At 60.6% G+C, this 57,671-nt stretch carries 46 protein-coding genes (1 of these 46 cut by a window edge); 35 read left to right on the forward strand and 11 right to left on the reverse strand.

What is annotated here, in order from left to right; genetic code table 11:
* Positions 1–430: 430 nt before the first annotated feature.
* The 8 genes from ACI2JX_RS00590 (at position 431) to ACI2JX_RS00625 (ending at position 11,722) form a co-directional block, all read left to right on the forward strand.
* Positions 431–742: a DUF485 domain-containing protein gene (locus ACI2JX_RS00590; RefSeq protein ID WP_186554723.1), complete on the forward strand. Its 312-nt coding sequence runs from the start codon at positions 431–433 to the stop codon at positions 740–742.
* Complete coding sequence (locus tag ACI2JX_RS00595) at positions 739–2,403, forward strand: cation acetate symporter (protein ID WP_186554724.1); 1,665 nt, start codon at positions 739–741, stop codon at positions 2,401–2,403. The genes ACI2JX_RS00590 and ACI2JX_RS00595 overlap by 4 nt, the downstream gene beginning before the upstream one ends.
* 220 nt (positions 2,404–2,623) lie before the next feature.
* Positions 2,624–3,103 carry a CS1 type fimbrial major subunit gene (locus ACI2JX_RS00600; protein ID WP_368973310.1) on the forward strand — a complete coding sequence of 160 codons (480 nt, stop codon included), beginning with the start codon at positions 2,624–2,626 and terminating at the stop codon, positions 3,101–3,103.
* A 93-nt stretch (positions 3,104–3,196) separates the two neighbouring features.
* Positions 3,197–5,692, forward strand: a complete 2,496-nt coding sequence (locus tag ACI2JX_RS00605) for a CS1-pili formation C-terminal domain-containing protein (protein ID WP_404689129.1) — start codon at positions 3,197–3,199, stop codon at positions 5,690–5,692.
* Between the two features lie 228 nt (positions 5,693–5,920).
* Positions 5,921–6,655 (forward strand): molecular chaperone, encoded by a 735-nt coding sequence (locus ACI2JX_RS00610; RefSeq protein ID WP_404689130.1) that lies wholly within the window; start codon positions 5,921–5,923, stop codon positions 6,653–6,655.
* The gene (locus tag ACI2JX_RS00615; RefSeq protein ID WP_404689131.1) at positions 6,652–7,866 is read left to right on the forward strand and encodes a hypothetical protein; all 1,215 of its coding nucleotides are present in this window, start codon (positions 6,652–6,654) and stop codon (positions 7,864–7,866) included. The genes ACI2JX_RS00610 and ACI2JX_RS00615 overlap by 4 nt, the downstream gene beginning before the upstream one ends.
* Positions 7,867–7,895: 29 nt before the next feature.
* Entirely contained in the window at positions 7,896–8,522 is a 627-nt protein-coding gene (locus ACI2JX_RS00620) for a response regulator (RefSeq protein ID WP_368973314.1), read from the forward strand.
* A gap of 11 nt (positions 8,523–8,533) precedes the next feature.
* Complete coding sequence (locus ACI2JX_RS00625; protein ID WP_404689132.1) at positions 8,534–11,722, forward strand: transporter substrate-binding domain-containing protein; 3,189 nt, start codon at positions 8,534–8,536, stop codon at positions 11,720–11,722.
* A gap of 35 nt (positions 11,723–11,757) precedes the next feature.
* Here ACI2JX_RS00625 and ACI2JX_RS00630 read toward each other — a convergent pair whose 3' ends face one another.
* Complete coding sequence (locus ACI2JX_RS00630; RefSeq protein ID WP_003252624.1) at positions 11,758–11,910, reverse strand: DUF3309 family protein; 153 nt, start codon at positions 11,908–11,910, stop codon at positions 11,758–11,760.
* Positions 11,911–12,175: 265 nt separating this feature from the next.
* Here ACI2JX_RS00630 and ACI2JX_RS00635 point away from each other — a divergent pair, with 265 nt between their 5' ends.
* The 3 genes from ACI2JX_RS00635 (at position 12,176) to csrA (ending at position 13,741) form a co-directional block, all read left to right on the forward strand.
* Positions 12,176–12,988 carry an SDR family oxidoreductase gene (locus tag ACI2JX_RS00635; RefSeq protein WP_368973317.1) on the forward strand — a complete coding sequence of 271 codons (813 nt, stop codon included), beginning with the start codon at positions 12,176–12,178 and terminating at the stop codon, positions 12,986–12,988.
* A gap of 107 nt (positions 12,989–13,095) precedes the next feature.
* Positions 13,096–13,428: a YnfA family protein gene (locus ACI2JX_RS00640; RefSeq protein WP_264235152.1), complete on the forward strand. Its 333-nt coding sequence runs from the start codon at positions 13,096–13,098 to the stop codon at positions 13,426–13,428.
* 127 nt (positions 13,429–13,555) lie between these two features.
* Positions 13,556–13,741 carry a carbon storage regulator CsrA gene (gene csrA / locus ACI2JX_RS00645; protein ID WP_264235153.1) on the forward strand — a complete coding sequence of 62 codons (186 nt, stop codon included), beginning with the start codon at positions 13,556–13,558 and terminating at the stop codon, positions 13,739–13,741.
* A 29-nt stretch (positions 13,742–13,770) separates the two neighbouring features.
* Here the strand turns inward: csrA and ACI2JX_RS00650 are convergent, their stop codons facing one another.
* The 5 genes from ACI2JX_RS00650 to mnmC form a co-directional block, all read right to left on the reverse strand.
* Positions 13,771–13,998: a YheU family protein gene (locus tag ACI2JX_RS00650; protein WP_186554735.1), complete on the reverse strand. Its 228-nt coding sequence runs from the start codon at positions 13,996–13,998 to the stop codon at positions 13,771–13,773.
* 67 nt (positions 13,999–14,065) lie between these two features.
* On the reverse strand, positions 14,066–15,250 hold the full coding sequence (locus tag ACI2JX_RS00655; RefSeq protein ID WP_404689133.1) for an osmoprotectant NAGGN system M42 family peptidase: 1,185 nt from the start codon (positions 15,248–15,250) through the stop codon (positions 14,066–14,068).
* A gap of 144 nt (positions 15,251–15,394) precedes the next feature.
* Positions 15,395–17,140, reverse strand: a complete 1,746-nt coding sequence (gene ngg, locus ACI2JX_RS00660) for an N-acetylglutaminylglutamine synthetase (protein ID WP_404689134.1) — start codon at positions 17,138–17,140, stop codon at positions 15,395–15,397.
* Positions 17,141–17,143: 3 nt separating this feature from the next.
* Positions 17,144–18,931, reverse strand: coding sequence for an N-acetylglutaminylglutamine amidotransferase (locus ACI2JX_RS00665; RefSeq protein ID WP_264235156.1), 1,788 nt, complete (start codon positions 18,929–18,931; stop codon positions 17,144–17,146).
* Positions 18,932–19,079: 148 nt separating this feature from the next.
* Positions 19,080–21,053, reverse strand: a complete 1,974-nt coding sequence (mnmC, locus tag ACI2JX_RS00670) for a bifunctional tRNA (5-methylaminomethyl-2-thiouridine)(34)-methyltransferase MnmD/FAD-dependent 5-carboxymethylaminomethyl-2-thiouridine(34) oxidoreductase MnmC (protein ID WP_404689135.1) — start codon at positions 21,051–21,053, stop codon at positions 19,080–19,082.
* A gap of 148 nt (positions 21,054–21,201) precedes the next feature.
* Between mnmC and pap the strand changes: the two genes are divergently transcribed.
* Positions 21,202–22,695 (forward strand): polyphosphate:AMP phosphotransferase, encoded by a 1,494-nt coding sequence (pap, locus tag ACI2JX_RS00675; protein ID WP_404689136.1) that lies wholly within the window; start codon positions 21,202–21,204, stop codon positions 22,693–22,695.
* 225 nt (positions 22,696–22,920) lie between these two features.
* The gene (locus tag ACI2JX_RS00680) at positions 22,921–23,883 is read left to right on the forward strand and encodes a DMT family transporter (protein WP_264235159.1); all 963 of its coding nucleotides are present in this window, start codon (positions 22,921–22,923) and stop codon (positions 23,881–23,883) included.
* Between the two features lie 108 nt (positions 23,884–23,991).
* Here ACI2JX_RS00680 and ACI2JX_RS00685 read toward each other — a convergent pair whose 3' ends face one another.
* Positions 23,992–25,386: a class II fumarate hydratase gene (locus tag ACI2JX_RS00685; RefSeq protein WP_264235161.1), complete on the reverse strand. Its 1,395-nt coding sequence runs from the start codon at positions 25,384–25,386 to the stop codon at positions 23,992–23,994.
* 154 nt (positions 25,387–25,540) lie between these two features.
* Between ACI2JX_RS00685 and ACI2JX_RS00690 the strand changes: the two genes are divergently transcribed.
* The 7 genes from ACI2JX_RS00690 (at position 25,541) to ACI2JX_RS00720 (ending at position 33,402) form a co-directional block, all read left to right on the forward strand.
* The gene (locus tag ACI2JX_RS00690) at positions 25,541–26,062 is read left to right on the forward strand and encodes a DUF2059 domain-containing protein (protein WP_264235162.1); all 522 of its coding nucleotides are present in this window, start codon (positions 25,541–25,543) and stop codon (positions 26,060–26,062) included.
* Positions 26,063–26,072: 10 nt separating this feature from the next.
* The gene (locus tag ACI2JX_RS00695; RefSeq protein WP_186554744.1) at positions 26,073–26,369 is read left to right on the forward strand and encodes a BolA family transcriptional regulator; all 297 of its coding nucleotides are present in this window, start codon (positions 26,073–26,075) and stop codon (positions 26,367–26,369) included.
* Between the two features lie 176 nt (positions 26,370–26,545).
* Positions 26,546–27,478 carry a rhodanese-related sulfurtransferase gene (locus ACI2JX_RS00700; protein WP_186554745.1) on the forward strand — a complete coding sequence of 311 codons (933 nt, stop codon included), beginning with the start codon at positions 26,546–26,548 and terminating at the stop codon, positions 27,476–27,478.
* A 3-nt stretch (positions 27,479–27,481) separates the two neighbouring features.
* Positions 27,482–28,114: a DsbA family protein gene (locus ACI2JX_RS00705; RefSeq protein WP_264235164.1), complete on the forward strand. Its 633-nt coding sequence runs from the start codon at positions 27,482–27,484 to the stop codon at positions 28,112–28,114.
* A complete protein-coding gene (locus ACI2JX_RS00710; protein ID WP_368973445.1) occupies positions 28,107–29,939 on the forward strand; it encodes an ABC transporter ATP-binding protein in 1,833 nt (610 codons plus the stop codon). Before ACI2JX_RS00705 ends, ACI2JX_RS00710 begins: the two co-directional genes overlap by 8 nt.
* A 181-nt stretch (positions 29,940–30,120) precedes the next feature.
* The gene (locus ACI2JX_RS00715; protein WP_404689137.1) at positions 30,121–32,577 is read left to right on the forward strand and encodes an EAL domain-containing protein; all 2,457 of its coding nucleotides are present in this window, start codon (positions 30,121–30,123) and stop codon (positions 32,575–32,577) included.
* A 39-nt stretch (positions 32,578–32,616) separates the two neighbouring features.
* Positions 32,617–33,402, forward strand: a complete 786-nt coding sequence (locus ACI2JX_RS00720) for a TenA family transcriptional regulator (RefSeq protein WP_404689138.1) — start codon at positions 32,617–32,619, stop codon at positions 33,400–33,402.
* Positions 33,403–33,588: 186 nt separating this feature from the next.
* Here the strand turns inward: ACI2JX_RS00720 and ACI2JX_RS00725 are convergent, their stop codons facing one another.
* The 4 genes from ACI2JX_RS00725 to ACI2JX_RS00740 all read right to left on the reverse strand — a co-directional run bounded on the left by ACI2JX_RS00725 (position 33,589) and on the right by ACI2JX_RS00740 (position 37,208).
* Positions 33,589–34,329, reverse strand: coding sequence for a YciK family oxidoreductase (locus ACI2JX_RS00725; protein ID WP_264235168.1), 741 nt, complete (start codon positions 34,327–34,329; stop codon positions 33,589–33,591).
* A 119-nt stretch (positions 34,330–34,448) separates the two neighbouring features.
* The gene (gene mupP, locus ACI2JX_RS00730; RefSeq protein WP_264235169.1) at positions 34,449–35,120 is read right to left on the reverse strand and encodes an N-acetylmuramic acid 6-phosphate phosphatase MupP; all 672 of its coding nucleotides are present in this window, start codon (positions 35,118–35,120) and stop codon (positions 34,449–34,451) included.
* Positions 35,121–35,122: 2 nt separating this feature from the next.
* Positions 35,123–35,821, reverse strand: a complete 699-nt coding sequence (gene ubiG, locus ACI2JX_RS00735) for a bifunctional 2-polyprenyl-6-hydroxyphenol methylase/3-demethylubiquinol 3-O-methyltransferase UbiG (RefSeq protein WP_264235171.1) — start codon at positions 35,819–35,821, stop codon at positions 35,123–35,125.
* Between the two features lie 64 nt (positions 35,822–35,885).
* Positions 35,886–37,208: a TRZ/ATZ family hydrolase gene (locus ACI2JX_RS00740; protein WP_404689139.1), complete on the reverse strand. Its 1,323-nt coding sequence runs from the start codon at positions 37,206–37,208 to the stop codon at positions 35,886–35,888.
* Between the two features lie 109 nt (positions 37,209–37,317).
* Between ACI2JX_RS00740 and mtnA the strand changes: the two genes are divergently transcribed.
* The 15 genes from mtnA to ACI2JX_RS00815 all read left to right on the forward strand — a co-directional run.
* Positions 37,318–38,394 carry an S-methyl-5-thioribose-1-phosphate isomerase gene (gene mtnA, locus ACI2JX_RS00745; protein ID WP_264235173.1) on the forward strand — a complete coding sequence of 359 codons (1,077 nt, stop codon included), beginning with the start codon at positions 37,318–37,320 and terminating at the stop codon, positions 38,392–38,394.
* 382 nt (positions 38,395–38,776) lie between these two features.
* Positions 38,777–41,542, forward strand: a complete 2,766-nt coding sequence (gene gyrA / locus ACI2JX_RS00750; RefSeq protein ID WP_368972572.1) for a DNA gyrase subunit A — start codon at positions 38,777–38,779, stop codon at positions 41,540–41,542.
* A 70-nt stretch (positions 41,543–41,612) separates the two neighbouring features.
* Entirely contained in the window at positions 41,613–42,698 is a 1,086-nt protein-coding gene (gene serC / locus ACI2JX_RS00755) for a 3-phosphoserine/phosphohydroxythreonine transaminase (RefSeq protein ID WP_312155340.1), read from the forward strand.
* Entirely contained in the window at positions 42,698–43,792 is a 1,095-nt protein-coding gene (gene pheA / locus ACI2JX_RS00760; protein ID WP_186554757.1) for a prephenate dehydratase, read from the forward strand. Before serC ends, pheA begins: the two co-directional genes overlap by 1 nt.
* 144 nt (positions 43,793–43,936) lie before the next feature.
* Positions 43,937–46,144, forward strand: a complete 2,208-nt coding sequence (locus ACI2JX_RS00765; RefSeq protein ID WP_404689514.1) for a bifunctional prephenate dehydrogenase/3-phosphoshikimate 1-carboxyvinyltransferase — start codon at positions 43,937–43,939, stop codon at positions 46,142–46,144.
* Entirely contained in the window at positions 46,141–46,827 is a 687-nt protein-coding gene (gene cmk, locus ACI2JX_RS00770; protein WP_186554759.1) for a (d)CMP kinase, read from the forward strand. Before ACI2JX_RS00765 ends, cmk begins: the two co-directional genes overlap by 4 nt.
* Positions 46,828–46,949: 122 nt before the next feature.
* A complete protein-coding gene (rpsA, locus tag ACI2JX_RS00775; protein WP_186554760.1) occupies positions 46,950–48,626 on the forward strand; it encodes a 30S ribosomal protein S1 in 1,677 nt (558 codons plus the stop codon).
* Between the two features lie 492 nt (positions 48,627–49,118).
* A complete protein-coding gene (gene ihfB, locus ACI2JX_RS00780; protein ID WP_186554761.1) occupies positions 49,119–49,418 on the forward strand; it encodes an integration host factor subunit beta in 300 nt (99 codons plus the stop codon).
* Positions 49,419–49,437: 19 nt separating this feature from the next.
* Positions 49,438–49,701: a lipopolysaccharide assembly protein LapA domain-containing protein gene (locus ACI2JX_RS00785; RefSeq protein WP_186554762.1), complete on the forward strand. Its 264-nt coding sequence runs from the start codon at positions 49,438–49,440 to the stop codon at positions 49,699–49,701.
* 104 nt (positions 49,702–49,805) lie between these two features.
* Entirely contained in the window at positions 49,806–51,245 is a 1,440-nt protein-coding gene (locus tag ACI2JX_RS00790; RefSeq protein WP_404689140.1) for an MBL fold metallo-hydrolase RNA specificity domain-containing protein, read from the forward strand.
* A gap of 217 nt (positions 51,246–51,462) precedes the next feature.
* Positions 51,463–52,518 carry an LPS O-antigen chain length determinant protein WzzB gene (locus ACI2JX_RS00795; RefSeq protein WP_404689141.1) on the forward strand — a complete coding sequence of 352 codons (1,056 nt, stop codon included), beginning with the start codon at positions 51,463–51,465 and terminating at the stop codon, positions 52,516–52,518.
* A 500-nt stretch (positions 52,519–53,018) separates the two neighbouring features.
* Entirely contained in the window at positions 53,019–54,332 is a 1,314-nt protein-coding gene (locus tag ACI2JX_RS00800) for a nucleotide sugar dehydrogenase (RefSeq protein ID WP_404689142.1), read from the forward strand.
* Positions 54,333–54,467: 135 nt separating this feature from the next.
* Positions 54,468–55,484: a TDP-N-acetylfucosamine:lipid II N-acetylfucosaminyltransferase gene (locus ACI2JX_RS00805; RefSeq protein ID WP_404689143.1), complete on the forward strand. Its 1,017-nt coding sequence runs from the start codon at positions 54,468–54,470 to the stop codon at positions 55,482–55,484.
* Positions 55,485–55,538: 54 nt separating this feature from the next.
* The gene (gene rffA / locus ACI2JX_RS00810) at positions 55,539–56,669 is read left to right on the forward strand and encodes a dTDP-4-amino-4,6-dideoxygalactose transaminase (RefSeq protein WP_264235180.1); all 1,131 of its coding nucleotides are present in this window, start codon (positions 55,539–55,541) and stop codon (positions 56,667–56,669) included.
* A protein-coding gene (locus ACI2JX_RS00815) for a lipopolysaccharide biosynthesis protein (protein WP_404689144.1) crosses the window boundary here: on the forward strand, positions 56,666–57,671 show its 5' portion. It continues 413 nt past the right edge of the window; the window shows 1,006 of its 1,419 coding nt (coding positions 1–1,006); it begins with the start codon at positions 56,666–56,668; the stop codon falls past the right edge of the window. Before rffA ends, ACI2JX_RS00815 begins: the two co-directional genes overlap by 4 nt.

Consider the following 57,671-nt stretch of genomic DNA (forward strand, 5'->3'; position numbering starts at 1 on the left):
CAGCGGCCAATGCGCTTTCTTCGCGGGCAAGCCCGCTCCCACAGGGCCTCAATCGAGCCTTGTGGGAGCATCTTGAGCGGGTTGCCGAGTGGATTGTGAAGCTCAGCGGCCAATGCGCTTTCTTCGCGGGCAAGCCCGCTCCCACAGGGCCTCAATCGAGCCTTGTGGGAGCATCTTGAGCGGGTTGCCGAGTGGATTGGGAGGCTCAGCGGCCAATGCGCTTTCTTCGCGGGCAAGCCCGCTCTACAGGGCCTCCATCGAACCCTGTGGGAGCGGGCTTGCCCGCGAAAAGGGCGACTCAGGCTTATCTGTTGTTACCAAATCTGCAAAACACCGTTGCATCTAAGACTAAGGTCGTCTGGTTGGCGTCCAACGGCAGCATAAAGTTACAGGCGGGTTATCCCTAATCTGTGCTGCTAGGACAAAAACAATGAACGACAGCATTTACCTCTCGATACAGAACAGTCCGCGCTTCAAGGAACTGGTCACCAAACGCGAACGCTTCGCCTGGATTCTCTCGGCGATCATGCTCGGCCTCTACTGCGGCTTCATCCTCCTCATCGCCTATGGCCCGCAAATTCTCGGTGCCAAGCTGAGCCCGGACTCGTCGATTACCTGGGGTATTCCCCTCGGTGTCGGCCTGATCCTCTCGGCCTTCATCCTCACCGCCATCTATGTGCGTCGTGCCAACGGCGAGTTCGATGAGTTGAACAAGGCAATCCTCGAGGAGGCCAAGCAATGATCCGCCAAGCCAAAGCCCTGGCCGTCCTGGCCTGCGGCGTTTTTGCACCCGCTGTGTGGGCCGCTGATGCGCTCACCGGCGAGGTGCAGAAACAGCCGCTCAACATGTCTGCCATCGTCATGTTCCTGGCCTTCGTCCTGTTCACCCTGGGGATTACCTACTGGGCGTCCAAACGCAACAAATCAGCCTCCGACTACTATGCCGCCGGCGGCAAGATCACCGGTTTCCAGAACGGTCTGGCAATTGCCGGTGACTACATGTCGGCAGCCTCGTTCCTGGGGATTTCCGCCCTGGTGTTCACCTCCGGCTACGATGGCCTGATCTACTCGATCGGCTTCTTGGTCGGCTGGCCGATCATTCTCTTCCTGATCGCCGAGCGCCTGCGCAACCTGGGTAAATACACCTTCGCCGACGTGGCCTCGTATCGCCTCGGGCAAAAGGAAATCCGCACCCTGTCGGCGTCCGGCTCGCTGGTGGTAGTGGCCTTCTACCTGATCGCGCAGATGGTCGGCGCGGGCAAGCTGATCGAGCTGCTGTTCGGCCTGGACTACCACGTCGCGGTGATCCTGGTCGGCATCCTGATGTGCATGTACGTGCTGTTCGGCGGCATGCTCGCCACCACCTGGGTACAGATCATCAAGGCCGTGCTGCTGCTGTCGGGTGCCAGCTTCATGGCGCTGATGGTGATGAAGCACGTGGGCTTTGATTTCAACACCCTGTTCACCGAAGCGATCAAGGTGCACGCCAAAGGTGAGGCGATCATGAGCCCGGGCGGTTTGGTCAAAGACCCGATCTCGGCGTTCTCCCTGGGCCTGGCACTGATGTTCGGTACCGCTGGCCTGCCGCACATCCTGATGCGCTTCTTCACCGTCAGCGATGCCAAGGAAGCGCGCAAGAGCGTGCTGTACGCCACCGGTTTCATCGGCTACTTCTACATCCTGACCTTCATCATCGGCTTCGGCGCGATCCTGCTGGTCAGCACCAACCCAGACTTCAAGGACGCCGCGGGCGCGCTGCTGGGCGGCAACAACATGGCGGCGGTGCACCTGGCCGATGCCGTGGGTGGCAGTATCTTCCTCGGCTTCATCTCGGCGGTGGCCTTCGCCACTATCCTGGCGGTGGTCGCTGGCCTGACCCTGGCCGGTGCCTCGGCGGTATCCCATGACTTGTACGCCAGCGTCTGGCGCAAAGGCAAGGCCAACGACAAGGACGAGATCCGCGTCTCGAAGATCACCACCATCGCTCTGGGCGTGCTGGCGATCGGCCTGGGCATTCTGTTCGAGAAGCAGAATATCGCCTTCATGGTCGGCCTGGCCTTCTCCATTGCCGCCAGCTGCAACTTCCCGGTACTGCTGCTCTCGATGTACTGGAAGAAACTCACCACCCGCGGCGCCATGATCGGCGGCTGGTTGGGCCTGGTCAGTGCGGTTGGCCTGATGATCCTTGGCCCAACCATCTGGGTGCAGATCCTCGGTCATGAGAAAGCCATCTACCCGTATGAGTACCCAGCGCTGTTCTCGATGATCATCGCCTTCGTCGGTATCTGGTTCTTCTCGGTCACCGACAAGTCCAAGGCAGCTGAAAACGAGCGTGCGTTGTTCTTCCCGCAGTTCGTCCGTTCGCAGACTGGCCTGGGTGCCAGTGGCGCGGTTTCTCACTAATCCTTGCCTGTAATGCCACAACGCCCCGCTAGTCGGGGCGTTGTCGTTGGTGAATGGCTGATCCGCCTTGCAAGCCAGTTTGATGGCGTTTTGAGGTCGCTGGGAAATTTCCGAAGCCCGCTCGGAACGGTCTTACTCATCGCGACGAATCGACCCTGAATAATCTCCTTGCTGACCGGGAACCCCCGGCAGGCATTAGCCCTTCAAGGAGATCAGATTCGTGAAACGTACGTTATTCGCCCTTCCCCTGGCCATGTGCTGCGCCACCTCGGCTTTTGCCATTGACCCGATCGAGAAGCAGGTCCAGGTCACCGCTCAGATCCCGACTGGAGCGTTCTTTGTCGAGCCTGTGGGCGGCAACTGGATGAACGACCCGCAAGAGATGACCTGGAACTCCTATCAATCCAAGCTAGAACCGATTCGCAAGGAGTTGCAGGTCAAGAGCACCGTGGGGCCGATTACCGCCTACCTGGTGTCGCCTGCGGTCATTGCCAGCGGCGTCAACAACATCGGCCTGGATGTCATGGTTGCCGGCACCGTGCTCAAGACCACGCCGACCGAAGTGGTCAGTGCGGCCCTGGCTGCCCCCGGCACCACCGTAGGCTTTGAAGTGCATGCCCAGGCCGCGCCTACCACCGGTTATGTGCCAGGCAGCTACCAAGGCTTGGTCAGCATGATGTTTGAAACCGCTGCGCCTTGAAGCGGGCAGTTATCGGTTAACCCATTCGTTGTTGCCCTCCTTGTCCTCCACGCCTGTCGAGGGGAGGGAGGGTATTGCCTGTAAGCGACGCTCATGCCAATCAAATACACCTCGATCGCCGTCCTGCGCTGTTGGCTGCCATTGGCTGTCTGCCTGGCCACCTTGCCCTGTGGGGCAAATGCTGCGGCGACGGCGCTGGGGCGCATCGACGGTCTGCCGCGTGAATTCGAGGCGCATTTCTTCGACGTGCCGTTGGCGGTCCGGGTCGACCTGGATGGCCGCTACCTGGGCGATGCCATGGTCGTGCTCAGCCGCGACCAACGTGTACAGCTGATCGAATTCACCGATACCCAAGAGAGCCGCGAGCCCGAGCGCGTACGTCGTCTGTGGCGTGAGCGCCTGAGCAATGCCCGGCCATTGGGAGACTGTCAGTCCGATTGTCCTGATGGGTTACGCGCCGTGCACTACAGCCTGGTCAATTCCCAGTTGTCGTTATTGACCAATCAGGCTGAAGTGCAAGCAGGGGTTGAACGCTTTCATCAACTCCCGGCACAGGGCAGTTATGGCCTGCTGTTGCGCAATCAGCTCAATCTGGTGGGGGATGGACGTGGCACTACGGGGCGCTACGCCATGCAGGGGCAAGGCAGTATCGGCAACTGGACCGCCTTGGCCGACGGCCAGTTCGACCGTGGCAGCGACAGCGAGCAAGGCACCCGTTACCGCATCGACCAGCTATACGCCGAGCGCGTGGTCGAAGCTAACTTCTACCGCCTGGGCTACTTTACCCCCAGCGCCCAAGGCCTGACCCGCCAGCCACGGCTGATGGGTACCAGCCCCGATACCACCCTTGGCCTGATGTTTGGCAGCAGCGACAGCCTGGCCATCGATAACGGCGCGCCCAGCGCCACGCCGATCTATGTCACCCCCGATCGCCCAGCGGTGGCCGAGATCTACCGCAACGGCGTGCTGATCAACAGTCAGCCTGTCCAGCCGGGCTTGCAGACGCTCGATACCAAAGTGCTGCCCGGTGGCATCTATGAAATCGAAGTGCGCCTGGTCGAGGACGGCCAGGTCACCTCGCGCAGCCAGGCATTCATCTACAAACCCAGCAACTGGCGCAGCACCGATGCGCCGTGGCGCTACAACGTCTATCTAGGCCGGCAGAGCAGCCTGCTGAGCAACTGGGAGCGCGAGCATGACGACAGCCTCAGCGCTGGCGTGTTGGCCAACTACCTGCTGCACCCACGGGCGATTGTCGGTCTGTCGGCCCAGCGTATCGACCAGATGATGCAATACGGCACCTCGCTGGACTGGGACGTGTTCGACCGCTTCAAGCTCTACTCCAATGTCTACCAGGCCCAGGACTACGGCAGTGGCTATGACCTGCAGGCGATCCACACCTATGACAGCGGTTCGTTGGTCGCCAGCCACAGCCGTTCTTGGCTGTCGCGCCCGCGGCAAGCGCGCAGCGCGGCGTTCGTACAGAGGCAGACGCAATCCTCGTTGTCGCTCAACCATCGCCTCGATCCGCGCAACACTGCCAGCCTGCGCATCTCCCACAGCAGTGGCGCCAGCGAAGGTATGGGGGTCGACCTGGGATGGTCGTATTTCGGCCGGGTGCTGGGGTCGGACGCCAACTGGCGCCTGTCACTGTTCGACCGCCCAGGCACCGTCGGCACCGGCGATGCGCGCAGCCGCGGGGTCAACCTGAGCTTGAGCATGAGCCTGGGTGGGGGCGGGCGGCGGGTGTCGGCCAGTCTAGGTACACGTACCTCACGCGACGGCGGGCGCGACGTCAACGCTACCCTGGCCTACCAGCAAGATGTCGACATCGGCCCACTGCGCAGCCTCGGCATGACTGCCAGCGCTGACCGTTATGGGGTAGGGCTGGGCGGTGACACGCAGTTTGAAAACCAGGTAGTGCATGGCGATGCCTATGTTCAGCGATCCTCTTACAACGGCGAGTTCACGGGTGGCTTGAACATGGAAAGCCTGCTTGCCGTAGGCGAAGGCAAGGCCGCCTTGAGTGGCCAGTACCTGCCGCATCAGGCCGGTTTGATCGTCGATGTCGAGACCGATCTGGATGGCCTGGAGCTGCGCGCCGACGACCCCAATGGCAGCACCGCCAACCTGCGCCCTGGGCGCAACGTGATTCCGGTAGCGGCCTACAAGGCTGGCCATGTGCAGTTCGATTTTGAAGGCAGCGAGGCGACAGCGGCAGTGATCCAACCCTCGAGCCTCGATTACCACCTCAACCGCGGTGGGATTGCCTATCGACAGTTGCGTGTGCTGCGCACGGTTACCGTGATTGGCCGCTTGATCGACGTCAAAGGTAGGCCGTTGCGGGGGGCTCAGGTGATCAATCACGCCAGCCGCACGGTGAGTGAAGCCGATGGCTTCTTCGCCGTAGAGATGAGCGAAGCGACCCCGAGCCTGGAGGTTCACCAGCATGGCGCGGCGGCCTGTTTGCTCAGCCTCGACCTGTTGGCGCTGGAACGCGAAGGCGACCTGGTGCTGGCTGGGGATCAGACCTGCAGTCCGGCGAGCCTGGCTGGGGTGGGCGATGTTGCGGGTAACCGGCGCGGTTGAGTCAGTGCCGGCCCTATCGCGGGACAAGCAACGAAAAACCCGTGGGAGCGGGCTTGCCCCGCGATGAGACCGGCACTGGCGCCCCATTCACTCAATGCAATCACCAACTTCAGAACAGTGCTTGGGAAATTTCTGAACTGGTTTTAGGACCAATCCCGCGACCTAGGCCATAGCCATCAACGCCACGGTATCAATACTCTCGTTATGTCGAAAAAGAGACCCATAAACATGACCCTTCCCAGGCTGATCCTGTTGACCCTGCTGCTCACCCCGCTGGCATCGCACGCCGCGCCCGAGCTCAATGTCGGCGCCCTGTACGACTACCTCGACAGCGGCAAGAGCACCCTGCTCAAGCGCGTGCGCAACAGTGGCGACACCACCGCGTTCGTCAAGATCAGCGTCGCCGAGTTGGTCTATGACGCCAATGGCGAGCCCCGCGAGATCGATACCGATGGCCTGCCCTTGGAGCAGCGCGGCCTGGTCGCCAGCCCTGCACGGCTGATCGTACCGGCCCAGGGGATGCAGGCGGTGCGCCTGCTGTATCGCGGTTCACGGGACAGGGAGCGCTACTTTCGTTTGCGCTTCGTACCCGTGTTACCGGAGTCTGGTGATGGTTTTGCGGTGAACGAACAGGAGGCCAAACAGTACCGCGAAAGCCTCAAGGTGGGGGTTAACCTGCTGGCCGGATATGGCTCGCTGTTGTTCGTGCGCCCCGCCGAAACGCGCTTCCAAACCGCAGTGCAACGCCAAGGTGGCCAACTGCAGGTGGCTAACGAAGGCAACACAACCGTGGTACTCGACCATTTCCGCCAATGTCAGGCAGCGGAGCAGGGCTGCGAGCCGGCCACCAAGCACCATTTGCTGCCAGGGCGCAGTCGGCAGTTCGACGGGCAGGTGGGCAAGGTGCATCAGTTCGAGCTGCACGAAGGCGCTGAACGCAAGCAGATGGTGGTGGAAGGATGAGCCTGCGCGAGCCGATCCAGGCCATGCGCCGAGCTGCGCAACTGGGAGGCGCGCTGCTGTTGGCGCTTGCCTGGCCAGCAGCCCAGGCCCTGGAAGTGACGCTCACCGCCGAGTACCTCGGGGGTGGCTCAGGGCGTTTCGACAACACCACGCCTCCAGGCGGCATTTGCCGTTACTGGACATACACGTGCAGAAACATGACCACTGTCGATCTTCCTATCACCTACATCAAGAAGACCACCAAAGGCGCGACTGATCCTCGGGACAACTACTTCATTCAACTACCGGCTCGACGGCAAGTGAACATTATCAACGACCAGACAGGCGAATCGCGCACAGCGACGCTGGAATGGACGGCGCTCAACCAGCGTGTAGAAATCAACGGTTGGCTGTATGACGATCACCCCCTGTCTAACCGTAGCTTGAATGGCGGTTGTAGCGGTGTTGGCGCCTTGTCTACAGAGCGTCCTGCTATCGTCAACTACCTGTGGAGGATAAGCGACCCACAGTCGCCACAAGGTTGCTGGAGTTTCAACAGGAGGACTGCTATAGGCAAGGTGGTGGATGCACAGGTCCTGGAAACCAGCATTGCCTATGACCTGGTCGTGCCGCCGCCTTATCAAATGCGCGCGGGTACCTATCGCGGCAGCATCACCTACTCAATGGGTGCTGGCGCCGACTTTGACTTCGGCAACGATGTCAGCGCGCTCAGCGGTAATTCGCTTACGGTCAATTTTGTGCTGGACGTGCGGCACGCCTTTATCTTCGAGTTCCCGCCTGGCTCTGATCGGGCCGTACTCGAACCCAAAGGCGGCTGGAGCGCCTGGCTGGCCGGCGGCAAAGCCCCAACCAAGCTTTACCGCGACCTGCCGTTCCGGCTGTGGTCGACTGGCCCGTTCAAGGTCTACAAGCTGTGCCAGCACTATGCCGACGAGCGCTGTGGCATCGTCAATGACAACGGGCATCAGGTCCCGGTCGAAGTGGCCTTGAGTTTGCCACCCGGTATGCACTACCAAGGCCGGCCCATCGAACGCCTGGCGTTGCCGTCAGGCCGCGCGGCGGCGCTGCAATTCGAGTCGGCGATGCCCACCCTCAATCGCCCAGGCCAGCTGCATTTCGAAGTTGGTCGAGCGGATATGCCCGGCATGCTCGCCTATTCCGGCAGCACTTACACAGGCCAGGTCACGGTGGTGTTCGATGCCGAACTCTAGCCTGGCCGGCCCGCCCAGCGAGGAAGCCTATGTACACAGCCTTGGTCGTCGATGATCACCCGTTCATCCGCTCCACCGTCTGCATGCTGTTGCGCCAGGAGCACCTGGAGGTGGTCGGCCAGGCCGACAATGGCATCGATGGCTTGCGCCTGGTGCGCGAGCATCGGCCTGACCTGGTAATCCTCGACATCACCATGCCCGGTCTCGACGGCCTGGATGTGATCGGCAGGATTCGCACGCTGGAATATCCGGCCAAGGCCCTGGTGCTGACCTCGCAACTGGCCGAGGCCTACTCACTGCGTTGCATGCAGGCCGGCGCCGCCGGCTTTGTGTCGAAGACCGACGATTTGTGCGAGTTGAACAAGGCGGTGCGCGCGGTCATGTCGGGCTATACCTATTTCCCTGAAGTGGCCCTGAGCTCGGTGCACAAGCAAGACCTGTGCGCCACCGAGGCGCAGTGCATCGCCAGCCTCTCCGACCGCGAGCTGATGGTGTTGCAGCAGCTGGCGCGGGGCTTGAGCAACAAAGCCATTGGCGAAGCGATGCTGCTGAGCAACAAGACCATCAGTACCTACAAGGCTCGCCTGCTGGAGAAGCTGCGGGTCAACTCGCTGATCGACCTGGCGGACTTCGCCCGCCGCAATCTGCTCATCTGAATGCCTTACTGGTGCGCCTGAATGTCCTGTTCCTGGCGGTGTGGTGTGCCTGGGTGTGGTTGCCGGTCGCCGCTGCCCCGGTATTGCATGCCCGCGCCAGCCTCGATGGCCCCCGGCCGGAACCCGACAACAGCCAACTGCGCTGGCTGTGGGAGCGGCGCCAGCTGCGTTTGGGCGTGCTCAATCGGGAGAACCCGCCATACGACATACTCGGTACCGGTCAGGTCTATGAGGGCATCAGCGCCGATTACGCAGGGCTGTTGGCCGAGCAGATGAACCTTGAGGTGAGCGTGCAGGTGTTCGCCTCGTTCGCCGAGGCGATTACAGCGTTACGCGACGGCCAGATCGATCTGCTCGCCTCGGTGACCGCCCAGCAGGCGTTGCAGGCGAACCTGCGCCTGTCGCGGCCGTATGGTGAAGACCGGCCATTGTTGATGGCCCTGGAAGAGGACTTGCGCGCCCGCATCCGTCGCGCCGAGCCCTTCGATCTGGTGATGGTCGAGGGCTATCGGACCCAGGAGCAAGTCAGTGAGCATTACCCACTGGCCCGGGTTCATCCGCATCCAAGCCCATTCAGCGCACTGACTGCGTTGGCCTTCGGTCAGGCCGACCTGTACTTGGGTAATGGCTTAGGCGCGCGCTATGTGCTGGGGCGCAGTCAATTGAGCGGGATCGAGGAAATCGGCCACGCTGCCTTGGGGCGCCAGGGCATCGGCTTTGCCATGCTGGAAAATGACTCGCCCTTGCCGTACTTGGTCGATACAGGCTTGGCGGCGCTGTCCGAGCGTCAGCATGCACGCATCCGTGAACGCTGGAGCCCTGTTTCGGCCAATGCGCATAAAGCTCAACCGCTGCAACTGAACGAGCGCGAGCTGCGTTGGCTGAGCGAAAACCCCTCGGTCAAAGTATTGCTCGATGAACAACTGCTGCCGTTGAGCTACCGCGATGCCAAAGCACAATGGCGCGGTTTGAGCCTGGATATCCTGCAGCTGATCAGCCGCCGTACCGGCCTGCGTTTCGAGGTGGAGGCGGGCGGCAGCGTGGCGCGCATGCTCGACCAGGTGCGCCAGGGCCAGGCGCAGCTGATCGCCGGCATCCCCCGCAGTGCTGCGCTGGAGCAGTACCTGGGGTTCAGCCGTGCCTATCTGAGTGCGTCACGGGTGCTGGTGACCCGTGACGATCCGCGCGCGCCGAGCAGCCTGGCGCAGTTGGCTGGAAGGCCGTTGGCAGCGGTGTGGGGGAGCGATGTGCTGGAGGAGCTCAAGCAGCATTACCCCTTGGTTGAGCCGCTGATCGTACCCGGCCCGGTGGCGGCCTTGCAGGCGGTGGCGCGCGGTCAGGCGGCCGCAGCGGTATTGACCCTTGATGACGCGCGTCCGCTGATTGCCCGCTGGTACCCAGGGCGTTTGCGCATCAGTGCCAGCTTGCCGATGTCGCCAGCGCACTTTGCCCTGGCCAGCGCCCGAGGTTCAGTTGAGTTGCAGGGCATCCTCAACAAGGCCTTGCTCAGCCTCGCCCCGCGCGAGACCGATGTACTGGTGCGGCGCTGGCGCAACCCGATGATCGTCGCCGACGGCGTCTGGCCACGTTATCGCGGCAAGATCCTGCTCGGCTTCGGCCTGGCGCTGGGGTTGCTGCTGTTGGCGCTGATGTGGATTCGCTACCTGCGCCGCCTGCAAGTTCAGTTGCGCCGGGCCACCCAGCAGGCCGATGCGGCCAACCAGGCCAAGACACGTTTTGTGACCACCATGAGCCATGAGATCCGCACCCCGCTGCATGCGGTGCTGGGCATGCTCGAGCTAGCCCAGCACAAGGCCGAACAAGGCGTGCTCGACCGCCTGGCGATCGAAGTGGCAACCGATGCCGCGCGGGGTTTGCTGGAGTTGATCGGCGATATTCTCGACATTACCCGTATCGAGGCGGGTCACCTGCACCTGGCGCCACAGCGGGTGTGCCTGCGCGAGCAGGTGGCGCGGGTGGTGCAGTTGTTCGAGCAGCAGGCGCGTGGCAAGGGCCTGGAGCTGCGCTTGCAGATGCACGGCGAGGTGGATGCGCAGGTGATGCTTGACCCGCTGCGCTTCAAACAGGTGCTGGCCAACCTCTTGAGCAATGCCATCAAGTTCACCCGCCAAGGCTATGTGGCGGTCCGCCTCAACGCCGTGCCGCGAGATGGCCGGCTGGCGGTGGAGTTGCAGATCAAGGATACCGGGGTCGGCATTGCCGAGGCCGAGTTGGCTGGGCTCGGTCAGCCGTTTCGTCAGGCCAGCAACCAGCAGCAGTCGCCGCGGTGTAGTGCTGGCCTGGGTCTTGGCATCAGTCGTAGCCTGTGCGAGATGATGGGGGGGCACTTAAGCCTGCGCAGCGTGTTGGGCCAGGGCACCGAGGTGGATATCCGCTTGAGTTTGGCAGTGTTGCCCGCCGAGCCCTGCCTGGAGCCGGCGGTGCTGCCGTTTCCCGCCGACAGCGAGCGCCTGCGAGTGCTGGTGGTCGACGACTATCCTGCCAACCGGTTGCTGCTGGCCCAGCAGCTGGACTACCTCGGTCACCAGGCGCGGGTCGCCGAAGATGGCGCCCAGGCGCTGCGCCTGTGGCTCAAGGAACACTTCGACGTGGTGATCAGTGATTGCTCCATGCCGCGGCTTAACGGCCACGCCCTGGCCCGAGCGATCCGCGAGCATGAGCGGCGCAGTCGCAGGCCTGCATGCCGCCTGATCGGCCTGACGGCCAACGCCCAGGAACAAGAACGCCGGCGCTGCCGAATGGCAGGCATGGACGATTGTCTGTTCAAACCCTTGGGGCTGGAAGAACTGGTGCAAGCCCTGGCCAGTTGCCGGGCAACTGCTAGGGATGACGACCCCTTGATGCTGGATATGGACCATCTTCAACGTTTGGTGGGCAAGGATGAAGCGGCGCTCAAGGCGTTGCTCGGCGATTTGCGCACCAGTAACCGAGAAGACCTGCAACGCCTGGAACGGGTCGCTGAAGATACCTTGGAACTGGCTCAGCTGGCCCATCGGGTCAAGGGCGGCGCGAGAGTCGCTCGCGTCCTGCACCTAGTGGCCCTGTGCGAACGGGTCGAGCAGAGTTGCGCTAGCCGGCCTTTGGCCCGTGAGCGCTTGAGCAGCGATGTGCAGGCGTTGCGCAAGGCCATGCAACACCTTGAGCGGCAACTGGACAACCAGGCCGCTCGCAGTGTCTGAAAGGACGGCCCCCTGGCTGAGGCCAGGGGGCTGGGTCATATCATGCCAAGCAACAACAGCACCAGCAGGATCACCAGCACCACGCCAATGATGCCGGATGGGCCATAGCCCCAGCTGCGCGAGTGTGGGAAGACGGGTAAGCCACCAATCAACAGCAGGATCAGGATGATGATGAGGATCGTGGTCATGGGCGTAATCCTTGCGTTGTTCTAGGGGAAGGGGCCTAGGAATGCTGGCCGCTTACAATTCCGACCTGCGCCGCTTGGCAAAGATTCAATTGGCGTTGCGGGCAGTGGATGTTGTTGTGTCAGTACTGGCTCTATCGCGGGGCAAGCCCGCTCCCACGGAGATCGTGCGCGGCCATGCCGGCCCATTCAGCAGCCTGATAGCGCACCAACTCGATGCAGGCCTTGGCTAGACTCGGCCCATTGCCCACCGAACAAGGCCTGCACCATGCACAACCGAATGATGATCACTGGCGCAGGTTCCGGCCTTGGCCGCGAAATCGCCCTACGCTGGGCGCGCGAGGGCTGGCGCCTGGCCCTGGCCGATGTCAACGATGCCGGCCTGCGCGAAACTCTCGAGCGGGTGCGCGCCGCAGGCGGCGATGGTTTCACTCAGCGCTGCGATGTGCGCGACTACAGCCAGCTGACTGCCCTGGCACAGGCCTGCGAAGAGAAGTTTGCCGGCATCGATGTGGTCGTCAACAACGCCGGGGTCGCCGCGGGCGGGTTCTTCGCCGAGCTGTCGCTGGAAGACTGGGACTGGCAGATCGCGGTCAACCTGATGGGCGTGGTCAAGGGCTGCAAGGCGTTCTTGCCGTTGCTTGAACGCAGCAAGGGGCGGATCGTCAACATCGCCTCGATGGCGGCGCTGATGCAGGGGCCGGGGATGAGCAACTACAACGTGGCCAAGGCCGGCGTGCTGGCGTTGTCGGAGAGCCTGCTGGTCGAATTGCGCCAGCTGGAAGTGGCGGTGCATGTGGTGTGCCCATCGTTCTTCCAGACCAACTTGCTCGACTCGTTCCGTGGGCCGAATCCGGCGATGAAGGCGCAGGTGGGCAAGCTGTTGCAGGGCTCGCCGATCAGTGCGGCGGATATCGCCGAGTACATGCATGAGCGGATTGGCGCCGGCGAGTTTCTGATTCTGCCGCATGAGGCCGGGCGCGAGGCGTGGAAGCTCAAGTGCCAGGCGCCAGAGCGGCTGTATGACGAGATGGCCGAGATGGCGGTGAAGATGCGCGCCAAGGCGGGCAGTCGGGGCTAGCGTGTGTGGTGACAATGTTGCCCCGCGATGAGGCTAGCACTGTCGCCCAGTTATCCCAGATCAATCAGGTATCCTATGCGCCTTTTTCATGGGCCAAGGAGCTTGGCGTGATCAACTACTTCTGGTTCTTCCTGGCCGCACTGTTCGAGATCGGCGGCTGCTACGCCTTCTACCTGTGGCTACGCCTGGGCAAGAGCGCCTGGTGGATCGTACCGGCGCTGCTCAGCTTGACGCTGTTCGGCCTGATCCTCACCCGTGTCGAGGCCGCCTACGCGGGCCGCGCCTATGCAGCCTACGGCGGCATCTACATCGTTTCGTCATTGCTCTGGCTGGCGCTGGTAGAGCGCATACGGCCGCTGGGCAGCGACTGGCTCGGTGCACTGCTGTGCGTGCTCGGCGCAACCATCATCGTCTTCGGGCCACGCTTGCAGCAGGGCTAAAGCCAGGTATTTCTGTAGGGCGAATTACCTTTGCTAGTGGGACTCGTCTCTTTCGCTGGCGCAATATTGTGGAGCCAGATAGACCTGAAGCAGGCTCCGGTTTTCCCTTAGCGGCGAGGATCGGAGCATGCTGGTAATTGGACGCGATGTTGGCGAAGTCATCACCGTCGGCGATGACATCGAGATCAAGGTGATGGCGGTGGGCAACGGGCTGGTGCGCTTTGGCATCAGCGCGCCGCGTGACGTACCGGTGCACCGCAGCGAGGTGTACAAGCGGATCAAGGCGAAGGAGAAACAGCAGCGGGACATGTAAGCGGGGCTGCACGGGGCAACCCCGGTTGATCACTCGAGCAGTTCTCTAGGCACTTCATGCTTGGCCAGCAGCTGGCACTGTTGACTGTCCAGGTCGAACAGTATGAACGCCTGGCCCTTGGCCAGTGCCTGGCGCACGCGCAGCACGCGCGTCTCCAGCGGCGTGTCATCGCCATTGTCGGTGCCTTCGCGGGTGACGAAGTCTTCGATCAGGCGGGTCAGGGTTTCGGCTTCGAGTTGGTCGTAGGGGATCAGCATACGCAGGGACGGTCTGTAGTCGGGAGTGGCCCCATGCTACGCGAAACCCGCCACCTGCGTGTAGGCATCAGCTCTTGTTGCCGACCAGGCTGTCCACGGCCGGCACGCGGGTATCGCTTTCCATTTGCGCATCATGCTCCAGCTGGTGACTGAAGCGTTCGAGCGAAGCGCTGGCCGGGTTGGAATCGCTGGCAAATACTGGCGGGCTGAGCAGGTAACCGGCCAGCAGCCGGCTGAGGGTCGACAGGCTGTCGATATGGGTGCGCTCGTAGCCATGGGTAGCATCGCAGCCAAAAGCCACCAGCGCGGTGCGGATATCGTGGCCGGCGGTGACGGCCGAATGCGCATCGCTGAAGTAGTAGCGAAACAGGTCGCGGCGCACCGGCAGGTCTTGCTCACCTGCCAGTTTCAGCAGGTGGCGCGACAGGTGGTAGTCGTAGGGGCCTGAGGAGTCCTGCATGGCCACGCTTACCGCGTGTTCGCTGGAGGCCTGCCCAGGTGCTACCGGGGCGATGTCGATGCCGACGAACTCGCTGACATCCCAGGGTAATGCACCGGCCGCGCCCGAGCCGGTTTCTTCGGTGATGGTGAACAGCGGGTGACAGTCGATCAGCGGCTGCTGGCCGCTTTCCACCACTGCCTTGAGTGCGGCCAGCAACGCCGCCACACCGGCTTTGTCATCCAGATGGCGGGCGCTGATATGGCCGCTCTCGGTGAACTCCGGCAGCGGATCGAAGGCGACGAAATCACCAATCGAGATGCCCAGCGCCTCACAGTCGGCGCGGGTCGCGCAGTAGGCGTCCAGGCGCACTTCGACATGGTCCCAACTGATGGGCATCTGGTCGATCGCGGTATTGAAGGCGTGCCCGCTGGCCATCAGCGGCAGCACACTGCCGCGCAGTACACCGGTGTCGGTGAACACGCTGACCCGGCTGCCTTCGGCAAAACGACTTGACCAGCAACCGACCGGGGCCAGGGCCAGGCGGCCGTTGTCTTGCAGTTGGCGCACGCTGGCGCCGATGGTGTCCAGGTGTGCCGAGACGGCGCGGTCGGGCGAGCTTTGGCGGCCCTTGAGGGTGGCGCGGATGGTGCCGCGGCGGGTCAGTTCGAAGGGGATACCCAGTTCATCCAGGCGTTCGGCGACATAGCGCACGATGGTGTCGGTGAAGCCGGTCGGGCTGGGGATGGCGAGCATCTCCAGCAGGACGCGTTTGAGGTATTCCAGATCCGGTTCGGGGTGGTGTTTGGACATGTGCACTCCTCGGCGGGTGGGTGGTTGTCCTTGTGGGCCTCATCGCGGGGCAAGCCCGCTCCCACGTTGAGTGCTTTACCTCAAAAGAGGGCACAGCGTGGGAGCGGGCTTGCCCCGCGATGAGGCCCACCAGGACACCATCATTCAGGCAGGCGACCGGCTATGGGGAAACAGCAGGTCGACAAATCGTTCAGCGGTCGGTTGCGGCTCATGGTTGGCCAGCCCGACCCGCTCATTGGCCTCGATAATCACGTAGTCAGGCTGCTCGGCGTCACGCACCATCAGGTCCAGGCCCACTACCGGGATATCCAGCGCCCGCGCCGCACGCACGGCGGCATCGGCCAGGATCGGGTGCAGACGCTCGGTGACATCTTCCAGGGTGCCACCGGTGTGCAGGTTGGCCGCGCGGCGCACCGCCAGGCGCTGACCGGCAGGCAGGATATCGCTGTATTGCAGGCCGGCAGCGCGCACCGTGCGCTCGGTTTCCTCGTCCAGCGGGATACGGCTTTCACCCCCGGTGGCGGCTTGGCGACGACGGCTCTGCGCCTCGATCAGCGCCTTGACGCTGTGCTTGCCATCGCCGATCACCTGGGCCGGATGGCGAATCGCGGCGGCGACCACTTCATGGCCAATCACCACGATGCGCAGGTCGAAACCTGGGTGGTAGCTTTCCAGCAGCACCCGGCTGTCGAACCGCCGCGCCTGTTCGACCGCCTGGTTGATCTCTTCCAGCGTGGTCAGGTTGACCGCCACGCCTTGGCCTTGTTCGCCATCCACCGGCTTGACCACCACCGCGCCATGCTCTTCGAGAAACGCCAGGTTGTCGTCGGCATTGCCCGCCAGTTGCTGCACCGGCACGTGCAGCCCGGCATTGTGCAGGGCGTGCTGGGTCAGGCGCTTGTCCTGGCAGAGGGTCATGCTCACGGCGCTGGTCAAGTCGCTGAGCGATTCCCGGCAGCGCACCCGGCGCCCGCCAAGGCTGAGGGTGAACAGGCCGGCAGCGGCGTCGTCGACCTGCACCTCGATGCCGCGACGAAAGGCCTCGTCGACGATGATTCGCGCATACGGGTTGAGCCCAGCCTCGGGGCCGGGGCCAAGGAACAGCGGCTGGTTGATGCCATTTTTGCGCTTGACCGCAAAGGTTGGCAGGTTGCGAAAGCCAAGCTTCTTGTACAGGCGCTTGGCCTGGCGATTGTCGTGCATGACCGACAGATCGAGGTAGGCCAGCTCTCGGCTCATGAAGTGCTCGATCAAATGCCGCACCAGCACTTCGCCAACACCGGGGCGGCTGCAATGCGGATCGACCGCCAGGCACCACAGGCTACAGCCGTGCTCCGGGTCATCGAACGCCTTGCTGTGATTCAGGCCCATGACGCTGCCGATCACTGCCCCGGTGTCTTCGTCTTCGGCCAGCCAGTAGACCGGGCCGCCCTGATGGCGCGGGGTGAGCAGTTCGGCGTTGACCGGCAGCATGGCGCGGGTCTGGTACAGACTGTTGATCGCCTGCCAGTCGGCTTCGGTCTGCGCCCGACGGATACGAAAACCGCGAAAAACCCGCTGCGCCGGGCGGTAGTCGGTGAACCACAGGCGCAGGGTGTCGGACGGATCGAGAAACAGCTGCTGCGGCGCATGCGCCAGCACCTGCTGTGGCGCCGCCACGTAGAGGGCGATATCACGCTCGCCAGGGGCCTCTTCAAGCAGCGCTTCGGCCAGATCGCTGGGGTCTGGGTAGGTATGCCCGATCAGCAATCGACCCCAGCCGCAGTGCACCGCGCGCGGCTGGTTGTGGGGCTCGCTGCCGTCACCGGCCAGACGCGCTTGCAGGCGCTCGTAGGAGGGCGCCTGGCCGCGCAGCAGGCGCTGGCCATAGGCGATTTCGTGGGCTTTCATCGATCAGATTCCTTGTTCGCTGAGCCACAGGTTCAGGGCCGCCAGCTGCCACAGCTTGGAGCCGCGCAGGGGCGTGAGCTGGCCGTGCGGATTGCTCAGCAGCTTGTCGATCATCGCCGGGTTGAACAGGCCACGGTCCTGGCTTGGGTCGGTCAGCAGCTGGCGTACCCAATCGAGGGTCGCGCCTTCCAGGTGCTTGAGGCCCGGGACCGGGAAGTAGCCCTTCTTGCGGTCGATCACCTCATGAGGGATGACCCGGCGCGCCGCCGACTTGAGCACCTGCTTGCCGCCATCGGGCAGCTTGAAGCGTGCTGGAATGCGCGCCGACAGCTCGGCCAGGCGGTAGTCGAGGAATGGCGTACGCGCCTCCAGGCCCCAGGCCATGGTCATGTTGTCGACGCGTTTGACCGGGTCGTCGACCAGCATCACCGTGCTGTCCAGACGCAGCGCTTTGTCTACCGCATCGGGAGCGCCGGGGCGGGCGAAGTGCTCGCGGACGAACTCGCCTGCGGCATCGGTCTCCAGCAGCCACGGCGCTTGTACCGTGTCGCGGTACTCGGCGTGGCTGCGGTCGAAGAACGCCTCACGGTAGGCTGTGTAGGGATCTTCGGCGCCATCGACCTGCGGGTACCAGTGATAGCCGGCGAACAGCTCATCCGCGCCCTGGCCGCTTTGCACGCCCTTGCAGTGCTTGGCTACCTCGCGCGAGAGCAGATAGAAGGCGATGCAATCGTGGCTGACCATCGGCTCGCTCATGGCGCGGAACGCGGCCGGCAACTGCTCGATGATCTCGCGCTCATCGATGCGCAGCTGGTGATGGCGGGTGCCGTAGTGACGGGCGATCAGGTCGGAGTATTGGAACTCATCGCCGCGTTCGCCGCCGGCATCCTGAAAACCGATGGAGAAGGTCGACAGGTCGTCAACGCCGACTTCGCGCAGCAGGCCGACCAGCAAGCTCGAATCGACCCCGCCAGAGAGCAGCACGCCCACGTCGACCGCTGCCCGTTGGCGGATCGCCACGGCGTCGCGGGTGGCGTCGAGTACGCGGGTGGTCCAGTCTTCGAGGTCGAGCTTGTGCTCGTCCGGGTTAGGCCCGTATTGCAGCTGCCACCAGGTCTGGCGCTCGACTTCGCCGTGCCGGTCGATGCGCATCCAGGTGCCGGGTTCGAGCTTTTGCACGTTGGCCAGCAGGGTGCGCGGCGCGGGAACCACGGCGTGGAAATTAAGGTAGTGGTTGAGTGCGACCGGGTCGATCATCGGGTCGATATCGCCGCCCTTGAGCAGTGCCGGCAAGGTCGAGGCGAAGCGCAGGCGCTCGCCATTGCGCGACAGGTACAGCGGCTTGACGCCGAGGCGGTCGCGGGCGAGGAACAGGCGCTGGTTGTCGCGCTCCCAGATGGCCAGGGCGAACATGCCGTTGAGCTTGGGCAACAAGGCTGCGCCCCAGGCGTGATAGCCCTTGAGCAGCACCTCGGTGTCGCCGTCGGACCAGAAGGTGTAGCCCAGCGCTTGCAGTTCCTGACGCAGCTCGGGGAAGTTGTAGATGGCGCCGTTGAACGCCAGCGACAGGCCGAGGTTGTTGTCGACCATCGGTTGGGCCGAGCCATCGGACAGGTCCATGATCTTCAGCCGGCGGTGGCCGAGGGCGATCGGGCCCTGGCTATGGAAGCCCCAGGCATCCGGGCCACGCGGCGCCAGATGATGGGTGATGCGCTCGACCGCGGCGAGGTCCGCCGGGCGCGGGGCTTGGTTGATCGGGGTGAAGCGTAACTCTCCTGCTAATCCGCACATAAGTCCTTACCGGTTTTGCCGTTGGGGAGGGGTGCCCAAAAGTAGGGCACTTAGGAACTGACCTGTGCGGTTTGTGAGAGTTTTAGATCAATCTGTTATATGGGTGGCCGGTATTGGGGCCGCTTTGCTGCGCAGCTGCCCGAAAAATTCATGCCTTGCCGCGAATCAAAGCGCGCAAGCCAAACCGATTCGGATGACAGGCTTCGGCCACCGCCCGAGGCACCGGCAACGGCTCGCCACAGACCCAAGCAGCAATCATCTCGCCGCTCAAGGGCGCTGTGATCAACCCCCGCGAGCCATGCCCACTGTTCACATACAACCCATCCAGCCAAGGACACTCCACCGCCGGCAGCTGCCGCGCATCCTTGCGCAGCATGGCATACGCTTGCGCGAACGCCTGCGCATCGGCCAGCGGCCCGACAATCGGCAAATAATCCGGGCTGGTACACCTGAACGCCGCCCGCCCTTGCAGCGCTGCCGGATCCATCCCGGCCGTGCCCAGCCGCTGCGCCAGGTCAGTGGAAATCTCATCGAGCAACGTCAAGTTGCCCTGGTGTTCGGCAGTGCTCGGCGTCAGGTCTTCATTATGAAAATCAAAGCTGGCGCCCAGGGTGTGCTCATCCCCGCGCACCGGTGCCACATACCCTTCTGCACAGACCACGGTGCCCAGCTCACGGCTACTCGCGGTGGCCGGCAAACGGGTGATCTGCCCGCGGATACGCTTGAGTGGCAGGTCGGCGCAGGGGGCAAAGCGGCGCACATCTGCCGCGCCCGCCAGCACCACCAGTGGCGCGCTGGCCAGTAGCTGTTCGCCGTCCCAGGCGTGCCAAAGCCCATCGGCCTTGCGCAGTTCGATAACGTTCTGGTGCGTCAGCAACTGAATCAGCGGATGCTGCAGTTGCGCAGTGCACAGCGCGGGTGGATGAACCCAGCCACCCTCGGGATAGAACAAGCCGCCGCTGGCCAATTGCACACCGGCGACGGCCTCAGCCTGAGCCCGATCGAGCGAGTGCAGCAGGCTGCTGTCGAAGGCCGCTGCCAGCTTGGCCTGGCGTTCGGCCTCTTTAGCATCGAAGGCCAGTTGCAGCACGCCACAGCCATCCCAGTCCTGGCCGCGCTGCAACCGCTCGAGCCAGCGACGGGTGTAGCCGAAACCCGCCAGGATCATCTGCGACAGAGCAGTGCCATGGGCCGACAACTTCAGGTATAGGACACCTTGGGGATTGCCCGAGGCTTCCTGCGCCGGGGCTTGATGGCGCTCCAGCACATTGACCTGCCAGCCACGCGCGGCAAGGCTGGCGGCCGTGGCGCTACCGGCCAGGCCGGCGCCAATCACCAGGGCCCGGCGTGGCCCTTCGAGTGCAGGTGGGCGGGCGTACCAGGGCGCTACCTTCGTACTGGCTTGGCCAGTGAACTGGCCATGCATCACCTCCCACTTCTTACCCAGCCCTGGCACCTTTTTCATGCTGAACCCGGCTTCGATCAACCCACGGCGAACCCAGCCGGTGGTGGTGAAGGTGCCTAGGGTGGTGGCCGAGTGCGATAGGCGCGCAAGCTGGGCAAACAGCGCTGGGGTCCACATGTCGGGGTTTTTCGCCGGCGCGAAACCGTCGAGGAACCAGGCGTCGATCCGCGCATCGAGTTGCGGCAGTTGTTCCAGTACATCACCGATCATCAGCGTCAGGGTGACCCGGCCGCCATCGAAACTGAACTGCTGGAAGCCCTGGTGCACGGCTATGTACTGCTCCAGTAGCGGCTGCCAGTAAGGCGCCAGATCCGGCCATAACTGCACGGCGCGGCTCAGATCGTCGTAGCTCAGCGGGTACTTCTCGACGCTGACGAAGTGCAGCCGCGCCTGGGCAGGAGCCTGCTCGGCGAACAGCTGCCAGGCGCAGAAGAAGTTCATACCGGTGCCAAAACCGGTTTCGCCGATGACCATGCAGCTGTGCGCGGCCAATGCCGCGAAGCGCTCGCGCAGACGATTGCCTTCGATGAACACGTACTGGGTCTCGTTGACGCCCTCGTTGATCGAGAAGTACACGTCGTCGTAGTGCCGCGAATGCGGGCGGCCCTGGTCGTCCCAATCGATCTGGGCATGGCGGGGGAGGTGGGTGTCGGGCATGGTCGAATTCAGCTTCAAGTTGCAAGCGACAAGCTGCAAGAAAAAGCAGATGGTGGCACGGTTCGGTTTTTCTTGCAGCTTGTCGCTTGCAACTTGTAGCTGCGTTTCCGCTAGTCTTGTCATTCCATTGAAGGAGCCAGGCAAAGCCATGTTCGAATCTGCGGAAATCGGTCACAGCATCGACAAGGAGACCTTTGAAGCCGAAGTGCCCGCCCTGCGCGAGGCACTGCTCGAGGCTCAGTACGAACTCAAGCAGCAGTCGCGCTTTCCGGTGATCGTACTGATCAACGGCATTGAGGGCGCCGGCAAGGGCGAGACGGTCAAGCTGCTCAACGAGTGGATGGACCCGCGCCTGATCGATGTGCTGACCTTCGATCAGCAGACCGACGAGGAACTGGCCCGGCCGCCGGCCTGGCGCTATTGGCGCGCATTGCCGCCCAAGGGGCGGATGGGGGTGTTCTTCGGCAACTGGTACAGCCAGATGATCCAGGGCCGGGTGCATGGCCAGTTCAAGGATGCCGTGCTCGACCAGGCCATCGCTGGCGCCGAGCGGCTGGAGCAGATGCTTTGCGATGAAGGCGCTCTGATCATCAAGTTCTGGTTCCACCTCTCCAAGAAACAGATGAAAGCGCGCCTCAAGGCCCTGCGCGACGACCCGCTGCACAGCTGGCGGATCAGCCCGCTGGACTGGCAGCAGTCAGAAACCTACGACCGCTTCGTGCGCTTCGGCGAGCGGGTGCTGCGCCGCACCAGCCGCGACTTTGCTCCCTGGCATGTGATCGAAGGCTCCGACCCTCACTACCGTAGCCTGGCCGTGGGGCGCATCTTGCTCGAAAGCCTGCAAGCGGCGCTGGCAATCGACCCCAAGGCCAAGCACAAGAGCAACGTCGCACCGCTTGGGCGCAGTATCGACAACCTCAACCTGATCGGCGCGCTGGACATGACCCAGCGCCTGGACAAGAAGGACTACCAGGAACAGTTGGTCACCGAACAAGCACGCCTGGCCGGGCTGTTGCGTGACAAGCACATGCGTCGGCATGCGTTGGTGGCGGTGTTCGAAGGTAACGACGCGGCGGGCAAGGGTGGGGCGATTCGCCGGGTAGCGGCGGCGCTCGACCCGCGCCAGTACCGCATCGTGCCGATTGCCGCGCCGACCGAGGAAGAGCGCGCCCAGCCGTATCTGTGGCGGTTCTGGCGGCATGTTCCGGCGCGGGGCAAGTTCACTATCTTCGATCGCTCCTGGTATGGGCGGGTATTGGTCGAGCGGGTCGAGGGCTTCTGCAGCCCAGCTGACTGGATGCGCGCCTATAGCGAAATCAACGACTTCGAAGAGCAGTTGAGCAACGCCGGCGTGGTGGTGGTCAAGTTCTGGCTGGCGATCGATCAGCAGACCCAGTTGGAGCGCTTCCAAGAGCGCGAGCAGATCCCGTTCAAGCGCTACAAGATCACCGAGGAAGACTGGCGCAACCGCGACAAGTGGGATGCCTATACCGAGGCGGTGGGCGATATGGTTGACCGCACCAGTACCGAGATCGCGCCGTGGACGCTGGTCGAGGCCAATGACAAGCGCTGGGCGCGGGTCAAGGTGCTGCGTACCATTAATGAGGCGTTGGAGGCAGCGTTCGCCAAGGACAAGAAGTGATGGTTTCAGCGCTGGCCTCATCGCGGGGCAAGCCCGCTCCCACGCTGACGACCTCGGCAACGTGACATCGCGTGGGAGCGGGCTTGCCCCGCGATGAGGCCGGCACGAGGAGCCATGCCCTGTGGGAATGACCTGATGAATTCTTTTCCCGCCACTTTCCCCCAGCCACGCAGTCCAAGCCCTTAGAATCCACAGACCCGAACCAAGGGCTTGAACGAGGACGCTATGCATATCACTTCCGGACGCTGGGTCCATGGCCTGCTTTTGGCACTATTGACCGCGCTGCTCTGGGGCATCTTGCCGATCAAGCTCAAGCAAGTCCTGCAGGTCATGGATCCGGTGACCGTCACCTGGTATCGCCTGCTGGTCTCAGGCGGCCTGCTGTTCGCCTGGCTAGCGGCCAATCGACGGCTGCCAACCTTTGCAGGCCTTGGCCGCAAGCGTCTGGGCTTGGTGGGCGTGGCCATCTGCGGCCTGTTGGGGAACTACGTGCTGTACCTGATCGGGCTGAAGCTGCTCAGCCCCGGCACCGCGCAACTGGTGGTGCAACTTGGCCCGGTGCTGCTGCTGGTGGCCAGCGTGTTCGTCTTCAAAGAGCGATTCAGCCTGGGGCAGGGCTTGGGTTTGCTGGTGCTGCTGATGGGCTTTGGCTTGTTCTTCAATCAGCGCCTGGAAGAACTGCTGACCTCGCTGGGTGCCTACACCACAGGTGTATTAACCATTTTGCTAGCGACCAGCATCTGGGTGTTTTATGCCCTGAGCCAGAAGCAGTTGCTCACTGTGTGGAACTCGCAGCAGGTGATGATGGTGATCTACCTGGGCTGCGCCGGCTTGCTGATGCCCTGGGTTCATCCGCTGGAGGCGCTGCAGTTGAGTCCGCTGCAGGGTTGGCTGTTGTTGGCCTGCTGCCTGAACACCCTGGTGGCCTACGGCGCGTTTGCCGAGGCGTTGGCCCATTGGGAGGCCTCGCGGGTGAGTGCGACCTTGGCCTTGACGCCGTTGGTGACCTTCGTTGCCGTGGCGCTGGCGGCGTGGCTGTGGCCGGACTACGTGCATGCCGAGGACATCAATGCCCTGGGTTATGTAGGGGCGGTGACGGTGGTGGCGGGGTCGGCGATGGTCGCCCTGGGGCCGTCGTTGGTGGCCGGCTGGCGGGCACGGCGGGCGCGTTTGGCTCAGGTGCATTGATTGCCTCGCCGGCCCTATCGCGGGGCAAGCCCGCTCCCACGAATTTTGTGTGATCCCCGTGGGAGCGGGCTTGTCCCGCGATAGCGCCAGTACAGGCAATACAGCTCTTTAGCCCTTGGCCCCCGGCGCCAGCATGTTTTCCGGCCGCACCCACTCATCGAACTGCTCGTTGCTCAGGTACTTCAACTCCAAGGCCGCCTCACGCAAGGTCTTGCCCTCGCTATAAGCCTTCTTGGCGATCTCTGCCGCCCTGTCATAGCCAATATGCGGATTGAGCGCTGTCACCAGCATCAACCCGCGCTCCAGATGCGCCGCCATCTGCTCGGCATCCGGCTCGATCCCGGCCACGCAGTGCTGCTGGAAGTTGCGACAGCCATCGGCCAGCAACTCGATCGATTGCAACAGGTTATGAATGATCACCGGCTTGAACACGTTCAACTGCAGATGCCCTTGGCTGGCGGCAAAGCCAATCGCCGCGTCGTTGCCCAGCACCTGGCAGGCGAGCATCGACAACGCCTCGCATTGGGTTGGGTTGACCTTGCCGGGCATGATCGAACTGCCCGGCTCATTGGCCGGCAAGCGTACTTCGGCAAGCCCGGCACGTGGCCCAGAGCCGAGCAGGCGCAGGTCGTTGGCGATCTTCATCAAGGCCACCGCCAAGGTCTTCAGCGCGCCAGCCAGGCTGGTCAGCGGCTCGTGGCCGGCAAGGGCGGCAAACTTGTTCGGCGCCGTGACGAACGGCAGGCCGGACAGCGCCGCCAGTTCAGCTGCCACCGCCTCGGCAAAACCGTGCGGGGCGTTCAGGCCGGTGCCCACCGCCGTGCCGCCCTGGGCCAGCTCGCATACCGCCGGCAAGGTGGCGCGGATGGCGCGCTGGGCGTAGTCGAGCTGGGCGACGAAGGCCGATACCTCCTGGCCAAAGGTGATCGGCGTGGCGTCCATCATGTGCGTGCGGCCGGTCTTGACCAGATTGATGTGGCGCGCCGCGAGCTCGGCCAGCCCTGCGGACAATTCGGCAATCGCCGGCAGCAGCTTGTCGTGCACAGCCTGCGCCGCGGCGATGTTCATCGCGGTAGGGAAGCAGTCGTTGGAACTCTGCGAGCGGTTGACGTGATCGTTTGGGTGCACCGGCACTTTGCCGCCGCGGCCCTTGCCGGCCAGTTCGTTGCCGCGCCCGGCGATCACTTCGTTGACGTTCATGTTGCTCTGGGTGCCGCTGCCGGTCTGCCAGACGACCAGCGGAAACTGCTCGTCATGCTCGCCAGCGAGCACTTCGTCAGCGGCTTGCTCGATCAGCCGGGCGATGTCGGCCGGCAGGTCGCCATTGCGGTCGTTGACCCGCGCCGCGGCTTTCTTGATCAGCGCCAGGGCGTGCAACACGGCAAGCGGCATGCGCTCTTTACCGATGGCGAAGTTGATCAGCGAACGCTGGGTCTGTGCGCCCCAGTAAGCGTCCTCAGGAACTTCGACCTGACCCAGGCTGTCTGTCTCGATACGGCTCATGCTGCGTTCACTCCTTTGTCGTCTGAATCCGCAGTTTAGGCCCTGATTCGAAAGAGCGGTTCAATCGCTCGTCGTGCCACTTGAGTACAGCGCCCAGCGCGGCGCAGAATGCTCTACTCTGAGGTATCCGCCTCCCTCTCTTGAAGGATTTGCAATGACCCGTCTCCGTGTCCTCTGTGCCGCCGTCGCGCTGGCCTGTGCCAGCGGCCAGGTACTCGCCGCCACCCCTGCTCACAACCAAGCCGCCGAGAAATTCCTGACCCTGGCCAACGCTGACAAGTTGGGCACTCCGGTGTACATGCAGGTCCAGCAGATGTTTGCCCAGCGCTTCGAGCAGACCAAGGCGCCGGCGTCCAAGAAGTCCGTGCTCGACAGCTACCAAGCCAAGGCCAACGCCGCCCTGGACAACGCCATCGGTTGGAAAAAGCTGCAGCCGAAGATGGTCAGCCTGTACACCGCGACCTTCACCGAAAGCGAGCTCAAGGACCTGGTCAAGTTCTACGAGTCGCCGCTGGGCAAGAAAGTCCTGCGCGAAATGCCGAAGGTCACCCAGCAGTCGGCCCAGCTGACCCAGCAGAGCCTCGAGCCTGCGGTGCCTGTGGTCAACAAGCTGCTCGAAGATATGACCAAGGAGCTCGACCCCAACGCTGGCAAAGCGGCTCCCGCGAAAAAGTGAGTAACACCCGATGAGCATGCAGCAACGCATCGAGCAGCAACTGGCGCCGTTGGGCACCCAGCACCTTGAGGTGTTCAACGAGAGCCACATGCACAGCCGCGGCCAGGAAAGCCACTACAAGGCGGTGCTGGTCAGCGAGCAGTTCGCCGGCCTCAACAGCGTCAAGCGCCACCAGAAGGTCTACGCGACCATGGGCGACTTGATGGGCCAGATTCATGCCCTGGCGATTCATACCTACACCCCTGAAGAGTGGGCCCAGGTTGGCGCTGCGCCAGCCTCGCCGGTCTGCGCGGGCGGCGGTCACTGAATCCTTGCGGTCATTCTGGTAAACTGCGCATCACCCGTGGGAGCGGGCTTGCCCGGCAATAGCGCCAATCGACGCTATCGCCGGGCAAGCCCGCTCCCACGTGCATTTATGATGCATCGTCAAATTGTCATTCCGGTCCGCCCCTTACGAGGGTGACCACCTGGAGAAAAGTGTTCATGTCCCAAGCTATCGTCGTGGCGGCGCTGTACAAGTTCGTCACCCTGGAAGACTACGTCGAGCTGCGCGAGCCGCTGCTCAAGGCCATGCTGGACAACGGCGTCAAAGGCACCTTGCTGCTGGCCCTAGAAGGCATCAACGGCACCGTGTCGAGCACCCGCGAAGGCATCGACGGCCTGCTCGCCTGGCTGCGCAACGATCCGCGCCTGATCGACGTTGACCACAAAGAATCCTACTGCGACGAGCAGCCGTTCTACCGCACCAAGGTCAAGCTGAAAAAAGAGATCGTCACCCTCGGCGTGCCGGGCGTGGACCCCAACCACAAGGTTGGCACCTACGTCGAGCCCAAAGACTGGAACGCGCTGATCAGCGACCCCGAAGTGCTGCTGATCGACACCCGCAACGACTACGAAGTGGCCATCGGCACCTTCAAGGGCGCGATCGACCCGAAGACCGAGACCTTCCGCGAGTTCCCCGACTACATCAAGGCCAACTTCGACCCCAGCAAGCACAAGAAGGTGGCGATGTTCTGCACCGGTGGCATCCGCTGCGAAAAAGCCTCCAGCTATATGCTCGGTGAAGGCTTCGAGGAGGTCTATCATCTTAAAGGTGGCGTGCTGAAGTACTTCGAGGAAGTGCCTCAGGAACAAAGCCTGTGGGACGGCGACTGCTTTGTCTTCGACAACCGGGTCACGGTGCGTCATGACCTGACCGAGGGCGAGTACGACCAGTGCCACGCTTGCCGTCATCCGATCAACGTGGAAGACCGTGCGTCCGAACACTACTCGCCGGGTGTCAGCTGCCCGCATTGCTGGGACAGCCTCAGCGAGAAGACCCGACGCAGCGCCATCGACCGGCAGAAACAGATCGAACTGGCCAAGGCGCGCAATCTGCCCCACCCGATCGGCTACAACTACAAAGCCGAGGCTTGATGCATGTCTGCACGCCTGCTGTATGTGATGGACCCGATGTGCTCCTGGTGCTGGGGCTTTGCGCCAGTGGCGCAGGCCCTGATCGCCCAGGCGCAAGACGCCGGCGTGCCAACCCGCCTGGTAGCCGGCGGTTTGCGCACTGGCAGCAGCGCGCTGGATGCCTCGACCCGTCGCTATATCCTTGAGCACTGGCAGGCCGTGGCCGAAGCGACGGGCCAGGCGTTTCGCTTCGACGGGGCGATGCCTGACGGCTTTGTCTACGACACCGAGCCTGCCTGCCGTGCCCTGGTCGCTGGGCGCGAGCTCGATGCCGAGCGGGCTTGGGGCCTGCTGGCGCTGATGCAGCGCGGCTTTTACGAGCACGGCCTGGACGTCACCCGTGCCCCGCAGTTGCTCGAGCTGGCCGAACAGGCCGGCTTTGACCGCGAACAGTTCTCTGCCAGCCTGGTCAGCAGCGAAACCCGCGCCGCTACCGCTGCCGACTTCAGTTGGGTGCAGGACCTGGGCATTGCTGGCTTCCCGACCCTGCTGGCCGAGCGCAATGGTCAGCTGGCACTGCTGACCAACGGCTACCAGCCGCTGGAGCGCTTGCAACCCTTGCTCGGCCGCTGGCTGCAGCAGGCCGCTTGTGCTTGATCTGCCAGGGTCGCCCGACCCTGTGCCGGGGAAATCTCACACTGTGGCCGATCGACTGAGCTGGGCGGAAATCCGCCGCCTGGCCCTGCATCACCGCAAAGCCTTGTGGAGCGCCAACCTGGTGGCGGTGCTCGCAGCCTTGTGCAGCGTGCCGATCCCTTTGCTGCTGCCGCTGTTGGTCGACGAGGTGCTGCTGGGTAACGGTGACGCCGCGCTCAAGTGGATGAACAACCTGTTGCCGACCAACTGGCAGGTAGCGGCTGGTTACATCGGCCTGATGCTGGTGGCTACGTTGTGCCTGCGCCTGGCGGCGCTGGCGTTCAACGTGGTGCAGGCCAAGCTGTTTGCCGGCTTGGCCAAGGACATCGTCTACCGCCTGCGCATTCGCCTGATCGAGCGGCTCAAACGGATCTCGCTCAAGGAATACGAAAGCCTGGGTAGCGGCACCGTGACCACCCATCTGGTCACCGACCTGGATACCCTGGACAAGTTCGTCGGCGAGACCCTCAGTCGCTTCCTGGTAGCGGTGCTGACCTTGACCGGTACAGCAGCGATCCTGATCTGGATGCACTGGCAGCTGGCCTTGCTGATTCTGCTGTTCAACCCGCTGGTGATCTACTTCACTGTGCAGCTGGGCAAGCGGGTCAAGCACCTGAAGAAGCTGGAAAACGACAGCACCGCACGCTTTACCCAGGCGCTGACCGAAACCCTCGATGCCATCCAGGAAATCCGCGCTGGCAACCGCCAGGGCTATTTCCTCGGGCGCCTTGGCCTGCGCGCCCGGGAAGTGCGCGACTACGCGGTGGCCTCGCAATGGAAAAGCGACGCCAGCGGGCGGGCCAGCGGCTTGTTGTTCCAGTTCGGTATCGACATCTTCCGCGCCGCGGCGATGCTCACGGTGCTGTTCTCGGACCTGTCGATCGGGCAGATGCTGGCCGTGTTCAGCTACCTGTGGTTCATGATTGGCCCGGTCGAGCAGTTGCTCAACCTGCAGTACGCCTACTATGCCGCAGGCGGCGCGCTGAGCCGGCTCAACGAACTGCTGGCGCGCGATGACGAGCCGCAGTACCCGGCTGCCACTGACCCGTTCAGCGGCCGCGAAACCGTGGCAATCGAGGTGCGCGACCTGCGCTTTGCCTATGCCGACGAGCCGGTGCTGGAGCATCTGGACTTATCCATTGCCCCCGGCGAGAAGGTCGCCATCGTCGGTGCCAGCGGCGGCGGCAAGAGCACCCTGGTGCAGTTGCTGTTGGGCCTGTATACCGCGCAAGCCGGCACCATCCGCTTTGGCGGCGCGAGCTTGCAGGAGATCGGTCTGGAGACCCTGCGGGAGAACGTCGCAGTCGTGCTGCAGCATCCTTCGCTGTTCAACGACACGGTGCGCGCCAACCTGACCATGGGCCGCGAATGCAGTGATGAGGCCTGCTGGCAGGCGCTGCGCATTGCCCAGCTCGACACCACCATCGCCGCCTTGCCGCAAGGGCTGGACAGCGTGGTAGGGCGTTCAGGCGTGCGCTTGTCGGGAGGTCAGCGCCAGCGTCTGGCGATTGCCCGGATGGTCTTGGCCGAACCTAAGGTGGTGATCCTCGACGAAGCGACCTCGGCGCTGGATGCCGCAACCGAGTACAACTTGCACCAGGCGTTGGCGCGCTTCCTCAGTGGCCGCACCACGCTGATCATCGCTCACCGCCTCTCTGCGGTGAAACAAGCCGATCGGGTATTGGTATTCGATGGCGGGCATGTGGCCGAGGATGGCGATCATCAGCAACTGATTGCCGAGGGTGGGTTGTATGCCAAGTTGTACGGGCATTTGCAGCAGACCTGAGTTTTTCTGTGGTTAGTTTGGCCTCATCGCACCGCGGTGACTTGTCGCGATGAGGCCCGACTAGACGCTACAAATCTCTTTTATGGCGTTACTAAAATCCCTCCACGCAGATGGCAAATGGCCTACGCTAGTGCTTGTCTGGGTTGATTCGTGCCTTATCTGCCGCAGTGACAGGGAATCCATGAAGGGAATTCGTACTCTAGAAGCGCCAAAGCTATTGGGCATCATCTGGCCCTTTGTCGCGGTTGTCATTTTCCAGGTCTTGCTGGGCAGCCTCAGCCTCTACACGCTTTCGGCGGTACGCGCCTATGTGGCAGGGGAGAGCCTCTGGTCCAAGGCGCAGAAAGACGCCATCTATTACCTGAACCTGTACGCCGAAAGCCCAAGCGAACGCATTTTCCAACGCTATCGCCAGGCCATTGCCGTGCCGCAGGGCGACCACGAGCTGCGCCTGGCGCTCGACCAGCTTAATCCTGACCTCGATGCTGCGCGGGCGGGCATCCTGCAGGGCGGCAATCACCCTGATGACGTCACCCGGATCATCTGGTTCTATCGCAACTTTCGTCACATCAGCTACATGGAAACGGCCATTTCCTATTGGGATATCGGCGATGACTACTTGCGCCAACTGGATATCCTCGCCAATGAGATGCGTACAGGGTTCGCCAGTGGTCAGCCAGATCCTGAGCAGATAAGTGCCTGGAAGGCGCGCATCGTCAATATCAACGAGGGCGTGACGCCAGCGGCCAAGGCCTTCAGTGATGCCCTGGGTGAAGGCTCGCGGGTGCTGCTCAAGGTCCTGCTGATCACCAACCTGCTCACCGCGTTGTTTCTCATCACCATGGCTTGGCGCCGCTCAAGCAAACTGCTGGCCCAGCGCCAGGCTTTCGCCAGTGCCTTGCAGGCCGAGCGCGAACGGGCGCAGATCACCTTGGAGTCGATTGGCGATGCGGTGATCACGGCCGATGTCGAAGGCAATATCGTCTTCATGAACCCGGCCGCCGAGCAGTTGACCCACTGGCAGGCCGAGCCGGCCCATGGCCTGCCGTTGACAGCCTTGTTCAGCCTGGTCGATGAACACAGCGTTGACGACGCCCGCAGTCTGGTCGAGCAAGTGCTCAGCGGCAGCCTCAAAGGCGGTGCCGAACACGCCCGTTTGATCCAGCGCCTGGATGGCAGCACCGTGTCGATCAACCTGGTCGGCTCGTCGATCGTCAGCGCTGGCAAAGTCAGCGGCATCGTGCTGGTGCTGCACGACATGACCCAGGAGCGCCAATACATCGCCAACCTGTCCTGGCAGGCGACCCACGACGCCCTGACCGGTCTGGCCAACCGCCGCGAATTCGAATACCGCCTGGAACAAGCGCTCAATAGCCTGGCGCGCCAGGCTGGGCGGCATTCGCTGATGTTCCTCGATCTGGATCAGTTCAAGCTGGTCAACGACACCTGCGGCCATGCTGCTGGCGATGAGCTCCTGCGGCACATCTGCGCCGTGTTGCAGTCGGGTTTGCGCGAGGGCGATACCCTGGCGCGCCTGGGGGGCGACGAGTTTGGTGTGTTGCTGGAAAACTGCCCGGCGGAGCAGGCCGAGCGCATCGCCGAGCATCTGCGCCAGCTGGTCCAGAGCCTGCATTTTGTCTGGAAAGGCCGCCCGTTCATTACCACCGTGAGTATTGGCCTGGTGCACATGGCCCAGGCGCCGAGCACCTTGGAAGCTTCGCTACGGGCCGCCGACATGGCTTGCTACATGGCCAAGGAGAAGGGGCGCAACCGGGTGCAGGTCTATCACGCCGATGACAGCGAGTTGTCTATGCGCTTTGGCGAAATGGCCTGGATCCAGCGCCTGCACGTTGCCTTGGAAGAAAACCGCTTCTGCCTGTATGCCCAGGAAATCGCGCCTTTGAGCTACCAGGAAGGGCCGGGGCATATCGAGATTCTGCTCAGGTTGCACGACGAGAGCGGACGCACGGTGATGCCGGACAGCTTCATTCCGGCGGCCGAGCGTTATGGGCTGATGACCGCGCTGGATCGCTGGGTGGTGCGCAATGTGTTCCAGATCATTCGCCAGTGCTTGGACGAGGACCGCGGCGGGCCGCTGGCCATGTGCGCGATCAACCTGTCCGGTTCGAGCATTGGCGATGACAAATTCCTTGAATATTTGCAGCGGCTGTTCGGCGAGTTCGACATCCCGCCGCGGCTGATTTGCTTCGAAATTACCGAAACCAGCGCGATTGCCAATCTGGGTAGCGCGATTCGCTTCATCAACGAATTGAAGGGATTGGGCTGCCGGTTCTCCTTGGATGACTTCTGCGCCGGAATGTCGTCATTCGCTTATTTGAAGCATTTACCCGTCGACTTCCTGAAGATCGACGGAAGTTTCGTAAAAGATATGCTGGACGATCCGATCAATCGCGCTATGGTGGAGGTGATCAACCACATCGGCCACGTCATGGGTAAACGGACGATTGCCGAGTTTGTCGAGACTCCATTGATCGAGCAGGCCCTGCAGGAAATCGGCGTGGACTACGCCCAGGGCTACTTGATCGAGCGGCCGCAGGTATTCACCTGCGACAGCCTGCAACGCCAGCGGATTGCTGCAAGGCCACTGCTGCAAAGGGCACCAGGAACGTTTCGCTGAAGGTCGTTCGAAAAATCACAAGGAATCAAGGAGCTGACAGTGATTGATACATTCGTTCGGATCGGGCCATTGATGGATCCCGCCAGTTACCCGCAGTGGGCGCAACAAATGATCGAAGACTGCCGTGAAAGCAAGCGGCGGGTGGTCGAGCACGAATTCTATCAGCGCCTGCGCGATGGCCAACTCAGGCCGGCGACCATTCGCCAGTACCTGATTGGCGGCTGGTCGGTGGTCGAGCAATTCTCCTTGTACATGGCGCACAACCTGACCAAGACCCGCTTCGCCCGCCATCCCGGCGAAGACATGGCGCGGCGTTGGTTGATGCGCAATATCCGCGTTGAGCTCAACCATGCTGATTACTGGGTGCACTGGTGCCACGCCCATGGCGTCACCCTGGGTGATCTGCAGGCGCAGGACGTGCCGCCTGAGCTCAATGGCCTGAACGATTGGTGCTGGCGGGTGTGCGCCACCGAGTCGCTGGCCATTGCCATGGCGGCGACCAACTATGCCATCGAGGGTGCGACCGGGGAGTGGTCGGCGGTGGTGTGTGCGGGCGATACCTATGCCCAGGGCTTCCCTGAAGAGACCCGCAAGCGCGCCATGAAGTGGCTGAAGATGCATGCCCAGTATGACGATGCGCATCCGTGGGAGGCGCTGGAGATCATTTGCACGCTGGTCGGGGAGAATCCCACCCCGCTGTTGCGCGCCGAGCTGAGGCGGGCGGTGTGCAAGAGCTATGACTGCATGTACCTGTTCCTGGAGCGCTGCATGCAGCTGGAACAGCGTCAGGCAGGGCGGACTCGGTTGGGCTTGGCGGCGGGCTGAAGGATTGCTGTTGCCTGTCTAGGCCTCTTCGCGGGCAAGCCCGCTCCCACAGGGCTTTGTTGCGTAACAACAATCCTAGGAGTGTCGCCTGCGGCCCTCTCACAGGCACAGCGCAGCCAAATGGGCTGCTCGCTATCCCTGTGGGAGCGGGCTTGCCCGCGAAGAGGCCAGTGAAGGTAGCCGAGATTACTGGGCGTTCAGCGCCTGCCCATTCACATCCTTGCTATCTGGCCCCATCAGGTACAGATATACCGGCATGATCTCTTCAGGCAGCGGATTATCCTGCGGATTCTCGCTCGGATAGGCCAGCGCGCGCATGGCGGTGCGGGTCGCCCCTGGGTTGATGCTGTTTGAGCGTACCGGCGCCACGTTTTCCAGCTCGTCGGCCAAGGTCTGCATCAGCCCTTCGGTAGCGAACTTCGACACCCCGTACGCACCCCAGTAAGCCCGGCCCTTGCGGCCAACGCTGCTGGAGGTGAACACCACCGAAGCATCTTCGGACAGCTTGAGCAGCGGCAGCAGGGTGCTGGTGAGCATGAACGTGGCATTGACGTTGATGTGCATCACGCGCATGAAGTTGTCACCCGACAGCTGCTCGAGCGGGGTGCGCGGGCCGATGATCGAGGCATTGTTGAGCAGGCCGTCGAGGCGACCAAACTCTTTCTCGATCATCACCGCCAGCTCGTCGTACTGGTGGGGCAGGGCAGTTTCCAGGTTGAACGGGACAACAACGGGCTCAGGGTGGCCGGCGGCGACGATTTCATCATAGACCTGGTTGAGATTGGCTTCGGTCTTGCCCAGCAGCAGGACGGTGGCGCCAAGGGCGGCGTAGGCCTTGGCGGCAGCGGCTCCGATGCCACGGCCAGCGCCGGTGACCAGGATGACCCGGCCTTTGAGCAGGTCGGGGCGGGCGGTGTAGTCGAACATGAGGTCTGTCCTTTGAATTCAGTAAGGCCGCACATCTGCGTGGGAGCGGGCTTGCCCGGCGATAGCATCCTGGCGGACAAGCCCGCTCCCATCCAGCTCGCGAATCCCTTTAAGAGTAATCAGCAGCCGCAAAGCGCGCTGTCGAGCACCTTGCGCAGCTCCAGCGGGTGGTCCACCACCACGTCTGCACCCCAGTTGTTGGGGTTGTCCTGAGGATGAATATAGCCATAGCGCACTGCCGCCGTACGGGTACCGGCGTCGCGGCCAGACTCGATGTCGCGCAGGTCATCGCCGACGAACAAGACGCTGGCCGGGTCCAGGTCCAGGGTCTTGCAGGCCAGGATCAGCGGCTCAGGGTCAGGCTTGCTGTTCTTCACATGGTCCGGGCAGATCAACAACGCCGAACGCTCGGCCAGGCCCAGGCGCTGCATGATCGGCTCGGCGAAGCGCACCGGCTTGTTGGTCACCACACCCCAGATAAGGCCGCCTTTTTCGATGTCGGCCAACAGTTCGCCCATGCCATCGAACAGCTTGCTGTGCACGGCACAATCTCGCTGATAGCGCTCGAGGAACTCCAGACGCAGGGCCTCGAAGCCTTCTTCTTGCGGGTCCATGGCGAACGTCGCAGCGACCATCGCCCGGGCGCCGCCGGAGATCACGTCGCGGATCAGTTTGTCGTCAATGGCAGGCAGCCCGCGCTCGGCGAGCATGGCCTGGCAGATGGCGATGAAGTCCGGCGCGGTGTCCAGCAGCGTGCCGTCCATGTCGAAGAGTACTGCTCGCAAACGCATGCTCATTCCTCGCGCAGGGTCTGGATCATGTAGTTGACGTCAACGTCGCTGCTCAGCTTGTAGTGCTTGGTCAGCGGGTTGTAGGTCAGGCCGATGATGTCCTTGACTTCCAGGCCGGCCACGCGGCTCCAGGCGCCGAGCTCCGACGGGCGGATGAATTTCTTGAAGTCGTGGGTGCCGCGCGGGAGCATCTTGAGGATGTACTCGGCGCCGATGATCGCCAGCAGGTAGGCCTTGGGGTTGCGGTTGATGGTGGAGAAGAACACCTGGCCGCCCGGCTTGACCATGCGGTAGCAGGCGCGGATCACCGACGATGGGTCGGGCACGTGCTCGAGCATCTCAAGGCAGGTGACCACGTCGAACTGCTCGGGCATTTCTTCTGCCAGGGCCTCGGCGGTGATCTGCCGGTATTCGACTTCGACGCCCGATTCCAGCTGGTGCAGCTGGGCCACGGCCAGCGGTGCTTCGCCCATGTCGATGCCAGTCACAGTGGCGCCGCGCTGGGCCATGGCTTCGCTGAGGATGCCGCCGCCGCAGCCGACGTCGAGTACCTTCTTGCCGGCCAGGCTGACGCGTTCATCGATCCAGTTCACGCGCAGCGGGTTGATGTCGTGCAGCGGCTTGAACTCGCTCTCGCGGTCCCACCAGCGGTGAGCCAGGGCCTCGAATTTGGCGATTTCGGCGTGGTCGACGTTGCTCATTGAACAAATCCTCTGAATCTTCGATAAAAGGTGTCACAGGGCGGCAGCCGCAGCTGCCGGCCAGTCATTCTTTGCCTGCGATGCGCGTGCCCCAGGTGCGGGCCATGGCGGTCAGCGCCGCTTCGTCCATGCGCGTCAGGCGGCGCTCGTCGAGCAGTTGCTCGCCGGCCACCCAGACATGCCGCGCGCAGTCGCGGCTGGTGGCGTAGATCAATTGTGAAACCGGGTCGTGGACCGGCTGCTGGGCCAGCCCCGACAGGTCGAAGGCCACCAGGTCTGCAGCCTTGCCCACCTCCAGCGAACCGATGCGCGCTTCCAGTCCCAGGGCGCGGGCGCCGTTGAGGGTGGCCATGCGCAGCGCGCGGTGGGCATCCAGCGCCGCCGCAGAGCCAGCGACCGCCTTGGCCAGCAGGGCGGCGGTGCGGGTTTCGCCCAGCAGGTCCAGATCGTTGTTGCTGGCCGCGCCATCGGTGCCTACCGCGACATTGACCCCAGCCTGCCACAGGCGCTCGACCGGGCAGAAGCCGCTGGCCAGCTTGAGGTTGGACTCCGGGCAGTGGATCACGCTGGTGTTGCTTTCTACCAGTAGCGCCAGATCGTCGTCGCTGATCTGGGTCATGTGCACCGCTTGCAGGTTGGGGCCCAGCAGGCCCAGCCGAGCCAGCCGGGCCAGCGGCCGCTCGCCATGCTCGGCCACGGCCTGCTCGACCTCGCTGGCGGTTTCGTGGATATGCATGTGCAGCGGCGCATCCAATTGGTCGGCGATCACCCGGATCTTCTCCAGGTTCTGGTCGTTGACCGTATACGGAGCGTGCGGGCCGAGGGCGATGGTGATGCGCGGGTGATGGCGCAAATCGCCGAACAGCTCGATGGCCAGGTGCAGGCCTTCGTCCGGCGTGCGCGCGCCAGGGATCGGGAAGTCCAGCAGCGGCACCGCCACCTGGGCACGGATGCCACTACGGTGGACCCGGTCGCAGGCCTCGCGGGGGTAGAAATACATGTCGGCGAAGCAGGTGATGCCGCCTTTGAGCTGCTCGGCGATGGCCAGGTCCGTGCCATCACGGACGAACCCTTCATCGACCCAGCGCCCCTCGGCCGGCCAGATGTGTTCGTGCAGCCAGGTCATCAAGGGCAAGTCGTCAGCCAGACCACGGAACAAAGTCATGGCGGCGTGGCCATGGGCGTTGACCAGGCCAGGGCAGAGCAGGCAATCGGGCAGCTCGCGCACCTCGTTGGCCGCGGGTGCGCGCTCGCGCGGGCCGATCCAGGCGATCAGGCCGTTGCGCAGGCCCAGGGCATGGCCTTCCAGTACTACCCCGGCCGGTTCCACAGGTACCAGCCAAGCCGGCACCAGCAGCAGGTCGAGGGGCGTGGAGGGCGTGGGCATGCGTGGGCTACCTGCAACGTTTGGGCGGAACGCGCAGTATACCCGAGCGCCCGCGGCTGAGGCTCGCTATAATCGCCGCCTTTTGATCACCGAACGACGGGGAGAGGCGATGCGCGAGCGACTTTTGGCGGCGGAGAAGGTGACCGGCATCCAGTGGCGTGACGGCACCCTGCATCTGCTCGACCAGCGCCTGTTGCCGTCGCAAGAGCACTGGCTGGCTTGCGCCGATGTAGCCGACGTGGTCAAGGCGATCCAGGGTATGGCGGTGCGTGGCGCGCCAGCGATTGGCATCAGCGCCGCCTACGGCTTGGTGCTGGCCCTGCGCGATCGGCTGGCCGAGGATGACGACTGGGAAATGGCCCTGGAGGAGGATTTTCTCGCCCTGGCCGAGTCGCGCCCGACCGCCGCCAACTTGTTCTGGTCGCTCAACCGCATGCGTGATCGCCTGCAGCGCCTGCGCCCGGATGAAGACGTGCTGGCGGTAATGGAGGCCGAAGCCGTGGCGATCCATGAAAGCGACCGTGAAGCCAACCTGACCATGGCCCAGTACGGCATCGAGCAGATCCGCCGCCATCAAGGTAATGAGCAGACCCTGCTCACCCACGGCAATGCCGGGGCCTTGGCCAGCGGCGGCTTTGGCACGGCGCTGGGGGTGATTCGCGCAGCCTTCCTCGAAGGGATGGTCGAGCGCGTGTATGTCGGTGAAACCCGCCCTTGGTTGCAGGGTTCGCGCCTGACTACCTGGGAGCTGGCCCACGAAGGCATCCCGGCGACGCTCTGCGCGGATTCGGCGATGGCCCACCTGATGAAGGTCAAGGGCATCACCTGGGTGGTGGTTGGCGCCGACTGCATCGCTGCCAATGGCGATGTGGCCAGCAAGATCGGCACTTACCAGATGGCGGTGGCGGCAATGCACCACGGTGTGCGCTTCATGGTCGTGGCGCCGAGCACCAGCATCGACCTGAACCTGGCGACGGGTGATGACATTCCACTGGAAGAGCGCGATGCCGACGAGTTGCTGGATGTCGCGGCCAGCCGCTTCGCCGCTGAGGTGGAGGTGTTCAATCCGGTGTTCGACGTGACCCCGGCGGATCTGGTCGATGTGATCGTGACCGAAAAAGGCATCGTCGAGCGGCCAGACACCGCCAAGCTTGCCCAATTGATGTGCCGTAAGCGTCTGCATTGATCAGGTAATTGTTATGGAGGGGGCTGCTTTGCAGCCCTTCGCGGGCAAGCCCGCTCCCACAGGGATAGCGCCGTTCTGTGCGACAGCGTTATGCCTGTGGGGGCGGGCTTGCCCGCGAAGGGCCGCAAAGCGGCCCCCAGGTTTATCAAGGCACATCTTCTTGTCACTTCACGCTTCAAGCCTGTCGCTCGCTTTTGGCCTTTGTGATACCATCCGGCAGTTTCCAAGGCCGCCCATTGAGGTGGTCTTCATTGCGCAGATCCAAGGCACAACCTATTGATTTGTCGTAAGTCGTCGCACCACTGTGCGCTGCGGCGACGAGCTTCGTTCGTCCTTGATGGACTTGGACGAGGTTTCACCAGAAAAAGGAATCAGGCTTCTCATGGGCGAACTGGCCAAAGAAATCCTCCCGGTCAATATCGAAGACGAACTGAGACAGTCTTACCTCGACTACGCGATGAGCGTGATTGTCGGGCGTGCACTGCCCGATGCGCGTGACGGCTTGAAACCCGTGCATCGCCGCGTTCTCTATGCGATGAGCGAGCTGGGCAACGACTGGAACAAACCGTACAAGAAGTCCGCCCGTGTGGTCGGTGACGTCATCGGTAAGTACCACCCGCACGGCGACACTGCGGTCTACGACACCATCGTGCGTATGGCCCAGCCGTTCTCGCTGCGCTACCTGCTGGTCGACGGTCAGGGCAACTTCGGTTCGGTCGACGGCGATAACGCCGCAGCGATGCGATACACCGAAGTGCGCATGACCAAGCTGGCCCACGAGCTGCTGGCCGACCTGCATAAAGAAACGGTCGACTGGGTGCCCAACTATGACGGCACCGAGCAGATCCCGGCGGTCATGCCAACGCGGATTCCAAACCTGCTGGTCAACGGTTCCAGCGGTATTGCTGTGGGCATGGCGACCAACATCCCGCCGCACAACCTCGGCGAGGTCATCGACGGCTGCCTGGCGCTGATCGACAACTCGGAAATCACCGTCGATGAGCTGATGCAGTTCATCCCTGGCCCTGACTTCCCAACGGCCGGCCTGATCAATGGTCGGTCCGGCATCATCGAGGCCTATCGCACCGGCCGTGGCCGCATCTATATGCGCGCCCGCTCCGAGATCGAGGACATCGACAAGGTCGGTGGTCGCCAGCAGATCGTCATCACCGAGCTGCCGTACCAGCTGAACAAGGCCCGTCTGATCGAGAAGATCGCCGAGCTGGTCAAAGAGAAGAAACTCGAAGGCATCACCGAGCTGCGCGATGAGTCCGACAAGGACGGCATGCGCATCGTCATCGAGCTGCGTCGCGGCGAAGTGCCAGAGGTGATCCTCAACAACCTCTATGCCCAGACCCAGCTGCAAAGCGTATTCGGCATCAACATCGTCGCCCTGATCGACGGTCGTCCGCGCCTGCTCAACCTCAAGGACTTGCTCGAAGCGTTCGTCCGTCACCGCCGTGAAGTGGTGACCCGTCGTACTGTATTCGAGCTGCGCAAGGCCCGTGAACGTGGCCATATCCTTGAAGGCCAGGCGGTTGCGCTGTCCAACATCGATCCGGTCATCGCCCTGATCAAGGCCTCGCCGACCCCGTCCGAAGCCAAGGAAGCCCTGGTTACCACGCCTTGGGAGTCCAGCGCCGTACAGGTCATGGTCGAGCGCGCCGGCGCCGATGCCTGCCGCCCGGAAGACCTCGATCCGCAATACGGCATGCGCGACGGCAAGTACTTCCTGTCGCCGGAACAGGCCCAGGCCATTCTTGACCTGCGTCTGCACCGCCTGACCGGTCTCGAGCACGAGAAGCTGCTGGCCGAGTACCAAGAGATTCTCGACCAGATCGGCGAGCTGATCCGCATCCTCAGCAGCGCCGAGCGCCTGATGGAAGTGATCCGCGAAGAGCTCGAAGCGATCCGCGCCGAGTACGGCGATGTGCGCCGCACCGAAATCCTCGATGCCCGTCACGACCTCAGCTACGGCGACATGATCCCGGAAGAAGAGCGCGTGGTGACCATCTCCCACGGTGGTTATGCCAAGACCCAGCCGTTGTCCGCCTACCAGGCCCAGCGCCGTGGCGGCAAAGGCAAGTCGGCTACCGGCGTCAAGGACGAGGACTACATCGAGCACCTGCTGGTCGCCAACAGCCACGCCACCCTGTTGCTGTTCTCCAGCAAGGGCAAGGTGTACTGGCTCAAGACCTACGACATTCCCGAAGCGTCTCGCGCTGCCCGGGGTCGTCCGCTGGTCAACCTGCTGCCGCTGGAGGAGGGTGAAGGTATCACCGCCATGCTGCAGATTGACCTCGAAGCGCTGCAGCAGAGCGCTGGCGTCGATGAAGACATCGACGATGCCGACGACACCGTGCTCGAAGGCGAGGTGGTCGAGCCAGAAGAAATCGACGAAGAAGACGGCGATACGCCGGAACTGGTCGCCGAACCGACTGGCGCCTACATCTTCATGGCTACCGCTTCGGGTACCGTCAAGAAGACCCCGCTGGTGCAGTTCGCCCGTCCGCGCTCCAATGGCCTGATCGCCCTGAAGCTCAAGGAAGGTGACACCCTGATCGCCGCGGCCATCACCGACGGCGCCAAGGAAGTCATGATGTTCTCCGACGCTGGCAAGGTGATTCGCTTCGCCGAGAGCGTGGTCCGTGAAATGGGCCGTACCGCACGCGGCGTACGCGGCATGAAGCTGGGCAAAGGCCAGCGGATCATCTCGATGCTGATCCCAGAGTCCGGCGCGCAGATTCTCACCGCCTCCGAGCGTGGCTTCGGCAAGCGCACACCGCTGTCCAAGTTCCCACGTCGCGGCCGTGGTGGCCAGGGCGTGATCGCCATGGGTACCAAGGGGCGCAACGGTCTGTTGATCGGAGCGATCCAGGTCCAGGAAGGTGAAGAGATCATGCTGATCTCCGACCAGGGCACGTTGGTGCGTACCCGGGTGGGCGAGGTCTCCAGCCTGGGTCGTAACACCCAGGGTGTGACCCTGATCAAGCTGGCCAGCGACGAGACCCTGGTGGGGCTCGAGCGGATCCAGGAGCCTTCCGAAGACCTCGATGAACTGATCGAGGGCGAAGAGGGCGTCGAGATCGGCGCGGTGGACGCGGCTGATGACGATGCCGGCGCCGCCGAAGAGGCGCCTCAGGAATAACACAGCGCAACAACCCGGCGGGGCGACTATGGTCGCCCCGCTTACTGAACAGAGCAGAGCGAGAGTGGATGTGAGCAAACGAGCCTTTAACTTCTGCGCAGGCCCTGCTGCGCTTCCTGACGCTGTCCTGCAGCGCGCCCAGGCTGAAATGCTGGACTGGCGTGGCAAGGGCTTGTCGGTGATGGAGATGAGCCATCGCAGCGACGACTACGTGGCCATCGCTGAAAAGGCCGAGCAAGATCTGCGTGACCTGCTGTCCGTCCCCTCCAACTACAAAGTCCTGTTCCTGCAGGGTGGTGCCAGCCAGCAGTTTGCCGAGATCCCGCTGAACCTGCTGCCGGAAACCGGCACTGCCGACTACGTCGAAACCGGCATCTGGTCGAAAAAGGCCATCGAAGAAGCGCGCCGCTTCGGCAACATCAATGTCGCTGCCAGCGCCAAGGGCTACGACTACCTGGCCATTCCAGGCCAGAACGAATGGAACCTGACCAAGAACGCCGCATACGTCCACTATGCGTCCAACGAAACCATCGGCGGCCTGCAGTTTGACTGGGTGCCGGCGACCGGTGACGTGCCGTTGGTGGTCGACATGTCGTCCGACATCCTCTCGCGTCCGATCAACGTTGCCGACTACGGCCTGATCTACGCCGGTGCGCAGAAGAACATCGGTCCAAGCGGCCTGGTGGTGGTGATCGTGCGCGAAGACCTGCTCGGTCGCGCCCGCAGCAGCTGCCCGACCATGCTCGACTACAAGGTTTCGGCCGACAACGGCTCGATGTACAACACCCCGGCTACTTACTCCTGGTACCTCTCGGGCCTGGTGTTCGAGTGGCTCAAGGAGCAGGGTGGCGTCGAGGCCATGGAAGCACGCAACCGCGCCAAGAAAGACCGTCTGTACGGTTTCATCGATGCCAGCGACTTCTACACCAACCCGATCAGCGTCAACGCCCGTTCGTGGATGAACGTACCGTTCCGCCTGGCTGACGAGCGCCTGGACAAGGCCTTCCTCGCCGGTGCTGACGCGCGCGGCCTGCTCAACCTCAAGGGGCACCGTTCGGTCGGCGGCATGCGTGCCTCGATCTACAACGCCCTGGGTCTGGACGCCGTTGAAGCGCTGGTCGGCTACATGGCCGAATTCGAGAAGGAGCACGCTTGATGGCCGAGCAGGAACTCAAGGCGCTGCGCGTACGCATCGACAGCCTCGACGAGAAGATCCTCGAGCTGATCAGCGAGCGTGCCCGCTGCGCCCAGGAAGTGGCCAAGGTCAAGACCGCCACCCTGGCCGAAGGCGAGAAGCCGGTGTTCTATCGCCCTGAGCGCGAAGCTGCTGTGCTCAAGCGCGTCATGGAGCGCAACAAGGGGCCGCTGGGTAACGAAGAGATGGCGCGGCTGTTCCGCGAAATCATGTCCTCGTGCCTGGCCCTGGAAGAGCCGCTCAAGGTCGCCTACCTCGGCCCTGAAGGTACCTTCACCCAGGCAGCGGCGATGAAGCACTTTGGTCACGCCGTGATCAGCAAGCCGATGGCAGCGATCGACGAGGTGTTCCGCGAAGTGGCAGCTGGCGCGGTCAACTTCGGCGTAGTGCCGGTGGAGAACTCCACCGAGGGTGCGGTCAGCCACACCCTCGACAGCTTCCTCGAGCACGACATGGTCATCTGCGGTGAAGTCGAGCTGCGTATTCACCACCACCTGTTGGTGGGTGAGAACACCAAGACCGACAGCATCACCCGCATCTACTCCCACGCCCAATCGCTGGCCCAGTGCCGCAAGTGGCTGGACGCCCATTACCCGAATGTCGAGCGCGTGGCGGTATCGAGCAACGCCGAGGCGGCCAAGCGGGTCAAGGGTGAGTGGAATTCGGCAGCGATCGCCGGTGATATGGCGGCCAACCTGTATGGTTTGACTCGCCTGGCGGAGAAGATCGAAGACCGTCCGGACAACTCCACGCGGTTCTTGATGATCGGCAGCCAGGAAGTCCCGCCGACCGGCGACGACAAGACCTCGATCATTGTCTCGATGAGTAACAAGCCCGGTGCGCTGCATGAGCTGCTGGTGCCGTTCCATGACAATGGCATCGACCTGACTCGCATCGAGACTCGTCCGTCGCGTAGCGGCAAGTGGACGTACGTGTTCTTCATCGACTTCGTGGGTCATCACCGCGATCCGCTGATCAAGGCGGTGCTGGAGAAGATCAGCCAGGAAGCCGTTGCGCTGAAAGTGCTGGGCTCGTATCCGAAGGCGGTACTCTGACGTTGAAGCGGGTCTGTGAGGGTGATGGGGCGCGCAGCGGCCCCAGCCCCTCAAATGACCTGCATGGTTTCATCCGGCAGCAGGCTGCCGTTCTGAACAGGGTTCGCACTCGTGGTTGATGTGGTAGCAAACAAATCCGCGCCGATTATCGGTCGCCTGGTAGTCGTCGGCCTCGGCCTGATCGGCGGCTCGTTCGCCAAGGGCCTGCGCGAAAGCGGCCTGTGCCGCGAAGTGGTCGGTGTCGATCTCGACGCACCCTCACGCAAACAGGCAGTAGCGCTAGGCGTGGTCGACCGCTGCGAAGAAGACTTGGCGACCGCCTGCTTCGGCGCCGACGTCATCCAGCTGGCCGTGCCAATCCTGGCCATGGAAAAAGTCCTCGCGCGCCTGGCCCAGCTCGATCTCGGCGACGCAGTCATCACCGATGTCGGCAGCGCCAAGTGCAACGTGGTACGCGCCGCCCGCGAAGTGCTCGGTGCGTCCCTGCCGCGCTTCGTCCCCGGTCACCCGATAGCCGGCTCCGAGCAGAGCGGGGTGGAGGCGTCCAATGCGACGCTGTTCCGCCGCCATAAAGTCATCCTCACGCCTCTGGCTGAAACCGACCCTGCCGCGCTGGCGCTGGTCGATCGCCTGTGGCGCGCGCTGGATGCAGATGTCGAGCACATGCCGGTGGAGCGCCACGACGAAGTGCTGGCCGCCACCAGTCACCTGCCGCACCTGCTGGCGTTTGGTCTGGTCGACTCGCTGGCCAAGCGCAATGAAAACCTCGAGATCTTCCGGTACGCTGCGGGAGGCTTCCGCGATTTCACGAGAATCGCCGGTAGCGACCCGATCATGTGGCACGACATCTTCCTCGCCAACCGCGAAGCTGTCCTGCGCACCCTTGATACATTTCGTAGCGACCTCGACGCCTTGCGCGACGCGGTCGATGCAGGGGACGGGCACCAGTTGCTGGGTGTATTCACCCGCGCTCGGGTTGCCCGCGAGCATTTCAGTAAAATCTTGGCCCGTCGGGCCTATGTGGACGCTATGAACGCCAACGATCTGATTTTCCTGGCCCAACCTGGTGGCCGCGTGTCCGGACGGATCCGCGTTCCAGGCGACAAGTCGATTTCCCATCGCTCGATCATGCTCGGCTCGCTGGCCGAAGGCACCACCGAGGTCGAAGGCTTCCTTGAAGGCGAGGACGCCCTGGCGACCCTGCAGGCCTTCCGCGACATGGGTGTGGTCATCGAAGGCCCCAACCATGGGCGGGTGACCATTCATGGCGTCGGCCTGCATGGCCTCAAGCCGCCGCCTGGGCCAATCTATGTTGGCAACTCCGGCACCTCGATGCGCCTGCTCTCCGGCCTGCTGGCCGGTCAGCCGTTCGACGTGACCATGACCGGTGATGCTTCGCTGTCCAAGCGCCCAATGAACCGCGTGGCCAACCCGCTGCGGGAAATGGGCGCCGTGGTCGAGACCGGCCCGGACGGCCGTCCACCGCTGACCATTCGCGGTGGGCAAAAGCTCAAGGCGCTGACCTACACGCTGCCGATGGCCAGTGCCCAGGTCAAATCCTGCCTGCTGCTGGCAGGGCTGTACGCCGAAGGCAAAACCACCGTCACCGAGCCGGCGCCGACCCGTGACCATACCGAGCGCATGCTGCGCGGCTTTGGCTATGCCGTTGAGTCCGACGGCCCGGTCGCCTCGCTGCAGGCTGGCGGCAAGCTGACGGCAACCCGTATCGAAGTCCCGGCAGATATTTCTTCGGCGGCGTTCTTCCTGGTCGCGGCGTCGATTGCCGAGGGTTCCGAGCTGGTGCTGGAGCACGTTGGCATCAACCCGACCCGTACCGGCGTGATCGACATCCTGCGCTTGATGGGCGGCGACATCACCCTGGAAAACCAGCGTGAAGTCGGCGGTGAGCCAGTGGCTGACCTGCGCGTGCGCGGGGCCAAGCTCAAAGGTATCGAGATCCCTGAAGAACTGGTGCCGCTGGCCATCGACGAATTCCCCGTGCTGTTCGTCGCCGCTGCCTGCGCCGAAGGGCGCACCATCCTGCGTGGCGCCGAAGAGCTGCGGGTCAAGGAATCGGACCGTATCCAGGTCATGGCTGACGGCCTGATCACCCTGGGCGTGAAGTGCCAACCGACCCCGGACGGCATCATCATCGACGGCGGCCCGATCGGCGGCGGCGAAGTGCATGGCCACGGCGACCACCGTATCGCCATGGCCTTCAGCGTTGCCTCGCTGCGCGCCACTGCGCCGGTACGCATCCATGACTGCGCCAACGTCGCCACCTCGTTCCCGAACTTCCTCACCCTGTGCGCCGAAGTTGGCATCCGCGTCGCGCAAGAGGCTCAATCGTGAATTCGCAAGCCCCCGTCATCACCATCGACGGACCTAGCGGTTCGGGTAAAGGTACCGTAGCCGGACTGCTCGCCCGCGAGCTCGGCTGGCGCCTGCTCGACTCCGGCGCGCTGTACCGTTTGCTGGCGTTCAACGCCAGCAACCATGGCGTCGACCTGACCAACGAAGAGCTGCTCAAGGCCCTGGCCGCCCATCTGGATGTGCAGTTCATCGCGGCTGAACCCGGTAAGCTGCAACAGATCATCCTTGAGGGTGAAGACGTCAGCAATGTCATCCGCACCGAGACAGTCGGCGCCGGCGCCTCGATGGTAGCTTCGCTGCCGGCAGTGCGTGAAGCCTTGCTGCAGCGTCAGCGCGCCTTCCGCGAAGCCCCCGGGTTGATCGCCGATGGCCGTGACATGGGCACCGTGGTGTTCCCCGATGCGCCCTTGAAAGTGTTCCTCACCGCCAGCGCGGAGGAACGCGCTCGACGCCGTTATTTGCAGTTGAAGGGCAAGGGTGAAGATGTTAGTCTGGCGAGTCTCCTGGATGAGATACGTGCGCGCGATGAGCGTGACACCCAGCGTGCAGTGGCCCCGCTCAAGCCGGCGGCCGATGCGATTCAGCTGGACTCGACAGAGTTGTCCATCGAGCAGGTGTTGCAACGCATCAGAAGTGAGCTCGCCCTTCGCGATCTCATTTGATGACAGGAAGGCAGGCAGGGGCACCAGTCAACGTCCTGCCCGCTTTCCTTTACATAACGAAACCCACATTGTCTGGAATGTGGCTAGGGGCGTTTCCTTCGCCCAAATCTACAGGAATTAAAATGAGCGAAAGCTTTGCAGAACTCTTTGAAGAAAGCCTGAAAACCCTCAATCTTCAGCCGGGTGCGATCATCACCGGTATCGTTGTCGACATCGACGGCGACTGGGTTACCGTACACGCTGGTCTGAAGTCCGAGGGCGTCATCCCGCTCGAGCAGTTCTACAACGAAGCTGGCGAGCTGACCATCAAGGTCGGTGACGAAGTTCACGTTGCGCTGGACGCGGTCGAAGACGGCTTTGGCGAAACCAAACTGTCCCGTGAAAAAGCCAAGCGCGCCGAGTGCTGGATTGTTCTGGAAGCAGCTTTCGCCGCCGAAGAAGTGGTCAAGGGCGTTATCAACGGTAAGGTTAAAGGCGGCTTCACTGTCGACGTTAACGGTATCCGTGCGTTCCTGCCAGGTTCCCTGGTTGATGTCCGCCCAGTGCGCGACACCACCCACCTCGAAGGCAAAGAGCTGGAATTCAAGGTCATCAAGCTGGACCAGAAGCGCAACAACGTCGTTGTTTCGCGTCGCAGCGTCCTGGAAGCCGAGAACAGCGCCGAGCGCGAAGCCCTGCTGGAAACCCTGCAGGAAGGCCAACAAGTCAAAGGTATCGTCAAGAACCTGACCGACTACGGCGCATTCGTGGACCTGGGCGGTATCGACGGCCTGCTGCACATCACCGACATGGCTTGGAAGCGTATCAAGCACCCGTCGGAAATCGTCAACGTTGGCGATGAAGTTGATGTTCGCGTCCTGAAGTTCGACCGTGAGCGCAACCGCGTTTCCCTGGGTCTGAAGCAAATGGGCGAAGATCCGTGGGTCGCTATCACTGCACGCTACCCAGAAGGTACTCGCGTACAGGCTCGCGTTACCAACCTGACCGACTACGGCTGCTTCGCTGAGCTGGAAGAAGGCGTTGAAGGTTTGGTACACGTTTCCGAAATGGACTGGACCAACAAAAACATCCACCCGTCGAAAGTCGTTCAGGTTGGCGACGAAGTGGAAGTTATGGTTCTGGACATCGACGAAGAGCGTCGTCGTATCTCCCTGGGCATCAAGCAGTGCAAGTCCAACCCATGGGAAGACTTCTCCGGCCAGTTCAACAAGGGTGACAAGATCACCGGTACCATCAAGTCGATCACCGACTTCGGTATCTTCATTGGTCTGGACGGCGGCATCGACGGTCTGGTTCACCTGTCCGACATCTCCTGGAACGAAACCGGCGAAGAAGCCGTACGTCGTTTCAAGAAGGGCGACGAGCTGGAAACCGTCATCCTGTCGGTCGATCCAGAGCGCGAGCGCATCTCCCTGGGTATCAAGCAACTGGAAGACGATCCGTTCTCCAACTTCGTTGCTGTGAACGACAAGGGTGCAATCGTTAAGGGTATCGTCAAAGAAGTTGACGCCAAAGGCGCCATCGTTACCCTGGCCGACGACATCGAAGCCACTCTGAAAGCTTCCGAAATCAGCCGTGACCGCGTCGAAGACGCCCGTAACGTCCTGAAGGAAGGCGAAGAGATCGAAGCTAAGATCATCAGCGTCGACCGTAAGTCCCGCGTTATCAGCCTGTCGATCAAATCGAAAGACGACGCTGAAGAGCGCGAAGCTATCCAGAGCCTGAAAGCGGCTCCAGAAGCTGCTGCCGACACCACCATGGCTGCGCTGCTGCGCGAAGCAATGGCCAAACAGAACTGAGTTCTGTTTGATCGGTAAAAGAAGGGCGACTTAGGTCGCCCTTTTTTATTGTCCGCCTTTTAAGCCCCTCTTTCCCGCCGAGGACTGGCACTCATCGCCTAGGAGATCACTTAGCCCTTGCGGGCTGCGCTGCCGCGCAGGGAGCAGGTTCCAGCGTGGGAGCGGGCTTGCCCCGCGATAGCGCTTAATCAGGCAATGATGTCGACCCTGCTAATGCCAGTGCCGGCCAGGCTCGCCTACAGCAGTTGTATATGCCTAAAGCGCGCTGTAGGCATTGCCTTGGCTGCGATGGGCTGCAAAGCAGCCCCAGAGGCCCTGACCCCTCTATGTCCGTGTTGCATCCCATGCCCCAGCACTGTGCGTACCCTCATCTCTCACTGCACCAATCTTGAATTTTTTTATTAAGTCAAGAACCGCCCTGTTCAAATCCCCCAGAGCGTGCTACAAACTGGTTAAGCAATGATCTAGCTGCTTGATAACGAAGGGAAAAATATGACGAAGTCGGAGCTGATCGAACGTATTGTCACCCATCAAGGGCTGCTCTCGTCCAAGGACGTCGAGCTGGCCATCAAGACCATGCTTGAGCAGATGTCGCAATGCCTGGCCACTGGCGATCGCATCGAGATCCGTGGATTTGGCAGCTTCTCTCTGCACTATCGCGCTCCCCGGGTAGGGCGCAACCCCAAGACCGGCCAGTCGGTGAGCCTCGAAGGCAAGTTCGTGCCGCACTTCAAACCGGGTAAAGAGCTGCGTGACCGGGTCAATGAAGAAGAGCATGAGGTCCACACCTGATTAGGGAAGGAACAGACTGATGCGTAATCTCAAGCGCGCCCTGGCGGCGTTGTTCGTTCTGCTGCTGGCGGCCGTGGTGCTGTTCTTCGTACTGGAAAACCAGCAAGCGGTCTCACTGGTATTGTTCGGTTGGGCGGCGCCTGCGGTGCCGGTTGCGGTACTGGTACTGGCTGCCCTGGTCGTCGGCCTGGCGGTCGGGCCTTTGCTCGGTGCCTATGGGGTCATGCGCAGCAAGCGCAAAATCCGCGCTTCGGCCCGTCAGGCGGCCGTGGCAGGCAACTAACAGGCGATTCCTACAAGTGCAGCCAATTTTTTCGATTGGCAGGCCGCGCCCAGAATGAAGTAATAGCGCCCTTCATTTTTCTGGCCCGCAAAGGTGTCGCTCGCATGGAATATCCTTTCCTGTCGCACCACGGTGGCACCCGAGGCGTCACCGGCTCCTGCCACCAGCTGCACCTTGATCCCCATACCAGCCTGTTGGTCGATTGTGGGCTCGAGCAAGGTAGTGATGCAGCCCCAGGCGCCGAATTAGCGCCGCTGGGGTTTTCCATCGAGGGTATTCAAGCCCTCATCGTCACGCACGTACACCTGGATCACGTCGGCCGAATCCCTGCCTTATTGGCTGCCGGCTATCGCGGCCCAATCCTGTGTAGCGAGCCCTCTGCAAAACTGCTCCCCCTGATCCTGGAGGATGCCTACAGGCTCGCCGTCAGCAGCGAGCCTGTTCAAGTTGCGCGATACCTGGCGCTACTCGAGAGTATCGTTACGCCCTTGTCATTTGCTCAGTGGCACAACCTGGTCGAAACTGATGACATGGTGTGTCGCATCCGCCTGCAGCGCGCTGGGCATCTGCTTGGTTCCGCTTATGTCGAATGCGATGTGCAGCGGGCAGGTCAAGCGGGCAGCACGCGTATCGTGTTCTCGGGCGATCTCGGTGCGCCCAACAACCCGCTGTTACGGCCTGTTCAACCACCTGAGCGCGCAGACCTGTTGGTGCTGGAAAGCACCTATGGCGACCGCCTGCACCCTGATCGTAGTGAGCGACAGCAACGTTTGGAAGCCGCGATCGATCGCGCGCTCACCGATCAAGGCACCATTCTCATACCCGCGTTCAGCCTTGGCCGTACACAGGAACTGCTGTATGAGCTAGAAGACATTCTGCATCGCAAAGGCTTGCTCAGTGCAGAGGGCGAGATCACGGGTAATGACGCCCTCATCTGGTCGCGACTGCCGATCATCCTCGACTCACCACTGGCCTTGCGCATCACTCAAGCCTATCGGGAGCTGCATCGGTTCTGGAACGATGAGGCCAGGCAGCGGTTGAGCGAAGGGCGCAAGCCGCTGGCGTTCGAGCAACTGCTGTGCATCGATAGCCATGCCAAGCATCAGCAGGTGGTCAATTACCTCAAGAGCACTGGGCGGCCGGCGATTGTCATTGCCGGCAACGGCATGTGCTCGGGTGGGCGGATCGTCAATTACCTCAAGGCGATGCTTGGGGATTCGCGGCATGAGGTGATGTTCGTCGGGTATCAGGGGAGGGGGACGCCTGGGGCGGTGATACAGGCTAGTGCAGTGGGGAGCGAATATGCTTGGGTTGATCTGGATGGAGAAAGGATTGAAATTTATGCCAAGGTAATGACACTGGGCGGCTACTCAGCGCATGCAGATCAACAAGGGTTGATCAGGTTCGCGTTGGGTTCAGCGAGCGCGGCCAAGCAGGTCGTGCTAGTGCACGGAGAGCGCGAAAGCAAGAGCGTGTTGGCGAAGGCTCTGGCGCACAGGTTTGCGCAGCTTGGAAATGAGGTAAATGTCACAGTTCCGCCATGACCGGCTGGCGGAGTGGCGAGCGTTAGTCGAAAAAGGAGGAACTTTCCTGCGAGAGGCCCTCTCTATTACTGATTAACGCTTTTGGAGTGAAGAGTGGCGAGCATATTGGCAAATTGCCGCTACGCTTCATCAGGGCAGGCGACACGCCACGGAGTGGCTCAGTCGGGCCTGTTCAGGAATGTACGTAACCAGACGGACCCAAGGAATATTAGAATAAATGCGCAATGAACCTGAGCGCCGCTATGGTGATGATGAGATTGATCTGTTCGAGCTGGTTGAGGGGTTGTGGAAGCAGAAGGTACTGATCATTTTAACGACGGTCATCGTGACCGCGGCAGCCGTGGCTTACGCGCTGCTTGCTACACCGATCTATGAAGCCAAGGTCTTCGTTCAGCCGCCTTCCCAGAATGATGTGGCTCAGCTGAATTATGGGCGCGGCGGTGACTCTGGGCTTTCGATGCTGGGGGTCAAGGATGTGTACGAGATCTACCTGCGCCATCTGCAATCGGAATCGCTGCGTAGGGAATTCTTCCGATCGATTTATCTGCCCAGTCTTCCGGAAGATGAACGGAAAGGCTCGCAAGACGTTTTGTATGGCCGATTTGAGGATGTCCTAGCGGTTAGTGTCGCAGCGAAGGATACACCAAGTCGTTTTGTTGTGAGGGCGAATGGGCCTGACCCACAGCAAGCTGCTGAATGGGTAGTGCGTTATGTCGAAATGGCCGGGCAACGCGGTGTTCGGGAGGTGATCAAGGACGTAAAGGCAGATGCTACGATCAAGGCGAACAATTTGGAGCAGAGAATTAGCGCTGCTAGAGAAAGCGCACGAAAGCAGCGTGAAGACCAAATCGCCCAGTTGACTGAAGCATTGCGCGTCGCTAAGTCAATCGGACTGGAGAAACCCCCCATCATATCCAACAATCTTTCACGGGAAGTATCTGCCGGGATGGACGGGGCGTTGACCTATATGAGGGGAAGCAAGGCTATTGAGGCAGAAATCAATAACCTACGTACACGGGGATCTGATGACCCGTTTGTACACAACCTGCGTCAGCAAGAGGAAGCGGCTGCCTTTTATCGTGGGTTAGACATCGGTCAGGGTGTGGTGCAGGTCTTTCGTCAGGATGGTGCGATCGAGCTGCCAGACAAGCCTATCAAGCCTCGACGACTGATTATTGTATTGCTTGGCTCTCTAGCTGGCGGCGTGCTGGGGGTGGGGCTGGCGGTGATCCTGCACTTACGAAGCAAGGTCAAAGCGCGACCGAAACTCTAAAAATAGTAGAGAAACCAGCATCTAGATGCTGGAGAGTTGAGGCCTATACTGCCACAATGATATGTTATTGCGCGCATCGGAGGAGCGTGGGAACTCAATTCCCATCGGATGGATGTGATTGACCTGATTGGTTGTCTAGGTTAGGGAAAGGTCGTAGCCTCGCTATCGGTTGTTCCGGGGCAAGCACGGTGTGATGGCTGCCCTTGATCCAAGATCCTTGAGTTGATTCCAGTCGATCAAGCGTACTTTAAAGAGCTATCTCGTCCACGGGAGCAATACATAAAATTTGTTAAGCAGATTAGAGAGATGACCGTTGAGCCTTTTAAAAGGCAGTAGTCGTTAAGCATAGCTAATTTTATTATTAATATTTAAGTGTGCAGTGAGCGCTATTTTTTAAGTGTGTAAAATTAAATTGCTTTGGCACTGATCACGTGTGAGTGATTGGATTCAACATAAGTGTGATCAGCCTGGGCTGATGGTGCCGATTTGAGGGTTTCATAATGATAGGCTATAAAGAACAGATAATCGATAAATTCAAGTCGAAGCAGGCCGTTATTGGTATCGTCGGGTTGGGGTATGTTGGGCTTCCACTGATGCTGCGTTATAGCGCAGTTGGCTATAGAGTGATCGGCCTGGATATTGACTCAGCTAAAGTACAAAAGCTCAATTCGGGTAGAAGTTATATTGAACATATTTCTTCGGAAAATATTGCTATTGCTTTGAAGTCCGGGTTTGAGGCGGCAGACAACTTTGAAAGGGTATCTGAATGTGACGCGTTGATTCTTTGTGTTCCCACGCCGCTGAATAAATACCGAGAGCCGGATATGACATATGTGGTCGGTACAATGGAGGCTATAAGGCCTCATCTGCGTGCTGGCCAAGTGGTTTCCCTAGAGAGTACTACTTATCCAGGAACTACTGAGGAAGAGCTGCTGCCGAGGATCACTCAGCAAGGATTCGATGTTGGCAGCGATATATTTTTAGTCTACTCTCCCGAGCGAGAAGATCCTGGAAACAAACATTTCGAAACTAGGACTATTCCAAAAGTTGTTGGTGGTCACACTAAAGATTGCTTGGCGGTAGGGGTTGCATTATACGAGCAAGCTATTGATCATCTTGTTGAAGTTAGCTCAACGAAGGCGGCTGAACTAACAAAGCTGCTGGAGAATATTCACAGAGCGGTGAATATTGGGCTTGTGAATGAGATGAAGATAGTTGCCGATCGCATGAATATAGATATATTCGAGGTGATCGATGCGGCTGCTACCAAGCCTTTTGGATTTACTGCATATTACCCCGGTCCTGGGTTAGGTGGTCATTGTATCCCAATCGATCCTTTTTATCTCACCTGGAAGGCTCGGGAGTATGGTGTGCATACTCGATTTATCGAGCTGGCCGGTGAAGTGAATTGCGCAATGCCCGAATATGTACTTGCAAAACTAATGGCGGGCTTGAATGAGCACGGCAAGGCATTGAAGGGAAGTAAAGTTCTCGTTCTGGGTATCGCATATAAGAAGAATGTTGATGATATGCGGGAGTCGCCTTCTGTTGAAATTATGGAATTGATTGAGCAGAAGGGCGGGTTGGTGTCTTATAGTGATCCGCATGTGCCAGTTTTCCCTCTCATGCGCGAACATAGTTTTGATCTTAGCAGTGAGTTAATTGATGAGGAAAATTTAGCGCGTTATGATGCTGTAGTGCTGGCGACGGATCATGAGAAGTTTGATTACGATTTGATATATAAACACTCTAAGCTGATCATTGATACTCGTGGTAAATTTAGGGATGGTGGTGCGCATATAATTAGAGCCTAGTTTTAACAAGGTGGTGCACATCATAGTTTGAACCTTGATACAGGCAGCTTTTTCAGCTGCCTTTGTCAATTGATAGGGGCGCATTTACCTATCTGCTAGGGAGTTATAGATTTGTCTGGATGCAGAATTCTACACTTGATACTTCTCGATAAGTTTATCCCGCCATTTATTGATCTACTTAATCGTAGGGCAAATGTTGAGGGTCATGTTTTTTGGCTTAGAGGCGACCTTGAAAAATATAAGGTTTCCCCTGATAAGAGAACAGTTGCAGCTGAAGGGTATTCGGCTTTAGCTGGATTTATCAAATTGTTAAGAATGGCTTACACATCTGAAAAAATTATACTTCACGGACTTTTTAGTAACTATTATCTAATTTTTTTATTCTTTCAGCCATGGCTCCTGAAGAAATGTTATTGGTTTGTCTGGGGTGGTGATTTGTATGTGCATGAATTAGGTAGCAAGAATTTAAAGTGGAGAATTAAAGAGTTTGTTCGGCGCGCTGTCATAGGAAGAATCGGGCATATTGTTACGTATGTTTCAGGGGATATCGACAACGCGGAAAGGTGGTACAAGTGGCGAGGGACGCGTCACGAATGCATTTTGTATACAAGTAATATATATGCAGGGGGAGAGGTTGCTTCAACGCCGTCCACTGTCATCCGCATTCAAGTGGGTAACTCGGCCGACCCAAGTAATAATCATCTAGAAGTATTGAACCTACTCAAGGATTGTAAGGATCAGAATTTCTGTATTTATATGCCGCTGGCATATGGTGATGAGGACTATGCTAAAGTAATTGCAGATCAAGGAAGAGAGATGTTTGGGAGTAGGTTTGTCCCCATGCATGACTTCATGTCTTATGATAAGTATCTCGATTTTCTAGCAGATATTGATATTGCTATTTTTCACCATAAGCGTCAACAAGGTATGGGTAACATTATCAATCTGCTCGGAGCAGGTAAGAAAGTGTATGTTCGGAGAGGCACAAGCAGTGAGGTTGCCCTACAAAATCTAGGATTGACTACGCACACATTGGAAAGCTTTACCTTTGAATTAGACTCTGACGTTGATCGAAGGAAAAATGCTCGGTTAGTACGCGAGTATTTTTCTGAAGACAATTTAATTAAGCAGTTGTATAATATTTTTGCCTAGTTGTAGATGCTGCAAAATACCCATTAGCTCTCAGGAATTTAGTAAAGGTCCAATATGATAACTTTCAATCGCCCTCCCTATACCGGTAACGAAGATAAGTATGTATTGGACTCGATGCGTAGCTCAAAAATTTCTGGGGATGGCGAGTATAGTAAACGTTGTCAACATTGGTTCGAAGAAAAACTTGGATGTCAGAAAGCTTTACTGACACCATCTTGTACGCACGCGCTTGAAATGGCGGCAATGCTAATTGATATTCGTCCTGGTGACGAAGTCATTATGCCAAGTTACACATTTGTAAGTACTGCAAATGCGTTTGCGCTTAGGGGAGCGAGAATCGTCTTTGTAGATGTTCGTCCGGATACGATGAATTTGGATGAGAAGCTTGTTGAGGCTGCTATAAGTTCTCAAACTAAAGCAATTGTAGTTGTGCATTATGCGGGTGTTTCATGTGAAATGGATGCTATTATGTCTCTTGCTGAGAGATATAACCTATACGTTGTAGAAGACGCAGCGCAAGGTATGATGGCTACTTATAAAAAGCGTGCTCTCGGTACTATAGGTCATATAGGTGCATATAGCTTTCATGAAACCAAAAATTATACGAGCGCAGGTGAGGGAGGCTTGCTCTTAATTAATGATGAAAGGTTTGCTAATCGTGCCGAAATCATAAGAGAAAAAGGAACTAATCGTAGCTTGTTCTTTCGCGGCATGGTGGATAAGTATAGTTGGGTGGATCTTGGTAGTAGCTACCTGCCTAGTGATGTTCAGTCTGCGTTTCTATGGGGACAGTTGGAGAAGGCAGATGAGATTCTGAGTGCTAGGATATCGATTTGGAATCAATATCGTGAGGGCTTGACTCCCTTGCTGAATTCTGGGGTGATTGAACTACCAACAATTCCTACAGATTGCGCTCATAATGCACACATGTTTTATATAAAAGTCAAAGACCTTGAGGTGCGGACCAGCCTGCTAGAACATTTAAAAGAGTGTGGAGTAATGGGCGTATTTCATTACATTCCTCTCCATTCTGCGCCTGCGGGGTTGGTATATAGTAAGTTTGTTGGTGAAGATCGCTTCACAACAGTTGAGAGCGAACGTTTGATCAGATTACCAATTTGGTTTGGTCTAACACGGGAGCAATGCGCATACGTGATTGAATCTGTCAAAGGCTTCTTTAAGTGAATAGGAAAACTGTCGGTGCTTTCGCCATCGGCCCGATTGGAAGCGCCGTTATTGGGTTCATAACGCTACCTATAATGACTTGGATCTATCCGGCTGATGAAGTGGGTAGGATAGCGATGCTGCAAATAGCATCAAGTTTTTTTGTGCTTGTTTTTTGTCTTGGATTAGATCAGGCGTTTGTTCGGGATTTTCATGAGTGCAAGGATAAGCCTAAGTTATTATTGAATAGCATGGTGCCAGGGCTCTTTCTGGTCTCATTTATGGTATTGGCGCTATTCGTAATTGGGGGGCAATATCTATCCGGATGGCTGTTCGGCATTGCTAACTCTTCATTAGGTCTTATTGCTGTTGCATGTTTGATTTCGGTATTCCTATCTCGCTTCCTTTCTTTAATCTTGAGAATGGAAGAGAAAGGTGTGGCTTACTCAGTAAGTCAAGTGCTCCCTAAAGCGATTTTTTTGCTGTTCCTATTAATTAATTATCTAACCATCCAGTCGGACAGTTTTTTGTTTCTTTTAGGAGCTTACTCCCTATCTCTTGTTGTTGTGATGCTGCTGTTTGCTTGGAATACAAGGCACATGATTTTATCTGCACTTGCAGCATCCATAGATTTCCGCCAAATCCGAACGCTACTTCAATATGGGTCGCCTCTAATATTGGGGGGGGCCGCATTTTGGGCGTTGACAACGTTGGATAGGATGTTTTTGAGAAACTTCTCATCTTTTACAGAGTTGGGATTTTACTCTGTTGCATCGAATTTTGCAGCCGCCGCGATCGTGTTTCAAAGCGTATTTTCTACGGTATGGGTTCCTACCGTATATCGATGGCTAAATGATGGGGATTATGAAGCTAAAATCGATACCGTTACTGAAAAAGTTCTTGTGGTAACATTTTTTTTGTTTGTTCTGACTGGTTTGTTTTCTTGGCTAGTTACTTACATCCTTCCTCCCGAATATAATGCCGTACAGTATATTGTTATAGCCTGTATGGCTTATCCTCTGT

The sequence above is a fragment of the Pseudomonas sp. NPDC088890 genome, from assembly GCF_044900155.1.
Classification (GTDB): Bacteria; Pseudomonadota; Gammaproteobacteria; order Pseudomonadales; family Pseudomonadaceae; genus Aquipseudomonas; species Aquipseudomonas urmiensis.

Bases quoted from the DNA above. Each gene is read 5' to 3' on its own strand.
- ACI2JX_RS00590 (WP_186554723.1), top strand. From the start codon at position 431: ATGAACGACAGCATTTACCTCTCGATACAGAACAGTCCGCGCTTCAAG.
- ACI2JX_RS00595 (WP_186554724.1), top strand. From the start codon at position 739: ATGATCCGCCAAGCCAAAGCCCTGGCCGTCCTGGCCTGCGGCGTTTTT.
- ACI2JX_RS00605 (WP_404689129.1), top strand. From the start codon at position 3,197: ATGCCAATCAAATACACCTCGATCGCCGTCCTGCGCTGTTGGCTGCCA.
- ACI2JX_RS00610 (WP_404689130.1), top strand. From the start codon at position 5,921: ATGACCCTTCCCAGGCTGATCCTGTTGACCCTGCTGCTCACCCCGCTG.
- ACI2JX_RS00615 (WP_404689131.1), top strand. From the start codon at position 6,652: ATGAGCCTGCGCGAGCCGATCCAGGCCATGCGCCGAGCTGCGCAACTG.
- ACI2JX_RS00620 (WP_368973314.1), top strand. From the start codon at position 7,896: ATGTACACAGCCTTGGTCGTCGATGATCACCCGTTCATCCGCTCCACC.
- ACI2JX_RS00630 (WP_003252624.1), bottom strand. From the start codon at position 11,910: ATGACCACGATCCTCATCATCATCCTGATCCTGCTGTTGATTGGTGGC.
- ACI2JX_RS00635 (WP_368973317.1), top strand. From the start codon at position 12,176: ATGCACAACCGAATGATGATCACTGGCGCAGGTTCCGGCCTTGGCCGC.
- csrA (WP_264235153.1), top strand. From the start codon at position 13,556: ATGCTGGTAATTGGACGCGATGTTGGCGAAGTCATCACCGTCGGCGAT.
- ACI2JX_RS00650 (WP_186554735.1), bottom strand. From the start codon at position 13,998: ATGCTGATCCCCTACGACCAACTCGAAGCCGAAACCCTGACCCGCCTG.
- ACI2JX_RS00655 (WP_404689133.1), bottom strand. From the start codon at position 15,250: ATGTCCAAACACCACCCCGAACCGGATCTGGAATACCTCAAACGCGTC.
- ngg (WP_404689134.1), bottom strand. From the start codon at position 17,140: ATGAAAGCCCACGAAATCGCCTATGGCCAGCGCCTGCTGCGCGGCCAG.
- ACI2JX_RS00665 (WP_264235156.1), bottom strand. From the start codon at position 18,931: ATGTGCGGATTAGCAGGAGAGTTACGCTTCACCCCGATCAACCAAGCC.
- mnmC (WP_404689135.1), bottom strand. From the start codon at position 21,053: ATGCCCGACACCCACCTCCCCCGCCATGCCCAGATCGATTGGGACGAC.
- pap (WP_404689136.1), top strand. From the start codon at position 21,202: ATGTTCGAATCTGCGGAAATCGGTCACAGCATCGACAAGGAGACCTTT.
- ACI2JX_RS00680 (WP_264235159.1), top strand. From the start codon at position 22,921: ATGCATATCACTTCCGGACGCTGGGTCCATGGCCTGCTTTTGGCACTA.
- ACI2JX_RS00685 (WP_264235161.1), bottom strand. From the start codon at position 25,386: ATGAGCCGTATCGAGACAGACAGCCTGGGTCAGGTCGAAGTTCCTGAG.
- ACI2JX_RS00690 (WP_264235162.1), top strand. From the start codon at position 25,541: ATGACCCGTCTCCGTGTCCTCTGTGCCGCCGTCGCGCTGGCCTGTGCC.
- ACI2JX_RS00695 (WP_186554744.1), top strand. From the start codon at position 26,073: ATGAGCATGCAGCAACGCATCGAGCAGCAACTGGCGCCGTTGGGCACC.
- ACI2JX_RS00700 (WP_186554745.1), top strand. From the start codon at position 26,546: ATGTCCCAAGCTATCGTCGTGGCGGCGCTGTACAAGTTCGTCACCCTG.
- ACI2JX_RS00705 (WP_264235164.1), top strand. From the start codon at position 27,482: ATGTCTGCACGCCTGCTGTATGTGATGGACCCGATGTGCTCCTGGTGC.
- ACI2JX_RS00715 (WP_404689137.1), top strand. From the start codon at position 30,121: ATGAAGGGAATTCGTACTCTAGAAGCGCCAAAGCTATTGGGCATCATC.
- ACI2JX_RS00725 (WP_264235168.1), bottom strand. From the start codon at position 34,329: ATGTTCGACTACACCGCCCGCCCCGACCTGCTCAAAGGCCGGGTCATC.
- mupP (WP_264235169.1), bottom strand. From the start codon at position 35,120: ATGCGTTTGCGAGCAGTACTCTTCGACATGGACGGCACGCTGCTGGAC.
- ubiG (WP_264235171.1), bottom strand. From the start codon at position 35,821: ATGAGCAACGTCGACCACGCCGAAATCGCCAAATTCGAGGCCCTGGCT.
- ACI2JX_RS00740 (WP_404689139.1), bottom strand. From the start codon at position 37,208: ATGCCCACGCCCTCCACGCCCCTCGACCTGCTGCTGGTGCCGGCTTGG.
- mtnA (WP_264235173.1), top strand. From the start codon at position 37,318: ATGCGCGAGCGACTTTTGGCGGCGGAGAAGGTGACCGGCATCCAGTGG.
- gyrA (WP_368972572.1), top strand. From the start codon at position 38,777: ATGGGCGAACTGGCCAAAGAAATCCTCCCGGTCAATATCGAAGACGAA.
- pheA (WP_186554757.1), top strand. From the start codon at position 42,698: ATGGCCGAGCAGGAACTCAAGGCGCTGCGCGTACGCATCGACAGCCTC.
- rpsA (WP_186554760.1), top strand. From the start codon at position 46,950: ATGAGCGAAAGCTTTGCAGAACTCTTTGAAGAAAGCCTGAAAACCCTC.
- ihfB (WP_186554761.1), top strand. From the start codon at position 49,119: ATGACGAAGTCGGAGCTGATCGAACGTATTGTCACCCATCAAGGGCTG.
- ACI2JX_RS00785 (WP_186554762.1), top strand. From the start codon at position 49,438: ATGCGTAATCTCAAGCGCGCCCTGGCGGCGTTGTTCGTTCTGCTGCTG.
- ACI2JX_RS00790 (WP_404689140.1), top strand. From the start codon at position 49,806: ATGGAATATCCTTTCCTGTCGCACCACGGTGGCACCCGAGGCGTCACC.
- ACI2JX_RS00795 (WP_404689141.1), top strand. From the start codon at position 51,463: ATGCGCAATGAACCTGAGCGCCGCTATGGTGATGATGAGATTGATCTG.
- ACI2JX_RS00800 (WP_404689142.1), top strand. From the start codon at position 53,019: ATGATAGGCTATAAAGAACAGATAATCGATAAATTCAAGTCGAAGCAG.
- rffA (WP_264235180.1), top strand. From the start codon at position 55,539: ATGATAACTTTCAATCGCCCTCCCTATACCGGTAACGAAGATAAGTAT.